Source organism: Pseudomonas sp. UM16 (assembly GCF_050312595.1).
Classification (GTDB): domain Bacteria; phylum Pseudomonadota; class Gammaproteobacteria; order Pseudomonadales; family Pseudomonadaceae; genus Aquipseudomonas.
Genome location: NZ_JBNPJT010000005.1, coordinates 172668 through 229580 on the forward strand (window position 1 = coordinate 172668; position 56913 = coordinate 229580).

Consider the following 56913-nt stretch of genomic DNA (forward strand, 5'->3'; position numbering starts at 1 on the left):
GCCAAGCCAACTGCCCCTAAGGAGACACTATGACGGACAGTCTGTCTGCAGGGTCTAAAACGCAAGAAGCACCCACTACGGCGCTCTTCTCTTCGCCGGTGACGATCAGTCAAAACGCCGGCATGCTCACCGAAGCGGCCGAGAATATTTATCAATGCTTGCGCTTGGCGCAATTGATTGCCAACAACCGATTCGTCCGCGAGAAGCAGGCCAAGGAATGGTTTTCCAGTGTTCTGGAAACCCTGACAGGGCTAAGTTTCAAATTAGTTGAACACACCAAGCGCACTATTCCTTACACCCCTACCCAAGACGTGCTCAAGGATGTCTTCAACGGCTGGCTGCCAGCACCGCAGGCCGCAAACTCTCGCTTCAAGTCTGCTGCAACAGAAGTCATCAATGTATTGAATGCACCGCAAGAAGGGCTTTATCGGAGGTACAGCAGCTCGACACATCTGAGTATCACATTAGACTCCGATGATGGAGAAACCCTTGTAGCCATCCTGTTTCACGTGCTCTGTACGCAAGATCCCAACGCACCAAAGACACGGCTGAGACTGGAACTCGACCACTTGGGCGCCGTTTTCGACAAGGTCGCGTTCACTGCCCACCGCGACAGCGTGCAAGCCCAGCTCAAGGTGTTTGCCGATCTTGATCAGATTCTCTTTGAATCATGAGGGCGCATCAGCCGCCTCTCCTCTCGTGGGCACTTGCCAAAATGGCGTTTGTAACGCCGGGCAAAATAGGACGGTAGCTCGAAACCACAGGCCAGGCTGATCTGCGTGACACTCATATCAGTCTGGGACAACAATTGGCGAGCCTTTTCCAGCCTTAGCGAAAGGTACAAATTGCTCGGCGTGTCATCAAGGTGCAGACGAAACAGACGCTCAAGCTGTCGCCTGGTCACCCTGACCCGCGACGCCAACTCCAGTGTACTCAGGGGCGTCTCCGTGTGTTTTTCCATGTCCCCGATCACCTGCACCAGTTTGCGGTTGCTGATGCCATAGCGCGATGCGATTTGCATGCGTTGGTGGTCCTGACGCGGGCGGATGCGACTGAGCAAAAACTGCTCCGACACCTGTACCGCCAGTTCGCTGCCATGAGACTGGGCGATCAAGTCAAGCATCAGATCAATCGAAGCGGTACCACCGGCGCAGGTAATCCGGTGGCGATCAATCTCAAACAGCTCCTGAGTGACCTGAAGGCGCGGGTAACGCTCCTTGAACGCTTCCAACGCTTCCCAATGCAGGGTCACCCGATGGCCATCGAGCAACCCCGCCTCGGCTAGCACCATCGCCCCGGTATCGATACCGCCAAGTATCACCCCTTCGTGATCGAGGCGGCGCAGGGCCTGCTGCAGTGCGGGCGCAAAGCACGCCAACGGTTCGAATCCGGCAACCACCAGCAGTAGGCTTGCACCCACTTCTTGTCCCAGCACTCGGTCCGCATTGACCGACATGCCATTACTGGCCTGCACCGGGCCGCCATCCAGACTGAGCACACTCCAGCGATAAAGCGCGCCACTGAAACGGTTGGCCACACGCAGCGGCTCCACCGCCGAGATGAAGCCCATCGCGGAAAATCCTGGCAACAGCAGAAACTGAATCAGCTCCGGCATTGGAGGCTCCTGTTGGCGGGTCGCCAGCGTGCAAGTTTTAGTCGCCACGGTGCGAATTTCAACTTTACTACCGGCGTAGCGTGTGTAAACGGTCCGCAGAGACCGGCCCTATAAAAACGCACTGCCGATGGAGAGCCACCATGCACAGCTTGATCCGCCGCAGCCTGTTGTCCCTTGCCCTGAGCACCACCCTCGTCCCCCCTCTATTCGCTGCTGAACCTGCCGTTTGCAAGAACGTACGCCTCGGCGTGGTCAACTGGACCGACGTGATGGCCACCAGCGCCATGACCCAGGTCCTGCTCGATGGCCTGGGCTACAAGACCAAGCAAACCAGCGCCTCGCAGCAGATCATCTTCGCCGGTATCCGCGACAATCGTCTGGACATGTTCCTCGGTTACTGGAACCCGATCATGACCCAGACCATCACGCCGTTCATCGACGCCAAACAGGTCAAGGTTTTGGCTCAGCCGAGCCTCAACGACGCTCGCGCCACACTCGCAGTACCCCAGTACCTGGCGGATAAGGGCCTAAAAACCTTCGCCGACATCGCCACGTTCGAGAAGGAGCTCGGCGCCAAGATCTATGGCATCGAACCCGGCTCCGGCGCCAACACCCAGATCAAGGCGATGATCAGCAAGAACCTGTTCGGCCTGGGCAAATTCCAACTGGTCGAATCCAGCGAAGCCGGCATGCTCGCCGCCGTTGACCGTGCCGTGCGACGCAAGCAAGCCGTGGTGTTCTTCGGCTGGGCGCCGCATCCGATGAACGTCAACGTCGACATGGCTTACCTGAGTGGCAGCGAAGACGCCTTGGGCCCGGATGAAGGCCGTGCCACCGTCTGGACCGTCACTGCCCCGGACTATGCCGAACGCTGCCCAAATGCCAACCGCTTGTTGACCAACCTGAAATTCACCGCCGACGACGAAAGCCGCATGATGCAACCGCTGCTCGATCACAAGGACGCCTTGGAGTCTGCGCGCAAGTGGCTCAAAGATCACCCCGAAGACCAAAAACGCTGGCTTGAAGGCGTGACCACGTTCGATGGCAAGCCCGCTGCCGAGAACCTGCAACTGACTGCCAACTAAATCCACCAACCCCTGATGCCTTCGTCGCCTGCCTTGGCGACGAAGCGAGCCACGACGCCTGAAGGAAACCGCACATGAACCACGACGTCATCATCACCTGTGCACTGACCGGTGCCGGCGACACCGCCAGCAAGAGCCATCTGGTCCCGGTCACACCGAAACAAATCGCTGAAGCGGCGGTGGAGGCCGCCAAAGCCGGGGCTACAGTCGTTCATTGCCATGTTCGCGACCCACAAACCGGACGCTTTAGCCGCGATGTCGCGCTGTATCGGGAAGTGATGGAGCGCATCCGTGAATCCGACGTAGACATCATCGTCAATCTCACCGCTGGCATGGGGGGTGACCTGGAGATCGGCCCTGGGGAAACGCCGCTGGAGTTCGGCGCCGGTACCGACCTGATCGGCCCGCTGGAACGCCTGGCCCATGTTGAGGCACTGCTGCCGGAAATCTGCACCCTGGACTGCGGCACGCTCAACTTCGGTGACGGCAACAGCATCTATGTGTCGACCCCGGCGCAATTGCGAGCCGGCGCCAAGCGCATCACCGAACTGGGGGTCAAAGCCGAGCTGGAAATTTTCGACACCGGTCACCTGTGGTTCGCCAAGCAAATGATCAAAGAAGGCTTGCTTGACGACCCGCTATTCCAGCTGTGCCTGGGTATTCCCTGGGGCGCGCCAGCCGACACCGCCACCATGAAAGCCATGGTCGACAATCTGCCTACCGGGGTGACCTGGGCTGGCTTCGGCATCGGCCGCATGCAGATGCCCATGGCCGCACAGGCGGTACTGCTCGGTGGCAACGTGCGTGTGGGCTTGGAAGACAACCTGTATCTGGACAAGGGGGTGCTGGCCAGCAATGGCCAGTTGGTTGAACGCGCCACGGAAATCCTCAGCCGCCTTGGCGCACGGGTCCTTACCCCCGCCGAAGGCCGCGCAAAAATGAACCTGAATGGTCGCTGATTAGTGGAGTTAAAGATGAGCTTTATCACCGAAATCAAAACTTTTGCAGCCTTGGGTAGCGGCGTGATCGGCAGTGGCTGGGTAGCACGTGCTTTGGCCCACGGCCTCGACGTTGTAGCCTGGGATCCGGCACCAGGGGCCGAAGCAGCGTTACGCAAACGCATCGCCAACGCCTGGCCAGCTCTTGAGCAACAGGGCCTGGCACCGGGGGCATCAGCAGATCGCCTGCGTTTTGTCGCCACCATCGAGGAATGCGTGCGCGACGCCGACTTCATCCAGGAAAGCGCGCCCGAGCGTCTCGACCTCAAGCTCGAACTGCACAGCAAGATCAGCGCCGCCGCCAAACCGCACGCGCTGATCGGCTCAAGCACCTCGGGCTTGTTGCCCAGCGAGTTCTACGAATCCGCCACTTACCCCGAGCGCTGTGTGGTCGGCCACCCGTTTAACCCGGTGTACCTGTTGCCGCTGGTGGAAATCGTCGGCAGCAACAAGACCGCCCCTGAAGCTATCGAAGCGGCAAAAATCGTTTACACCAACCTCGGCATGCGCCCCCTGCATGTACGCAAGGAGGTCCCCGGCTTTATCGCAGACCGCCTGCTTGAAGCGCTATGGCGCGAAGCCCTGCACCTGGTCAACGACGGCGTGGCGACCACGGGAGAGATCGACGACGCGATTCGCTTTGGCGCCGGTTTGCGCTGGTCGTTCATGGGCACTTTCCTCACCTACACCTTGGCCGGTGGCGATGCTGGCATGCGTCACTTCATGGCTCAGTTTGGTCCGGCGTTGCAGTTGCCCTGGACCTACCTGCCAGCGCCAGAGCTGACTGAGGGCTTGATCGACGCCGTAGTCGAAGGCACCAGCGAACAGCTGGGTGAACGCAGCATCAGCTCGCTGGAACGCTATCGTGATGATTGCCTGCTGGCTGTGCTTGAAGCGGTAAAAACCACCAAAGCCAAGCACGGCATGGCTTTTAGCGACTGACCGGAGCCTGAGATGCCCGCATTGATCACCTACCAAACCCCAGTCCAGGCCGACTGGGTCGACTACAACGGGCATCTGCGCGATGCCTTCTATCTGTTGATCTTCAGTTATGCCACCGATGGCTTCATGGACCGCATTGGTCTCGATAGCGACAACCGTAGCGCCACTGGCAACTCGCTGTTTACCTTGGAGTGCCACCTGAACTACCTGCACGAAGTGAAGCTGGGCAGCGAAGTATGGGTGCAGACGCAGGTCATCGGATTCGATCGCAAACGCCTGCACCTGTACCACAGCCTGCACCGTGCAGACTTCGCTGAAGTGTTGGCGGCAAGTGAGCAAATGCTCTTGCATGTAGACTTGGCCGGGCCACGCTCGGCACCGTTTACACCTTCAGTGGTGGAGCGGCTGCAGGGGATTGTTGATGAGCAGGTTGACCTGCCTGCAGCCGAGTTTGTTGGTCGAGTGATCGGCCTTGCGCCGATGAATTGATCACTAGAATTTCAGGCAAAAAATGGCCCCGGAGCCGTGACGCAACCGGGGCTTAGAGCGAGCATCCACAAGTGTGAATCGGAGGGTGACCAAACCGTCCTGTTACAGTGCCTGGCCTCAATGTGCAGCCACCTTCACGCCTCTATTTGCCCGAAAACGACCTGTTCTTAGGTAAAGCAGCCATTGCGACATTCTGCGCTTGCCGCCCTGCACCAGTGCCCACAGAATCGACTGACGATCACACCTGCAAACAAGGACAACAGCCATGATGCACGCGGATTTGATTGATCAAGACGACTTGCTGGGGCAGTTGCGCGCTCTGGGCTTCGAGATGCCGTCCGACGCCAGCGCCGAACAAGCCTGCGAATGTGCTGTGCGGGGTTTGAGCGAACCGCGGGCCAAAGCCTTGAAGGGTATGGTGGAGCAGATGTACAGCGGCAATGCGACCATCCTGCCAGCCGTGCGCCAAGCCATCGAACAGCAACTGCTGCCGGCGCTGGCGCAGTTCAACAGCAATCGCGGCTGAGCCCATCGCCGGCAAGGCCGGCGATAAGGCCCAACGGGCCTTCAGCTACAAGCGCACGCTGGCAAACGTCGACTCATTGCGCGCCTGGCTCAGCGCCGACATCGGCCCGGCCAACGGTGACAGCACCAGCGCCTGCGGAATCGGCATCATCGCCACCTGCTGGGCGGTGTTGGAACCCACGCGTTCATCACGCGGCGGAATACCAAAGTACTCGCGGTAGCACTTGGAGAAGTGCGGCGTGGAAACAAACCCGCACACCGACGCCACTTCGATAATCGACATCGGCGTCTGCTTGAGCAGTTGCCGGGCTCGGATCAGGCGCAGCTTCAGGTAATAGCGTGACGGTGAGCAGTGCAGATACTTCTGGAACAGGCGCTCAAGCTGACGACGCGACACCGCCACATACACCGCCAACTCGTCGAGGTCGATCGGCTCTTCGAGGTTGGCTTCCATCAACGCGACGATTTCCTGCAGCTTCGGCTGGTTGGTGCCGAGCATGTGCTTGAGTGGTACGCGCTGGTGGTCCTGCTCGTTGCGAATACGCTCGTAGACAAACATCTCCGAAATCGCTGCCGACAACTCGCGACCATGATCGCGGCTGATCAAGTGCAGCATCATGTCCAGCGGCGCGGTGCCTCCGGAGCTGGTAAAGCGGTTACGGTCGAGGGTGAACAAGCGGGTGCTCATGCTCACCCGTGGGAAGGCTTCCTGCATCGCCGCCAGGCACTCCCAATGCACACTGCAATCGAAACCATCGAGCAAGCCGGCACAAGCCAGCGCCCAACTGCCGGTGCACACGGCGCCCAGGCGCCGCGACTGGCGGGCCTGGCTTTGCAACCAGGTCACATGCTCGCGGGTCACCGTGCGCTGAATGCCAATGCCGCCGCAGACAATCACCGTATCCATGGCTGGAGCCTTGTGCATCGCGGCATCGGGGGTGATCTGCAAGCCGTCGCTGGCCCATACCTGGCCACCGTCCACGCTCAAGGTGCTCCAGCGATAGAGCTCGCGGCCAGACAACTGATTGGCCATGCGCAGCGGTTCGACTGCCGACGCCAGGGAGATGAGGGTGAAATTATCCAGCAGCAGAAAGCCGATGGATTGAGGTGTGCGGTTCTGGGTTGGGGTCCCGGAGTTGTACGACGTCATCGCGGTATCTCCTCACACAATGCAGGTTGCGCCTCAGGCAGGCGCGGGCTTTTTTTGTCACGGCCCCGATTCGAATGCAGGGGCTTTGCCAATCACAACGCAAATGCCATGCCTGAAATTGAATGGCTATTCAATAAAACCCAAAAACGACCTCGCGCAGTGTCTATATAGCCACTGTTGCGAGGCGCCGTTATAAACGCAAACCGCCGGGCTAGTGCCGGTGCTGGGGCGACGTGAGCAGTTCGGTAGCACTTGTGGGAAGGATGCTCAGAAACGACATGCGCGAATGTCACCCCAGGCGCCAGGCACCGGGGTAACAAGGGCTTAATCAGAATGTATAGAGCCGCGCGCTAAAAGGTGGCACCCGCGCCAGTGGCGGGCATAAATGGCGCAAGCTCCAATCAACATTCGATGGCGTTGACCGCCAAACCACCACGCGAGGTTTCCTTGTACTTGTCATGCATGTCTGCCCCCGTATCGCGCATGGTACGGATCACCCGATCGAGCGAAATAAAGTGCTCACCGTCGCCACGCAACGCCATCTGCGCGGCATTGATCGCCTTCACTGCGGCAATCGCATTGCGCTCGATACAGGGCACCTGGACCAGACCGCCGACCGGGTCGCAGGTCAGCCCCAGGTTATGTTCAAGACCGATCTCTGCGGCATTCTCCAGTTGCCCCGGCGTTGCCCCCAGTACTTCGGCAAGCCCTGCAGCCGCCATGGCGCAGGCCGACCCGACCTCACCCTGGCAACCGACTTCGGCACCGGAAATCGATGCGTTCTTCTTGCACAGGATTCCCACCGCCGCCGCGCCGAGGAAGAAATCGACCACACAAGCTTCGCTGACCACATCGCTAAAACGCATGTAGTAATGCAGCACCGCCGGAATAATCCCGGCCGCGCCATTGGTCGGCGCGGTGACCATGCGCCCGCCCGCGGCATTTTCCTCGTTGACGGCCAGAGCATAGAGATTGACCCACTCCATGGCGCTCAAGGTCGAGCCGATCACATTGGGCTTGTTCAGCTCCTGCAAGCTGCGGTGTAGCTTGGCCGCTCGGCGTTTCACATTCAGTCCGCCAGGAAGAATGCCTTCATGCTTCAGACCGTTCTCAACACAGTCCTGCATGGCGCGCCACAGCGTGAGCAAACCGCTGCGAATCTCTTCTTCGCTGCGCCAGACCTTCTCGTTCTCCAACATCAATTGCGACACGCGCAGGTCGTTTTTCTTGCACAGTTCCAGTAGCTCTACCGCGCTATTGAAATCGTAAGGGAGCACAGTGTTGTCAGCATCCAGTATGCCGCTGGCAGCCTGGGCTGCATCAACCACGAAGCCACCCCCGACCGAGTAATAGGTATCGCGGTGCAGCTCGCCGCCAGCGCCTTCGGCAATCAGCGTCATGGCGTTGGGATGGTAAGGCAGATTTTCGTCGAGTAGGCGCATGTCGCGGGCCCAGACGAAGCCAACTTCGAGTCGGCCATCGAGCAATAAGGTCTGGGTTTCACGCAAGGTAGCAATGCGCAGGCCGATCTGCGACGGGTCGATAGCGTCCGGCCATTCGCCCATCAGGCCCATGATCACCGCATGGTCGCTACCATGGCCGATACCGGTGGCCGACAACGAGCCGTACAGGCGTACCTCAACGCGCTGTACCTGCTCCAGTTCGCCACGTTCACGTAGCCCTTGAACGAACAGCGCCGCTGCCCGCATTGGGCCGACGGTATGAGAGCTGGAAGGGCCGACGCCGATCTTGAACAGGTCGAACACACTGATGGCCATGCCACCTACCTCCTGATTGAGCAGCCGCCTCGACGCCCAGCCAAGGACGGTGCAACTGCTACGCTAAATAGGCGGCAATCCGCCGAATTCGCGCATCATCAGGCTTTTAAGCGCACGTCTGACGTCTGCAACCGACGCGTTCTTGCTCAGCAACGCCGCCAGCTGTCACCCACGTTTGTGTGCCGTTTTTTTGCGGTGCAGAAGCGCCGAAAGAGCGATTACGGGGTGGGATAAATCTGTAAACGACCTCATCGACACTGGATGCGACCCTGCCTGTACTGGATACGACGCGCCCTGTAGGCGTTTGATTTTTGCTGTTAGATGATCGGTATCGACTCGATTGCACGGCACCTGTCCCGCTATCGCCCGATAGTCAGGTCCGACCGAATGCAAACCATAAAGCACGGCGGTCCCGTGGGACGTCCGAAAAAAATATCAGGAGTCCATCGAATGAAAGGTTCACCTTCGCTGTTGCTGACCGCGCTACTGAGTTTGCCGGTTCTGGCACAGGCCGCAGAGCCCGAGCAGTGTCACACCGTCAACTTCTCCGACGTCGGCTGGACCGACATCACCGTCACCACTGCGGTCACCAGCGTGGTGTTGCAGTCACTGGGCTACAAGACCAAAACCACCATGATCTCGGTACCGGTGACCTACAAGTCGCTGGCCGACGGCAAGAACATGGACGTGTTTCTCGGCAACTGGATGCCGACCATGGAAAACGACATCAAGCAGTACCGTGATGCCGGCACGGTGGAAACCGTGCGAGCCAACCTGGAGAACGCCAAGTACACCCTGGCTGTCCCTGAAGCGCTCTACAACAAGGGCCTGAAGACCTTCGCCGACATCCCTAAATTCAAGAAGGAACTGGACGGCAAGATCTACGGCATCGAGCCCGGTAACGACGGCAACCGCACCATCCAGAGCATGATCGACAAGAACGCCTTCGGCCTCAAGGACGCCGGTTTCAAGGTGGTCGAGTCGAGCGAGGCAGGCATGCTCTCGCAGGTTGATCGTGCCGAGCGCCGCGGCACCGACGTGGTGTTCCTGGGCTGGGAACCGCACCCGATGAACACCCGCTTCAAAATGAAATATCTCGACGGCGGCGATGACTTCTTCGGCCCCGAATACGGCAAAGCCACCGTGCTCACCAACACCCGCAAGGGTTACGTGCAGGAATGCAGCAACGTGGGTCAGCTGCTGAAAAACCTGTCCTTCACCCTGGACATGGAAAGTGCCCTGATGGGCAACGTCCTGGACGACAAGATGAAACCCGACGCAGCCGCCAAAGCCTGGCTGAAAAATAACCCTCAGGTCCTCGATACCTGGCTGGCAGGGGTTACCACCGTTGACGGCAGGCCAGGCCTGGAGGCGGCCAAGGCCAAACTGACGCAGTAAGCACCACCTGCGGCGGGTTCACCCCGCCGCAGGCTGTCTTCAATCTTTTGCAGGTGGACGCTCGCTATCATGCTGATCGATGAAAAAATACCTTTGGGCCAGTACATCGCAGGCTTCGTTGACTGGTTGACGCAACACGGCGCCAACTACTTCGATGCCTTCGCTGAAGCACTGGAATTGATGATTCATGGTGTGACCGGGGCACTGACCTGGTTCAACCCCTTCGTCCTGATCGGCCTGATCGCAGTCATCGCACACCTGATCCAGCGCAAATGGGCGCTGACCGCTTTCTGCGTGCTGTCTTTCCTGCTGATCCTCAACCTCGGTTACTGGCAAGAAACCATGGAGACCCTGGCCCAGGTGCTGTTCGCCACCATGGTCTGCGTGGCCATCGGTGTACCCTTGGGCATTCTTGCGGCACATAAACCGATGTTCTACACCGCCATGCGCCCGGTCCTGGACCTGATGCAGACGGTCCCTACCTTCGTGTACCTGATTCCGACCCTGACCCTGTTCGGCCTGGGCGTAGTCCCCGGGCTGATCTCAACAGTGGTGTTCGCCATCGCGGCACCGATCCGCCTGACGTACCTGGGCATCTGTGATGTGCCTCAGGAACTGCTCGATGCCGGCAAAGCCTTTGGTTGCTCACGCCGCCAGTTGCTCTCGCGCATCGAACTTCCTCACGCCATGCCAAGCATCGCCGCGGGCGTCACCCAGTGCATCATGCTGTCGCTGTCGATGGTGGTCATCGCCGCCCTTGTAGGTGCCGACGGTCTGGGCAAACCTGTGGTCAACGCACTCAATACTGCCGATATTGCCCTGGGCTTTGAAGCGGGACTGGCAATCGTGCTGCTGGCGATCATGCTCGACCGTATCTGCAAACAACCCGACGCACCGGTAAGGAGTGAAGCATGAGCATTATTCGCTTCGAAGACGTAGACGTTATCTTCTCCAGCCGACCGCGTGAGGCCCTCAGCCTGCTTGACCAAGGCCTTTCGCGGGAGCAGATCCTGAAGAAAACCGGGTTGGTAGTCGGCGTGGAAAAGGCCAACCTGGATATCAACAAAGGCGAGATCTGCGTGCTGATGGGCCTGTCCGGATCGGGCAAGTCGAGCCTGCTGCGCTGCATCAATGGCCTCAATACTGTTAGCCGCGGCAAATTGTTCGTAGAGCACGAAGGCTCACATATCGACATCGCCCATTGCACCCCGGCGGAACTGAAGATGATGCGCACCAAGCGTATCGCCATGGTGTTCCAGAAATTTGCCCTGATGCCTTGGCTGACGGTGCGCGAGAACATCAGCTTCGGTCTGGAAATGCAGGGGCGCCCGGAAAAAGAGCGGCGCAAGCTGGTCGACGAAAAGCTTGAACTGGTGGGTTTGACCCAATGGCGCAACAAGAAACCCGATGAACTCTCAGGCGGCATGCAGCAACGCGTTGGCTTGGCCCGTGCACTGGCCATGGACGCCGACATTCTGCTGATGGACGAACCGTTCTCCGCCCTCGACCCGCTAATCCGTCAGGGCCTGCAGGACGAGCTGCTGGAGCTGCAACGCAAACTGAGCAAGACCATCGTCTTCGTCAGCCACGACCTTGACGAAGCCCTGAAGCTGGGCAGCCGTATCGCGATCATGAAGGACGGCAAGATCATCCAGTACAGCAAGCCTGAAGAGATCGTGCTCAACCCGGCCGACGAGTACGTGCGTACCTTCGTCGCCCACACCAACCCGCTCAACGTGCTGTGTGGTCGCAGCCTGATGCGCACCCTGGACAAGTGCAAGCGGATCAACGGTTCGGTGTGCATCGATCCCGGTGGTGACTCGTGGCTGGACCTGGCCGAAGGCAACACCATCAAAGGTGCACGTCAGGGCGCCAACGGCATGGACCTGCAAAACTGGGCACCGGGTGAAGCGGTGGAAGGATTGGGCCGCAAACCGACCTTGGTCAGTGCCAGTATCGGCATGCGCGAGGCGCTACAGATTCGTTACCAGACCGGAAACAAATTGGTGCTGCAGGAAGGAAATACTGTGGTGGGAATTCTGGGTGACAGTGAGCTGTACCACGCCCTGCTGGGTAAAAATCTCGGTTGAAGTAGAACGATCGCCGGCAATGCCGGCGATCGAGAGCAAAGCCCTCGCCGATTCAGCGAACAACGATACCTTGCTTGGCCATGAAGGCCTTGGCTTCTGGCACGGTGTACTCACCGAAGTGAAAGATGCTCGCCGCCAGCACCGCGCTGGCGTGACCTTCGATAATCCCGTCGGCCAGATGCTGCAGGTTACCCACACCACCTGAAGCGATCACCGGAATGCCCAAGGCATCGCTGATCGCCCGGGTTACACCCAGGTCAAACCCGTTCTTCATGCCGTCCTGATCCATGCTGGTCAGCAAGATCTCACCGGCACCCAGGCCTTCCATCTTCTTCGCCCACTCCACCGCATCGAGGCCCGTCGGCTTGCGACCGCCATGGGTGAAGATTTCCCAGCGCGGGGTTTCGCCTGGGCCGGAAACTTTCTTGGCGTCGATGGCAACCACGATGCACTGCGAGCCAAAGTGCGCGGCAGCTTCGCCGACGAACTCAGGGTTGAACACCGCAGCAGTGTTGATCGACACCTTGTCGGCACCGGCATTGAGCAGGTTGCGGATGTCCTGCACGCTACGTACGCCACCGCCCACAGTCAGCGGGATGAACACCTGGCTGGCCATGCGCTCGACGGTGTGCAAGGTGGTGTCGCGACCATCGACACTGGCGGTGATGTCGAGGAAGGTGATTTCGTCAGCGCCCTGTTCATCGTAGCGCCGGGCGATTTCTACCGGGTCACCAGCATCGCGGATGTTCTCGAATTTAACGCCCTTGACCACGCGGCCGTTGTCCACGTCCAGGCAAGGGATGATGCGCTTGGCCAGTGCCATGTCGGAGTCCTCAGCCTTTATAGCTGTCGCAGAAGGCTTGCGCCTCAGCAACATCCAGGGTGCCTTCGTAGATGGCGCGGCCGGTGATCGCGCCGATGATGCCCGGCGCTTTGGCGTCGAGCAGGGCCTTGATGTCACCCAGGTTGTGGATACCACCAGAGGCGATGACCGGGATCTTGGTAGCTGCGGCCAGTGCGGCAGTGAACGGTACGTTGCAGCCCTGCATCATGCCGTCTTTGGCGATGTCGGTGTAGACGATGGCCGAGACGCCGTCAGCTTCGAAGCGCTTGGCCAGGTCAATGACCTGTACCGAGCTGACTTCAGCCCAGCCGTCGGTGGCAACGAAACCGTCTTTGGCATCCAGGCCAACGATGACCTTGCTAGGGAAAGCGCGACAAGCTTCGGCGACGAACTCCGGCTCTTTCACTGCTTTGGTGCCGATGATCACGTAACTGACGCCCGCTTTGACGTAATGCTCGATGGTTTCCAGCGAGCGGATACCGCCGCCGATCTGGATCGGCAGGTTCGGGTAGCGCTTGGCGATGGCGGTAACCACTTCACCGTTGACCGGCTGCCCTTCGAAGGCACCATTGAGGTCAACCAGATGCAGACGGCGGCAGCCGCCTTCGACCCACTTGGCAGCCATGCTCACCGGGTCATCGGAAAATACCGTGGAATCTTCCATGCGGCCCTGGCGCAGACGTACGCAGGCACCGTCTTTAAGATCGATAGCGGGGATAATCAGCATCTGCAAAACCTGTCTATTCGGTAAACAGTGATGCTCGGGAAGTCAGTTCTTCTCGAGCGCCCACAGGTCGCTTTCGATGCTCTCGAACCGTTCTTTCAGGTGGTTCTGCACATCGAAAATCGCCCTGTTGTAGTAGTGCGGGGCAATCTCTTTGGTGAACAGCTCCAGAACCTCGGCGACCTCGAACGAGCCCAACTGCAGCTCGAAACGGTCTTCGAGAAAGCGCTTGAGTACGTCCAGCGCTTCACGTTCCTGTTCGGGTGCGAGGGTGAGGATCGGTGCCTTGGTCCTGGACTTGCTCATTACCAGCGTCCGTCCCAGGCCGCGAAGTTCTGCAGCAGCTGCAGGCCATGGGTATGGCTCTTCTCTGGGTGGAACTGCACGGCAAAACGCGAACCTTCGGCCAGCGCCGCGGCAAAATCAACGCCGTAGTGACCACGGCCGACTACCTGCACGGCCTTGCCCGCCGCAATGTAATAGCTGTGCACGAAGTAGAAGCGCGCAAGGTCAGGGATGTTGTGCCACAGCGGATGGTCGATGGACTGGGTGACTTCGTTCCAGCCCATGTGCGGCACCTTCAGGTGCTCGCCGTCTTCATGCAGATCTTTGCCGAAGAACTTCACATTGCCGGGGAACAGGCCGATGCAGTCAACACCGTCGTTCTCTTCACTGTGATCGAGCAGCGCTTGCATGCCGACACAAATGCCCAGGAATGGACGGTCCTGACTGACTTCACGCACCAGGCTGTCGAAGCCCAGGCGGCGAATTTCGGCCATGCAGTCGCGGATCGCGCCAACACCTGGGAACACCACGCGGTCGGCCTCGCGGATTACCGCAGCATCGCTGGTAATCAGCACCTTGCCAGCGCCGACATGCTCCAGGGCCTTGGCCACCGAGTGCAGGTTACCCATGCCATAGTCGATAACGGCAACTGTCTGCATTACAGGCAACCCTTGGTCGACGGCATCTGCCCAGCCATACGCTCATCCAGCTCGATGGCCATGCGCAGGGCGCGGCCGAAAGCCTTGAACACGGTTTCGATCTGGTGGTGGGTGTTGTGCCCACGCAGGTTGTCGATGTGCAGCGTTACGTTGGCGTGGTTGACGAAGCCCTGGAAAAATTCCTGGAACAGATCGACGTCAAAACCGCCTACCGAGGCGCGGGTGTACGGTACGTGCATCTGCAGGCCAGGACGGCCAGAGAAGTCGATAACCACACGCGACAGGGCTTCATCGAGCGGCACATAGGCGTGGCCGTAGCGACGGATGCCTTTCTTGTCACCGATGGCCTGGTTGAACGCCTGGCCGAGGGTGATACCGACGTCTTCGACGGTATGGTGATCGTCGATATGCAGGTCGCCCTTGCACTCGATGTCCAGATCAATCAACCCATGTCGGGCGATTTGGTCGAGCATGTGTTCAAGGAAAGGCACTCCGATATCAAATCGGGCCTTGCCGCTGCCATCCAGGTTGATCGAGGCCTTGATCTGGGTTTCCAGAGTATTGCGCTCGACGGAAGCCTTACGTTCGACCATCACCAGCTCCGCAAAATCGTTGGGCGAAAAAGGCGATCATTATAGGCCCAGAAGCGTCTGGCATGAAACGAAGATGACATGTGGCAGGGGATTTACCTGGTAAATCCCCCAAATCGCACAAATCTCTGTGGGCTGACAGTCAGTTGAATAGCACCGCGGTCTTCTGCAACGTCACCCAAATGCCCCACGCCAGCGGAATTCCCACTACCAGCCAGGCGCCGACCACTAGCGCCAGGCTGCCAGGCGCGGCGTGCCACTCCAGAACCCGGGCATCAGTGTTACGCGGGTCATGGCTCAGCGCCTGCTCGGCTGCCAGTTGCGCATCCGTCATGAAGTACTTGTCGGCAACCGGGCGGACCAGCGCATTGCAAACAAAACCCAGCACCAGCAGGCCGGCGAGGATATACAGGGTGATGTCATACACCGCAGCCCGCTCCACACCCAGCGCCAATTGGTATTCACGCAGATAGGTGATCAGCACTGGCCCAAGTACACCGGCCGCCGCCCAGGCGGTCAATAGGCGACCATGAATGGCGCCGACCATCTGCGTTCCGAACAGGTCGGCCAAGTAGGCAGGCACCGTGGCAAAGCCGCCGCCGTACATCGATAGAATGATGCAGAACGCCGCCACAAACAGGGCGATATTACCCAGGTGGCCCATATTCGGCACCAGTGCATACAGGGCTACACCCAGGGCAAAGAAGGCAAAATAGGTGTTTTTACGGCCGATGTAGTCGGAGAACGAGGCCCAGAAAAACCGCCCACCAATATTGAACAGGCTCAACAATCCAGTGAATCCGGCGGCAATGGCAGCAATCTGTGCCAGCTGGGCGGTGTTGAGCTCACTGAAACTCAGGTCGTTACCCAACAACTTGCCGGCGAACACCTCCTGCAGCAAAGGCGAGGCCATGCCCAGAATGCCAATACCCGCCGACACGTTCAGGCACAGCACTAGCCAAATCAATGCAAACTGCGGGGTTTTCCACGCCACGCTGACGTGTACATGACGGTGAGTGATCATGGTATTGCCAGCGTTCTTCAGCGGTGCGGTCCAGCCTTCGGGCTTCCAGCCAGTGGGCGGTACGCGATAGGCCAAAGCGCCGCCGATCATGAACACGAAGTAAATCACCGCCATCACCACGAAGCTCTGCCAAACGCCAACCCCTTGCGGGCTGGCGAAGTGGTTCATCAGCGCAGCCGCCAGCGGCGCACCGACCATGGCGCCACCGCCAAAGCCCATGATCGCCATGCCGGTCGCCATGCCACGCTTGTCCGGGAACCACTTGATCAGGGTCGAGACCGGCGAGATATAGCCCAAACCCAGGCCGATACCACCGATGACGCCCGAGCCCAGCCACATCAGCCAGAGCTGGTGGGTATAGATGCCAAACGCCGAGATCAACAGGCCACCACACCAGCACAGCGCCGAAACCACACCGGCCTTGCGCGGCCCGGCGTGCTCAAGCCAGCCGCCCCAGATTGCCGCCGAGCAACCGAGAAAGACAAAGAACAGCGTGTAAATCCAACTCAACATCGAGATCTGCCAATCGCACTCGGCACTGAACAGACGGGCGAAAAAGCTCATGTCCGGCGCACAAGCGACTGGCGCACTAATACCGATTGCCTGCGACAGGGGCAGCCAGAACACCGAAAAACCATAGGCCATGCCAATGCACAGATGAATGGCCAATGCCGCTGGTGGCACCAGCCAGCGGTTGAAGCCGGGCGCGGCAATAATCCGCTCTTTGGACAAAAAACCAGGGCTGTTGGTGATAGCGCCTGCCGTGATACTGCTATTCATTATTGTGATCCCTCGCAGAAATGGTCAGCTCACGGCTCACGACCTTGGCCCATCGGCAACTGATCGTTTTTTGGCACTATTGCCCTGCTAAACGCGACAAATCGCCGCAACAGGGCTTGTGAGCGGCGCAAGAGTAGCATTAGCTTCCCCCTTGCAAGCCAGCTGACCCTGCCTTTTGCTCGACAACTGCTGCGTACTTTGCAAGGAACTGTCTTGCCCATCATTGTCGAACTGCAGATCAAGTCACGTCCGTGGGATCTGGTCAGGGCTGTAGGAAAATTCCTCAGTAATCCCTGGGCACACCCGGAGACGTCCCGTGCAGCGCTATACTCTGCGGCTAAATTTTAGAATCGGACTACAAGGACTCGCCCATGAAAGCGTTCGGCAAAATCCTGGGGCTAGTGCTTCTCGGACTGTTGCTGATCATTGTGGCTCTAGGCTTTGCCTTGACCCACCTCTTCGATCCCAACGACTACAAAGACGAGATTCGCCAGCTGGCACGCGATAAAGCCCACGTCGAGCTGACGCTCAATGGCGACATTGGCTGGAGCCTGTTCCCCTGGCTGGGTCTGGAGCTGCATGAAGCCAGCATCGCGACCCTGAACAACCCCAAAGCGCCGTTTGCCGACCTGCAGATGCTTGGGCTGTCCGTACGTGTGCTGCCCTTGCTGCGCCGTGAAGTGCAGATGAGCGACGTGCGCGTCGAAGGTCTTAACCTGACCCTGAGCCGCGACGAGAATGGCCATGGCAACTGGGAAGACATCGGCAAGCCCTTGCCCGCGGCGCCTACCGCCGCCCCTGCAACCCCAGCATCTGCCGGCGATGCCACGGCCAACGTCGACAGCAACAGCGACGCCAGCGAACGCCCGGTTAAACTGGACATCGACAGCCTGACCGTGAACAACGCCCGGGTGCAGTACAGCGATGCGCGCAGCGGCCAGACCTTTGGCGCTGAAAGCATCCAGTTGAGCACCGGGGCGGTACACGAAGGCGTGAATATCCCACTGAAAATGACCGCCTTCATCAGCAGCGGCCAACCGGTACTCAAGGCACGCACCGAACTCAACGGCGAGCTGCGCTTCGACCGCCGCCTCAAGCGTTATCAGTTCGAAGACATGAAGTTCAGCGGCGAAGCCTCCGGCGAGCCTCTGCAAGGCAAGACCCTGACCTTCGCGGCCCAAGGTCAGCTGCTGGTTGACCTGGCGGCCAATGTCGCGGAGTGGAATGGCCTGAAACTCTCGGCCAACCAACTGCGCGCCCTTGGCGAGCTGAACCTGCGTGACCTGGATAAAACCCCGCAATTGACGGGCGGCCTGTCCATTGCCCAGATCAACCTGCGTACCTTCCTCGACAGCATCGGTCAGCCGTTGCCGGCCACCGCTGATGCCAACGCGTTGAGCACGTTCGAGATGGTCAGTCGCCTGCAAGGCAGCCCTAACAACCTGGCCCTCGAAGACCTGGCAATCAAACTCGACGACAGTACTTTCAGCGGTCGTCTGGCCGTCGAAGACTTCGCCAAACAAGCCCTGCGCATCCAACTCAAAGCTGACAAGTTCGACGCCGATCGCTACATGCTGGCCAAGAGCGAAGCGGCTGCCAGCACCACCGCGGCGCGCCAGGCCGAGGTCAAGAGCAAAGAGCAAAGCGCCCTGGCCAGTGCCGGTAACACGCCACTACCGGATGCGCCAACCCAGGTCGCCTGGAGCAATGACAAGCTGTTGCCGGTCGATCGCCTGCGTCAACTCGACTTGCAAGCTGACCTGAACTTCGGCCTGTTGACCCTGGACAAGCTGCCCATCGAGAACGCCAACCTCAAAACCCAGGGCCAAGGCGGTTTGATCACCCTGGAAACCCTGCGCGGCGGCCTCTACAACGGCAGCTTCGAAAGCAAAGGTACCCTTGATGTGCGCCCCGCAGTGCCACAGATCGGTCTGAACACCAAGATCAATCGAGTACCGGTCGAGCACTTCATCAAGAGCCATACCGAAACCCCACCGGTCAAAGGTTTGCTAACCCTCAACAGCGACCTGACCGCCACCGGCAACAGCCAGAAGGCGCTGATCGACACCCTCAACGGTAATGCCAGCTTCGTCATCAACGACGGCATCCTGGTCAACGCCAACCTTGAGCAGCAGCTTTGCCAAGCCATCGCCACTCTCAACCGCAAGGACCTGAGCGGCGAGCCGCGCGGCAAGGACACCCCGTTCCAGGAGCTCAAAGGCAGCCTGGTGATGCGTAATGGCGTGGCCAGCAACCCCGACCTGAAGGTGCGTATTCCCGGCCTGACGGTCAACGGTCATGGTGACCTTGACCTGCGCGTGCTGGGCATGGACTACCGCGTTGGTGTCATCGTCGAAGGTGACAAGCGTGACATGCCAGACCCGGCCTGCCAGGTTGGTCAGCGCTATGTCGGCCTTGAGCTGCCATTGCGCTGCCGTGGCCCGCTTGAGCTAGGCGCCAAGGCCTGTCGTCTGGACAAGGACGGCTTGGGCAAAGTCGCCGCCAAGCTTGCTGGTGACAAAGTCAGCGAGAAACTCAGCGACAAGATCGACGAAAAACTCGGTGACAAGGTCAGCCCGGAACTCAAGGATGCGCTCAAGGGGCTGTTCAAGAAATGAGCCCCGAGCAGTTTTCCAGCGCCGTGCTGGAGTGGTACGACCGTAACGGCCGTCATGACCTGCCCTGGCAACAGGGCATAACCCCTTATCGGGTGTGGGTTTCGGAGATCATGCTGCAGCAGACCCAGGTGAGCACCGTGCTCAACTACTTCGGCCGCTTCATGGAGGCGCTGCCGACCGTACAAGCCCTGGCTGCCGCCCCTGAGGACGAAGTCCTGCACCTGTGGACAGGCCTGGGTTACTACACCCGGGCGCGCAATCTGCAAAAGACCGCGAAGATCGTCGTCGAACAGTATGACGGTGAGTTTCCCCGTGACGTGGAGAAACTGACCGAGTTACCCGGCATCGGCCTATCCACCGCTGGTGCCATTGCCAGTATCAGCATGGGCCTGCGCGCCCCGATTCTCGATGGCAACGTCAAGCGTGTGCTGGCGCGCTACACCGCCCAGCAAGGTTATCCAGGCGAGCCAAAGGTAGCCAAGGCGCTGTGGACCAACGCCGAGCGCTATACGCCGCACACTCGGGTCAACCATTACACCCAGGCGATGATGGATCTCGGCGCGACGCTGTGCACGCGTAGCAAGCCCAGTTGCCTGTTGTGCCCACTGAAGATTGGCTGCGAAGCGCACATGCTCGGCGAAGAAATACGCTTCCCGGTGCCCAAGCCGCGCAAGGAGCTGCCACAGAAGCGCACGTTGATGCCGCTGCTGGCCAGCCATGACGGCGCCATCTTGCTTTACCGGCGACCGTCCAGCGGCCTATGGGGCGGTTTGTGGAGCCTGCCGGAGCTGGATAACCTCGAACAGCTTGAAGATCTGGCCGAGCAGCACGGCCTTAGCCTGGCTAGCAGCCAGGCGCTAGACAGCCTGACCCACACCTTCAGCCACTTTCAGCTAGCGATCGAACCCTGGCTGGTCCGGGTCGAGAGCGCCACGGATCACGTGACCGAGGCCGACTGGCTCTGGTATAACCTCGCCACCCCGCCGCGCCTGGGCCTCGCCGCCCCGGTGAAAAAACTGCTGAAACGTGCGGCCGACGTATTGCTTACAGGAGAGTCGCGATGACCCGCACCGTAATGTGCCGCAAGTACAAAGAACAACTGCCAGGTCTGGAGCGTCCACCCTACCCGGGCGCCAAAGGCCAGGATATTTTCGAACACATCTCGCAAAAAGCCTGGGCCGACTGGCAGAAAGAACAGACCATGCTGATCAACGAGAAGCGTCTGAACATGATGAACGCCGAGGACCGCAAATTCCTCCAGGGTGAGATGGATAAATTCTTCTCCGGCCAGGAATACGAAAAGGCCGAAGGCTACGTTCCACCCGCTGAATAACCCGCAAAAAACGTAAGCGACGGTATTAATTAAAAAAATTTTCAAAAAGTCGTTGACGCAAACCTGAAAAAGCCTTTTAATGCGCCCCGTTGCCCAGATAGCTCAGTCGGTAGAGCAGGGGATTGAAAATCCCCGTGTCGGCGGTTCGATTCCGTCTCTGGGCACCACTAATACCGAAAAGCCCCAAGTGAAGTGATTCCTTGGGGCTTTTTTAATGCCCGCGATTTCTCTTCTGATCACGGGCCGACCTGCGCACGGAACAGCTGCAGGGCAGCCGGAGCCAAGGATGAGACTAACCGCCGCCGTTGCCGTCACCATGATGCTGTGCCTGACCGGCTGCGTCGGCGCGACAGTGACCCTCCCGCAAAAGCAGACCTACCCCAGCGATGACCATCAACAACTGAGCCAGAACGCCAGCTCTGCGGTTATCAGCAAAACGCAAAAGTCCGACGTTACCCGCCAATGGTGCGGCATCACCTTGTGGGCACTGATTGTGCCGATCCCACTGCAACTGCCGGTATGCGAAAACTACAGCGAAGTAGCATACGGCGCTGACGCAAACGGCGCACAGGTGATCTTGTTCAATACCAAGCAGCGTGTCAGGGCAACGCTCTACGCCTGCGGACCAATCATGCTCCTCGGGCCGATAGCCAGCCGCTACGAAGGCAATGCGTTCTGCGGCAGCCTGCCCTGGAGCGACGGCTGACCGAAAACAAGCCGAAGACTTTTGACCACAGTCAGTATGCCCTTGAGGGGCAGCCGTAGAATGTCTTGAAGACATTAGAAAAACCAACAGGCCCCCCATGAGCGAAGAATCCACTGCCCTGCCACTGCCCTTGCCCGCCCCAGAAACACCCGCGAGCGCCAACCAGACTCTGCCACCCAAGCCCGGCACTACCCGCACCCGGCGCCCGCGCGCCACTCGCAAGACAGCTACGGTTACCGTCGATGGTGAAATCACCACCATCAGCCAGGAACCAGCCGCCTTGAAGGTCGCCTCGGCACCACGCGGCTCCAACGAAGACAGCACCACAGCGAAATTGCCTGCCAGCTACCCCTACCGCAACCGCATGCGCCGCGCCGAGTACGAAAAGGCCAAGCACGCCCTGCAGATCGAACTGCTTAAGGTGCAAAGCTGGGTCAAGGAGACCGGTCAGCGCATCGTCGTCCTCTTTGAAGGCCGTGACGCGGCTGGCAAGGGCGGTACCATCAAGCGCTTCATGGAGCACCTGAACCCGCGCGGCGCACGTATCGTCGCCCTGGAGAAGCCTTCCGAGCAGGAAAGGGGCCAGTGGTATTTCCAGCGTTATATCCAGCACCTGCCCACCGCCGGTGAAATGGTCTTCTTCGACCGCTCCTGGTACAACCGTGCCGGTGTTGAGCGCGTCATGGACTTTTGCACGCCACTGCAATACCTGGAGTTCATGCGTCAGGCACCTGACCTGGAGCGCATGCTCTGCAACAGCGGCACGCTGATGTTCAAGTACTGGTTCTCGGTCAACCGTGAAGAACAGCTGCGCCGCTTTATCTCGCGTCGTGACGACCCGCTCAAACACTGGAAACTGTCGCCGATCGACATCAAGTCGCTGGACAAGTGGGATGAATACACCGCAGCCAAAGAAGCGATGTTCTTCCATACCGATACCGCCGATGCCCCGTGGACAGTGATCAAATCCGACGATAAGAAGCGCGCGCGGATCAACTGCATTCGCCACTTCCTGCATTCGCTGGACTACCCAGGCAAGGACCTGAGCGTGGCCTACCAGCCTGATCCACTGCTGGTTGACCGTGCGGCACGGGTACTTGAAGAGGAAGACCGTGGCGAACTGCCTCAGCCGGCCTGAGCAGCGGCACTTGGGTTTAGCGGCCAACTGCGATTCAATACGCGCAATTTGTCCGAATCAGCACAAGGGTGCACCGATGGCCTCCAGCAGCAAACAACAGAAACGCGCCAAGCGCGCCGCCAACAAGGCCCGTGAGAACCGTATGGTGCGTAGCGGCCAGGCGGTCAAAAGCAGCGGCGAGAGCTCCAGCGCCAGCGTCGAGCAGGTGTTCAACAAGGCCATGGACTCGGGCAGCTACACCGCCCTGTTCGACAAGATGAAGCAAGCTCAGGAAGGCGGCTTGGTGCCGTTGATCTCGGTGTTCCTGGTTGACCCACTGCTGGCCCTGGTCCTCAAAGGCCACAAGGAAGAGCACGCTACCGACTACATCGTCATGGTCTTCAGCGCCTATCGCAAATGGCTCGATGGTGCCGATGAGGACACCACCATGGCCTGGCTGGAGAGCGACGAGTTCCAGGAAGCTTACATCTCGGCCTCGGAAGCGGTGGCCAAAACGCAACAGAAGATGTTTGGCTGAATCGGGACTGCTGCGCAGCCTTGCCAGCGATGACACACCGAGCAAAAAAAGGCCGCGATCCTCACAGATCGCGGCCTTTTCATTTCAACAACCGATCAGTTGTTCAACACCACCCGTCCAGCGGCTTCGGCCTTGCGCTTACGCGCCACCAGCAGCCCCGCCGCCACCACCGCGATGGACAGTAAACCGGTTGCGACAATCTCGATGCGGTGATCCGGACGGATCAGCATCACAGTAAGAATGCCGACGATAAACACGATGGTCGCCCAGGTCAGACCGGGGAACAGCCACATCTTGAACGCGATCTTCTCACCCCGCGCCATACGCTGACGGCGCATGCGCAGTTGCGACACGGCAATCACCAGGTACACCAACAAGGCGATGGCGCCGGAGCTGGCGAGCAGGAACTCGAACACCTGAGCAGGCGCCAGGTAGTTGGCAATCACCGTCAGGAACGCCGCCGCCGTCGACAGCACCACCGCGCAATACGGAGTACCGCTGGAAGTGGTTCGCTGGGCAACAGCCGGCGCGTCACCACGCTTGCTCAAGGAGAAAAGCATGCGTGAAGAGGTGTACAGCGCCGAGTTCAGGCAACTGGTCACCGCGATCAACACGACGATATCAACGATGATCTTGGCATTGGGAATGCCCATCAGGTTAAGCACGGTTTGATAGGACCCCACTTCAGCGAGGTCGCTGTGGTTCCACGGCACCAGTGCCACAACCACGAAAATCGATACTAGATAGAACAGGAAGATCCGCCAGATCACAGAGTTGGTGGCTTTGGTGATCTGCTTGCCGGGATCCTTGGATTCGGCGGCGGCAATGGTAACGATCTCAGTTCCCATGAACGAGAACATGGTGGTCAGCATCGCTGCCAGCACAGCGCCCATACCGTTGGGCATAAAGCCCTGGGTGTCGAACAGGTGGCTGACACCACTGACCTGGCTGTTCGGCAGCAGGCCGAAGATGGCCGCCACGCCGAGGATAATGAAGCCAATGATCGCCACCACCTTGAGCAACGCGAACCAGAACTCGAACTCGCCATAGTTCTTCACGCTGAACAGGTTGGTCGCAGTCAGCAGCAAGGTAATCACCAGGGTAAACACCCAGATACCAACGTCGGGGAACCAGGCATGCAAGATCGTTGCAGCAGCGTTGGCCTCCAGCGGGATCACCAGCACCCAGAACCACCAGTACAGCCAACCGATGGTAAAACCGGCCCAGTGGCCGATGGCCTTGTCGGCATAGGTCGAGAAAGAGCCGGTATCCGGAGAGGCAACGGCCATTTCCGCCAGCATGCGCATCACCAGCACCACCAGCGTGCCTGCAGCAGCATAGGCCATCAAAACGGCTGGGCCGGCTTCGGCAATGGCGTGGCCAGAGCCCACAAACAGACCGGCACCGATCACACCAGCAATAGAGAGCATGGTTACATGCCGTTGTTTGAGCCCCTGAGCGAGGTCATTGGAATTGTGCGTACCGCTCATAAAACTACCTTTGCAAGGAGTGGCTTTCTAATCCTGTTTCGTCAGGCGCACCCGCTGAAAAGAGTGCTACATCCTGTTGCCATGGGGCAACGCAATAAGCGCGCCAGCGAGATGACCGTTCGTTCGGAATTTCTCACAGCCCCGTGTAACAAGGCTTACAGGTCTTTCTGCCAGAATCTGACCGAAAGACCCGCAAAAATCGGTAGAAAGCGATAATTACTGAAATACTCACTTACAAATGCACGGGCGCACCAAAAACCACCAGTGGTAACACCTCACGCACAATCTCGGCGCAAAAAGGCGCAACCTGTAGGCGCAACCAATTGCCGGATTCAGGTGCCAAAGCTGTGCGCAAGGTCAGAAACGACTTCCCAGCACCGGCCAAAACTGGCACCATCGCGCCTTTTTTCATCAAGGCTCCGGCCCTGGAAACGAGGGCAGGCGGACATCCGCGCGACAGTCCACTGCAGCGATGCGACACTGGCCCTCTCGGCAACCACTTGCCCCTCCCTACCTTGTTGGCTGTCATTCGGCCGCTATGCTAGCTTGGCGCTCGCCAGGAAGGCCGCCTACAAGCAGGAGCGCACCAGAACACATGAGGACCGCACATGGCTGAGGCCACGCCCGCGCTGGAAATCCGCAACCTGCACAAACGCTACGGCGATCAGGAGATCCTCAAGGGCATCTCGCTGACCGCACGCGATGGCGATGTGATCTCGATCTTGGGATCCTCCGGCTCCGGCAAGTCCACCCTGCTGCGCTGCATCAACCTGCTGGAAAACCCACACCAGGGCCAGATTCTGGTGGCCGGCGAAGAACTCCGGCTCAAGGCCGCGAAAAACGGTGAGCTGGTGGCTGCCGACAATAAGCAGATCAATCGCCTGCGCAGCGAGATCGGCTTCGTGTTCCAGAATTTCAATCTGTGGCCCCACATGAGCATCCTCGACAACATCATCGAGGCTCCTCGCCGTGTACTGGGCCAGAGCAAGGCCGAAGCCATCGAGCATGCCGAAGCGCTGCTCAACAAGGTCGGCATTCACAACAAGCGCCACAGCTATCCGGCCGAATTGTCCGGTGGCCAGCAGCAGCGTGCGGCCATTGCCCGCACCCTGGCGATGAAACCCAAAGTCATACTGTTCGATGAGCCGACCTCGGCCCTGGATCCGGAAATGGTCCAGGAAGTGCTTAACGTTATCCGCGCCCTCGCCGAAGAAGGCCGTACCATGCTACTGGTTACGCACGAAATGGGCTTCGCCCGCCAGGTGTCCAGCGAAGTCATCTTCCTGCACCAAGGGTTGGTCGAAGAGCAGGGAACGCCGCAGCAGGTTTTTGAAAACCCGAACTCGGCGCGTTGTAAACAATTCATGTCCAGCAACCGCTAACGGAGCAATACGCATGCAGACCTATAAGAAATTCCTCCTGGCCGCTGCCGCCACGCTGGTGTTCTCGGCCAACGCCATGGCTGCCGAAAAACTGAAGATGGGCATCGAAGCGGCCTACCCGCCGTTCAACAACAAGGACGCCAGCGGCCAGGTCGTCGGCTTTGACAAAGATATTGGCGATGCCCTGTGCGCCAAGATGAAAGTCGAGTGCGAAGTGGTCACCTCAGACTGGGACGGCATCATTCCAGCGCTGAACGCCAAGAAGTTCGACTTCATCGTCTCGTCGCTGTCGATCACCGACGAGCGCAAGCAGGCCGTGGACTTCACCGACCCGTACTACTCGAACAAACAGCAGTTCATCGCGCCGAAAAACGTCGACTTCAAGACTGACGATGCTTCGCTCGTAGGCAAGACACTCGGTACCCAGCGCGCAACACAGGCCGCTATCTGGCTGGACGATCACGGTGGCATGGACGGCAAGTTCAAAGTCAGCCTTTACGACACCCAGGAAAACGCCTACCTGGACCTGACCTCGGGCCGTGTCGACGCCCTGCTGGCTGATAAATATGCCAACTACGATTGGCTCAAGTCTGAAGCCGGTAAAAACTACGAGTTCAAAGGCGATCCAGTGAACGAAAGCGACAAGGTCGGTATCGCCGTGCGCAAAGGTGACAATGAACTGCGCAACAAGCTGAACGCCGCACTGAAAGAAATCGTTGCCGACGGCACTTACAAGAAGATCAACGACAAGTACTTCCCGTTCAGCATCTATTGATTCGCCCCGACCGGCATCGCCCTGGAGGCGATGCCGGTCCTTTGAACAAACCTGCCCATGAATATTGATCTCTACGGATTCGGTCCGGCCCTTTTGGCCGGGACGCTGATGACCGTCAAACTCGCGTTGTCGGCCCTATGTCTGGGGCTGGTACTGGGGCTGCTTGGCGCCCTGGCCAAGACCTCGCCGTACAAACCCCTGCAATGGCTGGGTGGCTTCTACTCCACGTTAGTTCGCGGCGTGCCCGAACTGCTGTGGGTGTTGTTGATTTACTTTGGCACCGTCAGCTTGATGAACCGGCTTGGCGAAGCCCTGCATATTCCTGGCTTGGAGCTCAACGCCTTTGCTGCTGGCGTGATCGCTCTGGGCTTGTGCTTCGGCGCTTATGCCACGGAAGTCTTCCGTGGCGCGATTCTGGCCATCCCCAAGGGCCACCGTGAAGCGGGTCTGGCCCTGGGCCTTTCCAGAGGGCGGATCTTCTCCAAACTTGTTCTCCCACAAATGTGGCGTATCGCCCTTCCCGGGCTGGGCAACCTGTTCATGATTCTGATGAAGGACACCGCGCTGGTATCGGTGATTGGCCTGGAAGAGATCATGCGTCACTCGCAGATCGCCGTGACGGTGAGCAAGCAGCCGTTCACCTTCTATATGGTCGCCGCGGTTATCTACCTGGGGCTGACCGTCCTTGCCATGACCGGCATGCACTTCATGGAAAAACGTGCCGCACGCGGCTTCGCGAGGCCTAACCAATGAACTGGGAAGTCATCATCAAGTGGCTACCACGCCTGGCCCAGGGCGCAACGCTGACGCTGGAACTGGTCGCCATTGCAGTCATTGCCGGCCTGATTCTCGCCATTCCACTGGGTATTGCCCGCTCGTCGCGGCATTGGTATGTACGTGCCTTGCCGTTCAGCTACATCTTCTTTTTCCGCGGCACGCCACTGCTGGTTCAGCTATTTCTGGTGTATTACGGCCTCGCCCAGTTCGAAGCCGTTCGTAACAGCGCCTTGTGGCCCTACCTGCGCGATCCGTTCTGGTGCACGGTGCTGACCATGACCCTGCATACTGCCGCCTACATTGCCGAGATCCTGCGTGGCGCGCTACAGGCCATCCCACGGGGCGAGATTGAAGCAGCGCGGGCACTGGGCATGTCCCGGGCCAAAGCACTGATCTACATCATGCTGCCGCGGGCCGCGCGCATTGGCTTACCGGCTTACAGTAACGAAGTGATCCTGATGCTCAAGGCCAGTGCCCTGGCGAGCACCGTTACCCTGCTGGAACTGACCGGTATGGCGCGGACCATCATCGCCCGCACTTACCTGCCCGTAGAGATTTTCTTCGCTGCCGGCCTGTTCTACCTGCTGATCTCCTTCCTTCTGGTGCAGGGTTTCAAGCAACTCGAACGCTGGCTGCGCGTCGACGCCTGCCAGGGTCGTTGAACCTGTATAACGGGGCTAATCACAGCCCCGTTTTTGTATCTGCCCATGACCACTTCCCGCCCACTCGAAGATAACCAGTTGCTGAGCCGCTTCCAGGCTCTGGACGGCTTTCTGCGCGAGCACCAGGCACTCTGGCGACCACGCCCCTTCACCCAACTGCTTCTGCCCTGGGAGGCAGAGCACGAGGCGTTGGCTACTTGGTTGCGGCAACGCTCGTTGAGCGAGGCGGAAGCAGCCCACAACCAACCCGAGCGGCTGCCGGCGCCCGCGCCTTTTCCACAACTGGCGACGCTGGCCAGTCAGCTGTGCGAGATTGGTGAGTTATCCACAATCGAGCTGCCGCTGGCGAGTCAGCGTCTGAATGTTGATGTGCCTGGGCGCAAGTGGCAGCAGATCGAGGCATTCGCCCGTCACCTGGGTTTTGCCCAACAGCCGCGACACTGGCTCGACTGGTGCTCGGGCAAAGGCCACCTGGGCCGGCGCCTGCTACAAGCCGACAGACAAACGCTGACTTGCCTGGAATATGACCAGGCATTGGTCGAAGCAGGCCATGCCCTCAGCCAACACCATGACCTGAGCGCTGAGCACCTGCTGCAGGACGTACTGGCCGAAGACGCCGGCCGGCACCTAGGTAACGACCATACAGCGGTGGCCCTGCATGCCTGCGGCGACCTGCATGTGCGCTTGATGCAATTGGCCAGCCGTCAGGGCTGCCGCCAGCTGGCCATCGCCCCCTGCTGCTACAACCGCATTCAGACAGCGCAGTATCAACCGTTATCCACAGCCGCCATCGCCTCTGACTTGCAGTTGTCCATTGACGATCTAGGGCTGCCGCTCAGTGAAACCGTCACCGCAGGTGCGCGGATTCGTCGCCAGCGTGACGAGTCGATGGCCAGACGCCTTGGCTTCGATCTGCTACAGCGTAATTTGCGCGGCAAGGATGACTATTTGCCCACACCGTCACTGCCGGTCAGCTGGCTGCACAAGCCGTTTGCCGACTACTGTCGGGAACTGGCTACCCTCAAGGGTCTGCAGATTGACCAGTCTCCCGACTGGGACGCGTTGCAGGCCGCAGGCTGGCAACGGCTGGCCCAGGTGCGCAACCTGGAGCTGCTGCGTAACCTGTTCCGGCGCCCGCTGGAGTTGTGGCTGGTGCTGGATCGCGCCTTGTACCTGCAAGAGCAAGGCTACCGGGTACAGCTAGGGGTGTTTTGTCAGCAACCGCTGACGCCACGCAACCTCATGCTGCTGGCCGAGCGGTCGTGACTTGCTGGTGCGTGCGCAGGCTGTGGATAAGTCTGTGGGAAACCTTTTGAAAAAGCCCTCAAAAACCTTGGATCCAAGCGCTTTCAGCGATTGATGATTTTTTGCTCCACCAGCAAAAACAGCCATTTGCGCAAAGACCAACGGCTGGGGTTAGCCCGATGGACGCGCTGGGAAGCTGGCACGGAGCTTGTGCATAAGCTTTTCAGCAAAATGTTCTAAGCAGGCAAATCAAGCCAGTTTCAACAGGCTCATGCCTACCAGCAAAAGCACCAGGCCCAACCAGCCACGCCCGGCCAGACGCTGACCAAACAATGCCCAACCCATGGCCACCGTTGCAAGGATGCCGAAGCCGCCCCAGATGGCATAGGCCAACGACAGTTCGATATCGCGAACAGCCTGGGCTAGTGCGGTAAAGGCCGCCAGCACACAGAGAATCGAAACGATCCCCAGGCCACGCTTGCGAAATCCATCGGAGTACTTGAGCAGCAGGTTAGCGATGACTTCCAGCACAATGGCCAGGCCCAGCCAGGCAAATGGAATCCAGTTCATGCTTAGCATGGCAAGGCCTCCATGTTGCGCTCGGCAGGTGCTGGGCGAGTGCCGGCCTTGATCAGCAGAATACCGGCGATCATCACACCCAGGCCGGCAGCCTTGAGCAGCCCCAGGCTTTCACCCAACCAGGTGACACTGATCAGGGTGATCAGCACGATACCAATGCCTTCCCACAGCGCGTAGGCCACGCCTACCGGCACACGCTTTACTGCCAGCGCGAGGAAGAAGTACGACAGACCGATCATGGCGTACATCAAGCCATGACCGAGCAATGGAGAATGAGTGGCGGCGAATTTCATCGACGCCGTACCGATCACCTCAGCGGTGATGGCGATAAACAGATAGATCCAGGAACGCATGATGCCCTCCCACGGGCGACACAAAACCGGGCACGAAAACGGCAACGGCTACAGACAAAAACAGAGAAAAAAGCTGATTGTCGGGGGAGGCGCTACAGACCGCCGGTCCAGTGATTTTCACGAGAGACCAAACGAGAGGTGGAGAGCAGAAACGCTTTAGTGTTCAACATAATGAACAACAAATTAGCTCAAGGCATCATAAAAGTCAAATCGATAGAAAATGACTAATTAAATTTCACGTCTTTCAGTGCGTACTAAGGTGAAAGCCCTTAAAGGCTGCAGAAAGGTTCGTAAATTATATTATCCATCACGACGTAGATACCGTCTTGCCCGTCACTGGGCAACGGCGAATGCGGGTCAAAACGCCGCACCTTCAATAAAACAACAATTAATTATTGCCACGCGATAATTAATAGAAAATAATGCCCGCCGCTCAATCCGAACGGAGGCAATCAATGAACAGTAAAACAGTGGCCTATGCGCGCTCGCGCCTTCGAGTGATTGGCGCATTCGCCGCCCTCCTCACTTGGATCACTGCCGTCGTCGAATTTGGCGGCACCGTGCTGCTATGGGTATTCGACAAGGCCCAAATGCAAAGCGCCTACCTGCAAAGCTACGGCGAAGAAATGCCTCTATTGCTGGCACCGGACTTTCAGCCCTCGACTTTGGCCCTGAGCCTGCTAGTGGCTTTAGAGCTGATCCCGACCAGCCTGTCAGTGCTTGCGCTGGCCCTCACAGGCCTGTTCTTTCTGCGTTTGTCCAAGGGCCAGACCTGGACCGTGCCGAACATCAAGTTGCTCTGGTGGGTTGGCCTGCTGTGCATCTGCACACCGTTGATCTGGCCCATGATCAGCACCCTACAGGGCCTGGCTTTGGCCATCGACCTGCCTGCCGGGGAAAGAAGCTTCAGCCTATGGATCGGTGTATCATCCGTGGCGGTTTACGAGATCATGAAAGGGATATTGCTCTGCGCCTTTTCACTCCTCATGCGCGACGCCAAAACCATCAGTGATGAACACAACTGTTATGTCTAGCTTCCCCCTATGCCGATAATCATCCGCCTCGACGTGGTCATGGCCAAAAACAAGATCCGCTCCAAAGATCTGGCCGAAATTATCGGGATTACGGAAGCAAACCTGTCGTTGCTGAAAAACGGCAAGATCAAGGGTTTCAAAATGGAAACCCTCGAGAAGCTCTGTCGCGCGTTGAACTGCCAGCCAGGTGATTTGCTGGAGTTCAGCGAGGAATGATCAAGCGCCGTGCTGCGCTGCTATTGGCGCACTAGCCCGCGCATCCTCAACAAAGACCGAACCTTTAGAAAACGGAATTCACCGTGAACAACCTTCACTCCCTCGCCTTACTCACCGTCATCCTCACCCTGGCTGGCTGCAGCGGCACGAGCTACTCCCCAACATCTGACTGGGATATGCCACAGATGCAAGTGCTGGGCGATAACGGCCTACCTGCTCAGCCTGCCACGCACTGCAACAAGCGCGGCTGCCACGAGCACAAGCCAATGCTTTTCGACCCAACCCAAAGCGAACCCGACGCCACGACATTGCATCGCGGCTGGTAAGAAAATGGCTCGTGAGGCCTGTTGAATAAAGGCTTTGCAAGGAATCTTGCAGAAGTAGTTTACAGACGCAAACTGATCGCTATAATGGCGACCCTGTGCCGGTATAGCTCAGATGGTAGAGCAACTGACTTGTAATCAGTAGGTCCCGGGTTCGATTCCTGGTGCCGGCACCATATAAGGTTCCAGAGAAGGTTTTCAAAATCTCTGGAACCCCCGAAAAACCCGCCTTCTGGCGGGTTTTTTCGTTTTGGCGTTCCGTCGGATTCCGAGGGTAGCCAGCGCTAATAAGGGTAGTTTTAAGGATACCTACCAATTCGATATTGGAAAGTACCCTTATGGCTCGCACAACGGCTCCCCTTACCAACAACGCCTGCCGCACTGCAAAGGCTCGCGAACGTGAGTACAAGCTTTTTGACGGCGATGGTCTTTACCTGCTAACGGTCGTAAAGGCTGGCGGCTCAGGTACGTAAAGCCCGATGGTAGCGAGGGTCTGACCTCACTCGGTAATTACCCGATGGTCGGGCTGGCTGACGCTCGCCATAAGCGCTTCGAGCTCACACAGCAGCTCGCCAACGGCATTGACCCCATCCAATCCAAGCAGCAGGCCAAGGTGCAAGCCGTAATCAATGGTCGTACCTTCGAAAGCGTTGCGCTCGATTGGTATACTGGGATGGTGCCTAAGTGGGCACCGGGCCACGCCAAGACTGTGCTCAGCCGGTTGAAGACACACGTATTCCCTTTGCTCGGTGCCAGGGCAATCGTCGAGCTGGACACCCACGACCTCATGCAGCCACTGGAAGCCGTGACGAAGCGCGGCACCATCGACGTGGCGCTCAGGATCAAGAGCTACCTGCAAAGCATCATGCGTGAAGCCAAACGGCTGCGACTGATCACGGCGAACCCGGCTCACGACCTCGATGGCTCGATCAGAGCACCACGGGTTACACATCGCCCCGCACTACCCTTATCGCGGCTGCCAGAGCTGCAAGCACGCATCGACGACTACAAAGGTCGTCCACTCACACGCCTTACCGTGATGCTGTCGCTGCACGTGTTCGTACGCTCCAGTGAGCTGCGTTTCGCCCGCTGGAATGAGTTCGACCTCAATCGCGGCATCTGGGAGATCCCCGACACTCGCCCGGCGCTCGACGGCGTACCGTTCTCCACAAGGGTACGAAAATGGCCGGAGACATTCACGTTGTACCCTTATCGCCGCAGGCAGTGGCCTTGCTTGAGCAGATCCACGCGATCACCGGCAAGTTCGACCTGGTGTTCGCGGGAGATGCCAAACCGTGGAAACCGATGTCCGAGAACACGGTGAATGCCGCGCTCAGGACGATGGGCTACGACACCAAGGTGGATATCTGCGGCCACGGATTCCGAGCCATGGCGTGCAGTGCGCTGGTCGAGTCCGGGCTGTGGTCAGAGACGGCTATCGAGCGACAGATGAGCCACAAGGAGCGCAACAACGTGCGGGCCGCCTATACCCACAAGGCCGAGTTCCTCGAAGAGCGGCGGATGATCATGACCTGGTGGAGCCGGTTTCTGGAGGCAAACCGCGAGGACCATGTGACGCCGCATGAGTTTGCCAGGCAGACGGGCGAGAACGTCACGCGCCTTCGCAGTGCCAAGAGGACCGAGAACCCGCCGCACCACCACCTCAAACTCGCTGTGAAGTTACCCACAGCACCGCATGAAGCTCCTCCGCGCGGGTCCATTCAAACGGGGCGGAAAAGCCGACCCGTTTGAAAGGACCATACCTAAGAAAAAACTGCTGGCGCAGCGTAAGTCTGTGGAAAACCACTGATGTCCACCGGGGGATAGTTTTATCCACAGGCGCTAACTCCCTGATATCGCGCTGCTTGACGAATATCGTCCACAGGCGTAGACCGGGAGTCGCAAGAGCTGTCGATGACAGCACCCCAGGTGACCCGAACCTTAAAGGTCACGCCGCTTCCGCGGTGGTTCATCCGCAAGTACGATTCGCGTCCGGCAGCTCGTACGGTCACTACCCATGTGATGGATGCCAACTCAATATCGTTGCCCCTGCGGCAACCACCCTACCCATCTGCTCAGCAGCAACCTATCCGCTTGGCCATTTCGCGTGCGCCAACCTGCGCCCGTCTCTTTCACTGGAAAGAGACGGGCGCTCCTGACACTGCTGCAGCCCTTATCGCGTATGGCTCAGCGGCTATTCCCCTCGTGACAATTGGCGTGACAAAAGCCAATGTCACCAGCAACAGCGATGTAGATGATGGTGCCGCAGACCAAGGAATGGGCTGCACCTGACTGACAGTCAGGCATGCCCCGGTCATCGCATTTCTGCGTTCACCCGACTCAGGATCTCGCGGCACTGGTCTCGTCAGCCAATGCAGCCTCCACCCGCCCACCGGTAACGGTGCTCAGGAGGCCAGATCATGAGATGCCCTTGCTCTTGGTCGTAAGGAGCCGCCAGTCCCGCGTGAAAGGACAACCCCACAGGCCGCAGGGGCCTCGATCCCTGATAACACTCAGCATTCTTGGCGGGATGACGTGGGGAACGTTTCGAAGATTTTCTGAAAAAAAATGACATTGATAATCTCCAACGACCGGAAGCGGGCTGGACGGATCTCATCATGTCTATTAATTCTAATAGCAATTTGGCATTATCCCCCCATGCTTTGGCCTAGGGATGGCATGCCATGAAGATTTTGATGCAGAAGGCCGGTTACGGCGACTCGATTCTAATCGTAGGTAACACAACCAAAATCTTAGTAGATGGTGGTACGGCAAAATCTTTCGGCGAATGGTCAAAATCAATACAACAAATTGACAAGCTAGACGCTCTCTTCGTCACCCACATTGACAACGATCATGTTGGCGGCGCAATAAAACTCCTCACATCAGAACACTCAAACAAAGTTGAAAAGATTTACTTTAATGGTGCGAATCAAGTTATTGTAAATCCCTCCCCCGATCCAGGCACTAGAAATGACGCTATAGAACTCGCGGCAATTTCTGCTTCTACTGTATTATTTAATGAAGACAATCAAATAGGATATTCGGAAGGGACCTCACTGTCCTTCATTCTCCAAAGCAAATGCGTTAACGTAAATTTAGAGTTCAGTGGCAAAGCCGTCACGAGGCAACCTCTACAAAACATCATGACAGTGGGCGAGTTCAAACTAAACTTTATAGGACCAACAAAAGAAAACTTAGATGGACTGAGAGACAACTGGCTCGCACTATTAAAATCAAGAGGAATTAAAAGACGCATTATCGATAAAAATTACAGCTCTGCTTTTGAAAACTATCTTAGCTCCATCGATCAACCTACTAAGTCCGACCAGACCATTTCCAGCAACAATGAAGACATAGATTATCTAGCTAGTCGCCCCTTCAAAGATGACGACTCCCTGCCAAACAAAAGTAGCATATCTTTTTTGCTCAAGGCAGGATCCAAAAGCATATTAATGCTTGGTGACTCCGATGCCGCGACCATTAATTCTTGGCTGAATGAAAATTCATTTTCCATCTTGGACGTTGATGCAATCAAGCTCCCGCACCATGGAAGCAAAAATAACTTCGACATCGATCTAATCAAAAGAATAAACACACCTTACTACCTCATATCTACTAATGGAAAAAAATCCTCACACCCAGATCTAGAAACAATAGCCAGGATATTAAAGTACGCGCCGAACCGCTCAGCCAAAATTATTTTAAATTATAAAGTACAACACTTGACCAATTCATTCCTGATGAACCTGGAAAACTGGGAGGGCAATATCAGCCTACATCAAGATGTTGAGGAAATAGAACTTTGAGCAAAGAACTTTCGGATGACTTCAAGCTTGACAACGTCTTCATACTTGAATCTTATAACGACCAAGACTCAGCGATTGCAACTGGCACTTGCTTCGCTGTATCAGAGTCACTTTTTTTTACTGCTTACCACGTACTGGATGAAGCGTTTTCTTTAAAGATTTTTCGAAATCGAGACGCATATCATTCAGGGCATTCCTATTCAATTGAATGCGTTTTTTTTGATTCCGAATCCGACTTCGCGATTCTATCCTCCTCAACATTTAAAACCAATTGCACGATTGAGCTTGGCCACTACGAAAGTGAACTTGGCGATGAAATTAGAACAATCGGCTATTCAGCAGAAAAAAGTCGGTTGCACTTCCCCATAAAAAGTACAATCTCTAATATTTTCGACTTTTCCAGCACTTATAAATACGATTTTGAGTTTGGGAAGCCAGCAGAGATCGCGCAAGCTAGCGGCCTTTCTGGCGGGCCAGTATTCTTTAAAAAGTACGCCATCGGTTTTTTAGCACTCCAAACTGTAGGATCTGGACTGCAAGCCATTTCATTTCACTCCCTATTTCAAAAGCAGTCGGTAAAGGACTACATTGATGATAATGGCATTCAAATTATCGACAGTGAAGAAATTTCATACGATGGTATCCCTCATCCAGAAAGTCCGTTCAAAATTTCAATAGACTGTTCTCTAGCCGCACCCAACATTAAAGGACTAGATATTGGCTTTGATCTTGGCGAATGGCGTACGGAAAACCTGATTGACCAGGCTCTAAACTGGGTGGAAGACTACGCTCTCACACCTAAGGAAAAAAGTGCCCTAAGTAGGCACAGCTTTAAACGAATCCAAAGTGCCCGCCGCAACTTCAATATTGAAGACCCCGCTGCGCTTGCAGATTTACTGCTGCACATTGCAATACGCCAGAACCACAAGACAATCCCCATTATATCCAACACTACTACTATCGACGGAGAAGCTATATTCTCTTGCTCCCACATTGTTATTAACAGGGCAAAAGTTGAGCTATGGCTTGGCATCTCCGCAATGGAAGATAGCTTAGAGAACGCAGTAAAGGAAGCTATCCGCCGTGTCGACTCGCTAATTCGTGCAGGCGGCATAAGAGATAGACTGGTTTTTATTTTGGCTGCTTTAGATCCAACCTGGCCCCAATTAGCCAAACTAGAGAAGCTTTCAATGCCAAACCTTAGTCTATCCGAAAAATTTGATAAAATAATCATTCCAATGTTTCTGTGCAGCAACTCTGAAACCATTAACGAGTACCATCCTTCTAAATTTCTTGAATCATTCCAATGCGATATAGATGATTGCAGAAAAAGAGTTGTAGCTGCATACAGTTCTCAAATCGTGCCTCTAATCGACCTACGTGTTTTCTTATTCCCTGTTGATAACGTACAACAACTGCACGAAAAATTTGCCACGGAGTTCAACTCATGAACAAGGCGTTTTACTCTGAGCTTCGCGCACACATCGACAATCCGTTGTTTAGCGACTGGCAACATCTATTTCTTAGATTGATACAGATATACAACTCAAATCAAACAGACCACTTCCTCATCCAAGATCTTACGTTGCGATGCCTAGAACGGCGCGACGAGTTCCACTCACTGAATGGATTACTTAACGTACTTATATCGGAACTTGGGCTTTTCCCGTATATCGACCAAGCCTCTACGACAACAAAGGATAAGTTTCGGCTTGAGCTATTCAAATCTCCTATATCTGAAGACATCACGTTCCACCTTAAACAAGCCGAAATTTATTACAGAATAATAAGCGGAGAGAACATTGTTCTAAGCGCACCAACAAGCTTTGGGAAAAGCTTGGTTATTGATGCACTAATAAGCTCTGGCGAATATTCAAACCTAGTCATTATCGTCCCAACCATTGCCCTAATGGACGAACTCCGTAAAAAGTTTAGCAAATACAAAAACCATTATAAAATCATCACGCAATCTTCACAAAAGCCATCAGAGCGAAACCTATACATTTATACACAAGAAAGGGTTCTTGAGTGTAGAAACCTAGAAAAAGTTGACTTTTTTATAATTGATGAGTTTTATAAACTTGCACCCCGAAACTCTGCAGATTATAGAAGCGATCGGCTGAACCTAGCTTTTCACAAGCTATTTAAAATTTGCAAGCGCTTCTATATGCTTGGCCCTAATATAAATGGTTTAGCAGATGGCATTGAAGAAAAGTTAAACTGCGTATTCGTCAGATATGATAGCTACAAAACAGTAGCCGCCAATGAGTACGGTTACGAAATCAGGCACTATGGCACAGATCCTGAAAAAGATATAGATAGAGACGAACATCTTAAAAAGATCTTGAGTAACCTAAAGCCTGATGAGCAAACTTTAATTTTTTGCAAAACACCAAAACGTGCCGCATCTCTAGTTAAAAAAATCATGTCATATGATTTTATAAAAATAAAAAAGCTAGAAAATTCATTTTCTTCCTGGTTACGAGAAATCTATCACAATGACTGGTCGATGCCGCGGGCAATTGAATATGGTATCGCTTGCCACCATGGAAGACTGCCTCGAGTTGTTTCCAGCTATATTGTAGAAGCCTTTAACGACAAGCTCATCAACATACTGGTTTGCACTTCAACCTTGATTGAAGGTGTCAACACAAATGCAAGGAACGTGATAATCTACGATGATTGCATCCGAGGAGCAACCCAATTAGATTCTTTCACATTTAACAACATTAGCGGCCGTAGCGGCCGTATGTTCGAGCACTTCGTTGGAAATATCCATGTAATTGGGAGAAAGCCAACAGCTGAGCTTCCTTTCATTGATGTTCCGATCGTCACACAAGATAACAACGCATCTGCCTCAATGCTTCTTAGCATAATTGATGAATTGTCTCCAGAGAAGCGCTCATCGCTTTCAAACTACACTACACAGCAGTATATTCCAATCAGCTTATTAAATAAGCATATTGGCGTACCTCCAGAGCGAATGATAAAATTCGCTGAAGCCCTTATGGAAAAATTTAAACCATGGAATACCTTAATGACATGGTCTGGAAAACATCCAAACAAGTATCAACTAAGGCACCTTTGCGAAATAATGTTCAGTTACTTCGGCGTTTCGAAAATGGGTGGGAGGTGCGTCAAAACCAGCAACCAGCTTTTCTACCGAACATTAAACATAATTAACAAAACTGAAGATAAAGAGTTAATCCAAAGCGAATATGACTTCTGGTCCTCACGCTCGGAAGATTACGAGATTGATGACGCAGTACAAAGCGTTTTTGATTTTAAGAGGAACTTAATTGGCTACAATCTGCCAAAAATAATTTTGGCTATAAGTGACATTCAGCGCACCATATTCAAACGATTCAACTACCCCTGCGGTGATTATACAGTTTTTGCACTTAGCCTAGAATCCTTGTATCTTCCACCGCCGATCGCTGCGCTTGAAGAATTCGGCATCCCTACTTATCTTGCAAATGGAATTTATGAGCTTTCAGGCGCAACTGACGATACTACCGTGGACATTTTATTAGAATACATCAGACGAAATAAAAATAGGATAATTGATTCTTTCGAAGGATTCGAGAGAAAGCTTTTAGAGCGAGCCATCACTTACGTTTAACAACTTCGGCCAACTCAAATCTAAGCCGCTTCAACTATCTCTCGAGGATGCCCAAAATCATGCTCGCTTTTTAGGGATACTTTTAGGGATAGAGATCGGAAAACTTCGGCGAAACTTAAGAAAAATCAATTTATTAATGCATACGTCGACTCCTGGTGCCGCAATAAAAATGAGCCTCACCGAAAGGCAGGCCTTTTTTCCGTAGCTTTTGTCACCGCCTTAATCACCACAGAAGCCGTAAGCCCCCTCAGCACACACCCAAATCTTCATCTGTAACCAATCCAACCAAAACACTTAACAAAAATAGCTTTTCTCTTTTCCTCAACATGAAAGTCAATTAAATCAAGGAGGCCGTTAAAAAAAACATGTTCTTCAACACCAAATCTTTCAGGAATGAAGCAAAGGTCGTACCATGACAGCATCTCATCAACTGACAAATCACCAGACCGTTGAAGCTTTATATAAGCGATTACATCCTTCCTTAGCGAAAGGGCAGCGCAATACGTTTTTTTCACCATCCACTGATCGAGTATCTCTTCGACGCTGAGCTGTCCAGCTCTTTGAGCTTCAGGTAAATAATCTAGAATCCCGTCACCCAAATCTTTCATAAAACCTATCAATTCCATATATCCGCGCATTACAAAAGCTCCACGTTATTGAAAAGGCAGTAAGCATGTATCCTGATATATAATTGAATTCAACGAGCTCTATAATAGCCCTCGCCTTTGTCATAGTAACTGGAACATTCTGAGCCGAACGGATAGATTCCCCACCCTACATCCTGTTTCGCATTAAGCCCCAAGACTGGGCAATTATTCTTACGGACAAATTTAGCATAGGAATACATCAGAATTCTGAGTTAGTTTGCTTGAAGTGCTTGAGTAATAGTAAAACTTTTCAGTATGCCCAGCGACGCTACATTCATTAATGTACCCGCGCATCAAATTCAAGACTCTAGGTCATCCAGCGAAACCTTTACCCGCTGAGGCGCAGCAAGACGTTCGCGCACCGTGGCAAGCAGGGCCTCATCATCTTCAGTCATCAATATCGGCTTGAACGGCAACTGACCGCGCTTCGCTGCGTATTGCAGCGCTTGGCGCAACAGCTCGGAAGGCGTAACACCAAACCAATCAAGACGACGGGGCTGCCAAGCAGCCCCTGAGCGAGTAAATCCCAACCTCGCATCGTCGACTCACTCGAAGCGAACTATTCGAGCCCTTTACGCCGCAACGCCTCACTATCAATCCCGTCCAGCACGGCATCGACCAAACCCTTGGCCATCTCAGCTGAGTGCAAGGTGGACCAGAGCAAGCCTTTCTTGGGCAGCCCAGGAATGTGCTCACACGCTTGTTGAGCGGTGTCGTAGATGCCCTGTAGCAACAGCGAGACATGCACCAACGCGTCTTCAGCTTCAATGCCATCGCGTACGGTGAACAAAGGCGGGTGTCCGGCATCGCAGCAGCCAAAGGTGGTTGTGGCAGTCTTGCCGAGCAGGGATTGCGGGGGATCGGGAACTATTTTTGTCATTGTGAACGTCTCTATTGTGGTGGAGCCGTCACCGCTTGCGACCAAACAAGTTGGGTGGCAGCTGTACGCAGGTTGGTCGACCAGGACAATAGACAAACCCGGCAGGCACGAATGCCTCCCGCGCACAGCTGCCATAGAACGAAGATACCGACGAGCAAACGTAAGTATTCGTTGTAGGACGCTGTAGCGTCTATCGTTGAAACGGGCGACCAAACCCGATCGCTGATTTTGCAGCGACCGGTGAAGCCTAACGTTCATCGGGTTGTCAGGCAAGTTGACATGCAGCGCCAGCTGTATCGAACCTTGTAATCCCTAACCCCATCCGTTATAGCTAAAAAGGCATCCATAACGAAAAGAGGCAGAATCAGCCCATCATGAACGAGACCACACGCATCTTTCGCCCCCAAGGCCCGTTTGCCGCGCTGTTCGGCAAGTCTTACGGGCCCACCCTAGCCGCTGGCCCATCGCTGTCCTGCTCGCCCCTCTCGACACTGTTCCACGCCTTGTCGATTCCACCTCGCGACACTTTGCTCGCACACAAACGCAAACGCCCCGTCCCTCCACCTGCCAACTGACACCTGAATTTTCCGCTTTCCCTTGCCCTCGGCTCTGCCGTTCAGGGCTGGAGACGCTTTGCATTTTTTTCAGTGTTTTCTGTCAGGAAGTCTTATGACTATTCGTGTTGCCATTATCGGCGCGGGCCCCTCTGGCCTGGCGCAGTTGCGTGCCTTTCAATCCGCTCACGCCCAAGGCGCTGCGATGCCTGAGGTGGTCTGTTTCGAGAAGCAGGCCGACTGGGGTGGGATGTGGAATTACACCTGGCGCACCGGGCTGGATGAACACGGTGAGCCGGTGCACGGCAGTATGTATCGCTACCTGTGGTCGAACGGGCCGAAGGAGTGCCTGGAGTTCGCCGACTACAGTTTCGATGAACATTTCGGACGGCCAATTTCATCGTATCCGCCGCGCGAGGTGCTGTGGGATTACATTCAGGGACGGGTGAAAAAGGCCGCTGTGCGCGATTACATTCGCTTCAACACGGCGGTCAAAGCCGTGCGTTTTGATCAGGCCAGCCGTACCTTCACAGTCAGCGCCTACGATTACGCAACCGACCAGGGCATCGAGCAGGTGTTCGATTATGTGGTGGTCGCCAGTGGGCATTTCTCTACGCCGCATGTGCCGGACTTTGCCGGGTTCGAGCGTTTTTCCGGGCGCATTCTGCATGCCCATGACTTCCGTGATGCGCTGGAATTCAAGGGCAAAGATGTGCTGATTGTCGGCAGCAGCTATTCAGCCGAAGACATCGGCTCGCAGTGCTTCAAGTACGGCGCACGCTCGATCACCACGGCCTACCGCACACAACCAATGGGCTACAAATGGCCCAAGGGTTGGGAAGAGCGGCCGCAGCTGCAGCGCGTTGAAGGCGACCTGGCGTTCTTTGCCGACGGTTCGAGCAAGCGCGTGGACGCGATCATTCTGTGCACCGGCTATCAGCATCACTTTCCATTCCTGCCTGATGAGCTGACGCTCAAGACCGGTAACCGCCTATGGCCGCTGGGGCTGTATCAGGGCGTGATCTGGGAAGATAACCCGCAGCTGATCTACCTCGGCATGCAAGACCTCTGGTACAGCTTCAATATGTTCGATGCCCAGGCCTGGTTCGCCCGCGACTACATGCTTGGACGCCACACGTTGCCATCGAAGACCGAGATGCAGGCTGATAGCGCACGCTGGCGCGCCGAAGAAGAAGCGCTGGAAAGCACCGCATCGATGTACGAATTTCAGGGCCGTTACATCAAGCACCTGATCGGGCAAAGCGATTACCCGAGCTTCGATATCGACGCGGTTAACCGGATCTTCCTGAAATGGAAGTCGGATAAAAAGCAGGACATCATGGGCTACCGCGACAAGTCCTACCGCTCAGTCATCACCGGTACCACCGCTGTGCCCCACCATACCCGCTGGATGCAGGCCATGGACGACTCGCTCGCCGAGTACCTGCGCGAGACTTCAGCCAAGGGTGATGTGAAAACCCTACGTCAGCACTAAGCTGCTGTCGCCTGTCGACTGGGTACAGGCGCAGGGCTTTCAAGCCCCTGTAACCAGTCGCAGTAGCGAGCCACACCCTGCTCCACCGTGAGACTCGGTTCGCGGTAACCCACCTCGCGCAACTGCTCCAGGTCGGCGCAGGTGTAGCACTGGTACTTGCCGCGCAGGTGATCGGGAAATTCGCTGTACTCAAGAATGCCTTCCAGCAAGGCCATCTCCCGTGAAAGCGGAGGCTGGTCTTGCTGCTCGCGCAGGCGGTTGATCACCGCCATGGCCACATCGTTGAACGGCTGGGCGCGGCCACTGCCAACATTGAAAATCCCGCTCAGGTGCGGACGATCAAGGAAGAACAGGTTGACCTTGACCACATCTTCCACCGAGACGAAATCGCGCAGATGCCCGCCACTGGGATAGTCGCCGTAGCTGCCAAACAAACTGACCTTGCCGTGGGCTTGATACTGGTTGAAACAGTGCAAAGCGACCGACGCCATTGCACCTTTGTGTTGTTCGTGGGGGCCGTAAACATTGAAATAGCGCAGACCAACGATCTGGCTACGGGCCGCGGACAGTTGCCGGCGTACACGTTGGTCGAAAAGGAATTTCGAGTAGCCGTAAACATTCAACGGCCGCTCGTTCTCGCGTTGCTCGCGAAAAACCCTACCGGCGCCATATACCGCTGCCGACGACGCATACAGCATCGGCACTTGCAGGCCTTGGGCAGCATCAAGCAGGTCACGGCTGAAGCGGTAGTTGTTGTCCATCATAAAGCGCCCATCGCCTTCGACGGTGCTGGAGCAAGCGCCTTGATGTAATACGGCGCGAACCTTGCCGAACTGGCCGCGGGCAAAGCGCTCGAGAAAGTCGTCCTTGTCGAGGTAGTCGGCAATCTCGCAATCAGCGAGGTTGCGAAACTTGTCCCCATCAGTCAGGTCGTCGACCGCAATGATCTCGGTTTCGTTGCGTCGATTGAGGGCCTGGACCAGGTTGCTACCGATGAAACCGGCGGCGCCGGTGACGATAATGGTCATGCCTTGTCCCCCTTTAAGGGTGCAGAGCCCTCAGTTTAGGCAGGGTGGACTGTGCAAAAATTAACCAGGATCAATAGTTTTGTGGATAACCTTGACGCCCGTCAGGTTGTGCTTTTGCCGTCATAGCCAGTGCTGCCTTATCATCCATGCCCCGTTCTTGTGCACATGGATGTCTGATGAAAGCCTTCACGCGCCTGCTACCGATCGCCCTGCTCGCCGCCTGTCTGCCTGGCCACACCACCTTCGCCGCCAGCTTCGATTGCAGTAAGGCCGGTACGCTGGTGGAAACGGCCATCTGCAACGCGCCGACACTGTCGGCCAAGGACGAGCAGCTCAGCGAACTTTACCTGCCGCTCAAACATCAGAAAATTTACCGTGAGCTGCAGCGGCAATGGCTGCGCGAGGTGCGCAATCATTGCGACTCGACAGCTTGCATTGAAACCGCTTACGACCAGCAGATAGCACGGCTGACGCCAGCACCGGAGCGCCCGCACGTTGCGGCCTCTTCACTTGTCCCTACGACTGACCAACAGCCCTACAGGAAGATTGAAGACGCACCGTGGCAACGTTTTGCCCTGACCACAATCCCTGAAATCAAGGCCAACGCCTATGCTCGAGTGGTCGATGTGGCGACCGTGGACGGTGTGCTAAATGTGGTGATTTTTGTCGGCGACCAGGCGGATCTTACCGTCAGCACTCCTCGCAGTGGCTATGAGCGCCGCTACTTCGGTTCCCTCTACGAGTATTCCGATGCCCGCCCGGGCCTTCATCCAATTGCCCGCGATATTCGCTTCAGCGGTTGGGGCAAGACCGGCGCCAACGATCAGGGGGAACGTTACGCTGGCATCATTGATGGGGTGTTCTACTATCGCCAGCGTATGCGTGGCGAGGCCGAACAAAGCATGGCCTATACCTTGGGCTCCAAGGCCGTGCCGCAACCGTCGACACAGCTCTACGCGACTGAATCCAGCAGCAAACGCTTTTCCAAAGCCATCGTTGCCAGCGACCTGAACGTCGATAACACTGGCCTGCTGCTGCTTTACCCCTTCCTGCAGGACGACAACGTCTACGACCGGGTGATGAGCAAGGATGACAAGGGCTGGAGCCTGATGAACCCGATCTGGAGCCCGACCCGGCCGGTGTTGTACTTCGATAACAACGGCGACTTCGCCTGTGTCTGGCGGGTCGATCTGGAGAACAAGACGCTGGAGAAGATCGTTCCTGAGCATGAGGCGGTTGCCGCTTTCCCGGTGGACGCCTTGGGCCACGAGGCCGTCGTTTACCTCGAGGCCAACCAACTGAAATTAGCCATCGCCCCTGGACCTTGAAGGTTCAGCCCAGCGCCGACAGCGTAGCGGTACGTCGGCGCTCATACAGGCGGCCAATGCTGATAGCCCAGTTGATCAGGGCTACCGCCAGCAGACTGAACATCATCGCTTCGGTGCCGCCGCTGACAATCAGATTGCCCGCCAGCCATGGAAAACCGAACACCCCGAGAAAGTACGCCAGGCTGAACAACAGCAGGGCTTGCGGGGTGTAGCCAGGCGGTGCCTGATTCGCTGCCAGGCCGTTGATCACCGAGTAGTTCAGGCCATAGCCGACGCCCAGCAATGCCGCCGCCAGCAGGTAACTGAGGTTGCCGTTCACCCACCAGCCCAATGCCACGACCGCCAGGACGATAAAGCCCGAAAGCAGGCAGGAAGCACGATAGGCATCGCGCTTGACCACCCAGCCGGCAATCAACAGTCGACAGCCAATTGCGGCACTCATGAAACCGATGAAAAACAGCGAATAGTCTAGGCCTCGCGCCGCCGCGTAGGAGGTTTGGAAGCTGCCCAAACCACCGAAAATTGCCCCGCCTAAGCCGACCATGAGAATCGGCCAACGCGCCGCCGAGCCCAGTACCTGTGCACTAGCCCGACGGCTGATGCCGACGGGGTTGGACGCTTGGCGTGGCTGACGTGCCAGATGATTGAAGATCAGCAAACCGATGACAGCCGCCAGGGCCGCCACATAGAACGCTGTCTGCACCGGCATAGCGAAAACGCTGGCGAGCTTGCCCGCCAGCGGCCCCGAGCCGATACCACTCATCATGCTGCCCGAGAGCAGGGCGAAGCAGTGAGTGCGGCGCGAGGGCTCTACTCGCTCAGCGACCAGGATCGGCCCGAGGGTATAGAACGCGCCCCAGCCAAGACCAAGGATCAGACCGCAGAGCATCAGACCAGCACCGGTTCCGGGCATCAGGGCAAAGCCCAAGCACGCTGTGACCAGGCACAGCGCCGAGAGGGCGATGGCCCGCGCCGACCCCCAACGATCAGCCAGATGGCCACTGCCAAGTACAGCGATCACGGTGCTAAGCATCGCCAAGGAAATGATCCGCCCGGCATCCTGCTCGTTGCCACCACGACTACTGACCAGCAGTGACAAAAGAAAGGTCGAGCCGTAAGACAACGACAACAGATAGCTGGCCAGGCAGAGCAGGCCGAAACCACGGTTGGCCGCTGCAGTGCGAGTAGCGCAAGTCACAAGGCTTCACTCACAAAAAACTGAAGGTGCCTTGTAGCACGGCGAGTGCGGCCGGCAGTTATGCAACTGCCGGAGTTGGGTTCAGTCAGTGATTAACTATCGCGACAACATCGGCTCAGCGAGCGGACCTGGCATACGCCGCAAACAAACAACCCCAGCCTAGGCCGGGGTTGTGGGTGACGCCAAGCAGCTGATTAGAACAGGCTGATTGGGTACTCGACGAACACGCGAACTTCGTTGCCGTCGTCGTTATAGCCGTTCAAGCGAACGCTCTCGGAGGTACGCAGGAACGAACCACGCAGTTTGACGGACAGGTCCTTGGCAGGGCCTTCCTGAACCACGTACTTGAACTGGTTGAAAATCTCGCGCTCTTTACCTTCGCCGAAGCCGTGGGTGTTGATGTTGTCACCACGCACGTAAGCCACTTTGTAGGTCAGACCCGGTACGCCGAACGCGCCGAAGTCCAGGCCGTAACCGATCTGCCAGGAACGCTCGTCTTCAGCGTTGAAGTCGGACCAGTAGGAGTTGGCCAGGTAGATGGTCGAACCACCGTCACCCACACCACCCGCGTTCTGGTAGAAACCGTACTGATAACCGGTGTCGCCAGTGCTGCGCTGGTGAGCAAGGGTGATCGAGTGCGGGCCAAAGGCATAAGTAGCCGCCAGGCTCCAGATGGTGTTGGAATCGCCAGTCAGGTTTGCGTCAGTGACATATTTCTTGTCGATGTCAGACTTGTAGCCGTTGAAATCCAGGGTCAGGGACTGATCGTCGGAGATCGGGTGAACGTAGTTCACGCCCAGGTAGTACTTCTTCAGTACGTCTTCAACATCAGAGCCGTACACCGAAGCCGACAGGTTCTCAGTGAACTTGTAGCTACCGCCGAGCACGTTGATCGACTTCAGGCCACCGCTGTCACGACCTTCAGCACTCTTGCGCGCTTCCTGAGTGAAACGACCGGCGTTCAGTTCCAGGCCCTTGATCTCTTTGGAGGTGATCATGGTACCGGTGTAGCTCTCAGGCAGCAGGCGACCGTCGTCGTACTGCAGCACTGGCAGTTCCGGCATTTGATCGCCGTACTTCAGTACTGTGTTGGAGACGCGGAATTTGACTGCGGCGCCGCCACGGGCCAGGTTGTGCGGGGAGTTCTGCGGCGCATCGCCCTCGGCCGGCTTGAAGAAGTCGATGCCGCCACCGCCGTTGCGACCTTTACCGCCGTCCAGACGCACAGCGTACAGGCCAAAGGCATCTACACCGACACCGACGGTGCCCTGGGTGAAACCGGAGGAGAACTTGCCGATGAAGGCCTGGCCCCATTCGCTCTGGTCTTTGTTGCCGTGTTTCTTGTCACGGTTGATGAATGCGTTGCGCAGCAGAACGCTGGCAGTGCTGTCTTCGACGAAGCCGTTAGCGCTGGCCTGATCATTGGCCGAAGCTTGAGTCGCTGCCATTAGCCCCAGCGCGATCAAGCTGATCCTGGTTTTCAACATTTTATTTTCCTTATTACTAGTCAAATACGCTCTGCGACCTACGCCAGAAACCACGCCCCCTGCGTGGGTTGACGCTCGCGGGTCAGAAAATAAAAAGCCCGCGTGCGAACGATCGCAGCGGGCCTTTTATTCTGGACTCTTGGCCGATTGGCCTACAGGCGTTGACCGAATCCTATCCGTGCGCGGATCAGCGTGTCAAAATTTCGTGAAAGATAACCTGTAGAAACAATTAGATACATAAATGCGCAAGCGCAAACTAGAAACAATTAACACAAGCAAATAGCAAGCATTATCATTCGCGCCGAATTTCAATACGCCCTCGTCTAACACGCTCACCCCTTCGGATGCTCTTAATGCCTGCCCCCTGCCGACTGTCACCCTTGACTCTGGGTGTCTCCCTGTTTCTCGGTTCCACCCTGGCCTTGGCCGCCAGCACCACCCTCCCTGAACTTTCAGTTACCGCCGAAAGTGACCGCGAACAAGACGATCCGCGGGTCAAGGAAGTCAGCACTGCCACTCGCACGTCTACACCGGCCCGCTATGTTCCTCAGGCGATCGACTCGGTGAAGACCAGCAACGTAATGGACTACGGCACCAACGACCTGGGCAAGGCGCTTAGTGGCATTCCCAACGTCAGCAACGGTGCCGATACCCGCTTCGACAGCGTGCGCATCCGCGGCTTCGACGCCAGCAATGACTTTTACCTCGACGGCATCCGCGACGACAGCCAGTACGTGCGCGACTTGCATAACATCGAGCGTATCGAGGTGCTCAAAGGCCCGGCTGCCGTGTTGTACGGTCGCGGCAGTCAAGGCGGGATCGTCAACCGCGTGAGCAAATTGCCAGAAGCCGGGCGCCGCTCCAGCATCGAAGCTCAAGGTGGCAGCGAAGACTTGCGCAGCCTGTACGCCGACCTTAGCGCCGATCCGTCAGATAACATCAGCTTGCGCCTGAACATGGGCAACCAGGACAACAACAGCTTCCGCCACGGCATCGACGGCAGCCGCCAGCTGTTCGCCCCGTCCATGAGCTGGCAACTGACCCCGGAACTCAACTGGTTGGTGCAATACGAATACAGCCGCTACAACCGCACCCCTGATCGCGGCATTCCCAGCGTCAACGGCCGCCCGGCTGATGTTGACCGTGATACCACCTACGGCGACACCCAGCGCGACTTCATCGACGACAAGGCGCAATCGTTGCGCTCGCGCCTGAACTACCAACTCAGTGAAAACTGGCAGGCACGCCATACCCTCGGCCTGTTCAAGCTCAACAGCGACTTCGACAACACCTACCAGACCGGCTACAAGGCGGCCACCCATCAGGTCGATCGCCAGCGCTGGCAACAGGACCTCAATACCCGCAACCTGTTCAACAACCTTGAACTGGAAGGCAACTTCGACACCTTCGGCCTACAGCACACCTTGTTGACCGGCCTGGAGTTCGGTAATCAGCGGCGCGATCCGCTGCTCTACAAATCAGCGACAAAAGTGCCGAGCGTAGACCTGGACAATCCTGACCGTAACGCGCAGTACAACGGCCTGATGCTGCCATGGAGCAACAACCACACCGTGGTCGACAGCCGTGGCCTGTACATCCAGGACCAACTGCGCCTGAACGATCAATGGCAACTTCTGGCCGGGGTGCGCTTCGACCAATTCGAGGTCGAGACCACCAACAAGCTCAAGAATATTTCCGAGAAGCAGGACAGCACCAGCACCAGTCCTCGCCTGGGCGTGGTCTATTCACCGTGGAAAGAACATTCCTTCTACGCCTCCTGGAGCAAGACCTTCTCACCCGTGGGCGGCGGCCTGATCGGCATCACCCCGGGGGCGCCTGGCAACAGCAACGAAACCAGCCCTGAAGAGACCCGACAGAAGGAAATCGGGGTCAAGAGCGACTGGCTCGACGAACGCCTGAGCACCACCTTGGCGGTCTATGAACTTGAGCTCTACAACCGCCGTACCAGTGACCCGAACGACCCTAGCGTTACCTTGCTGACCGGCCTGCAGCGCTCACGCGGGGTGGAACTGACCGCCACCGGCAACATCGTCGGCAACTGGTATGTACGGGGTGGCATCGGTATTCAGGATGCAACCATTGTCGAGGACAACAACGGCCAGGAAGGCAATCGGGTGAGCAACGTCGCCAAACGTAATGGCAGCGTGTTTGTAACCTGGAAACCCGAGATGGGCTGGTATGGCGAGACGGGCCTGACCCTGGTCGGCGAACGCTACGCTGATAACCAGAACACTGCGGTACTGCCAGGTTATGGACGCTGGGATGCCTTGGCCGGTTTCCGCGCCAAGGACTGGGACCTGCGTGCAGCGTTGAACAACATTACCGACAAGACCTACTACAGCTCGGCCACCAGTGCCGCGCAGATCCAGTTCGGTGATCCACGTAGCCTAGTAGTGACCGGTACCTATAGCTTCTGATGCTTGAAGAACCGTAGCCGCAGCCGGGCGGCAGCGGCGACATATTCAGCAGTGCTGCTGGCGATTCACTCACCCAGCAGTGCTTCAAGCTCCGCTTCTGTAATCAACCCGCGCGGATAACGCTCCAGCAACGAACGACGGTGATCGGACTTCCTGCCCCGGATGGCTCCATTGCTTTTCAACCACTGCGCCACCCTTCGCAGGGCCTCGCGATTCAATGCGGTCGGGGCCGACTCACTTGCTGCATTCATTTCGACACGTACTCCCTGGGCCGTGAGCGGCTAACCTACTCAAACTTTGTGACAGAACGATGCTGTCCTATCTGCTTGAAATACAATGCAAAACAAATACAAGAGGTGTGCCAGAAAGCCACGCCGATTGTCGCCGCCGATAAAAAAACCCGTCCGAAGACGGGTTTTAGTTTTTGCGCAAATTCAGCCCTTGAACGGTGCCGGTTGCTGCTGGGTCAGGCAGTGAATGTTGCCGCCACCCAATAGCATTTCGCGACCCGGGATCATTACCACTTCGTGGTCCGGGAACACCCGCGCCAGAATCGCTCTAGCCTCGACATCTGCCGGGTCATCGAAGCTCGGCGCAATTATGCCGCCGTTAACGATCAGGAAGTTGACGTAGGAGCCCGCCAGGCGAACCGAAGGGTTGCGTTCCTGGCTACCGGCTACCGGATCGACGCCTGCACACTCTTCTTCTGTGGCAAACAGCGGCCCCGGAATCGGCATCTTATGCACGGTAAAGGGGCGACCTTTGGCATCACGGCTGTTCTGCAGCACCTCAAGTGCGGCGTGGCAACGCGCGTAGTTGGGGTCTTGCGGATCATCTGTCCAGGCCAGTAACACTTCACCTGGGCGCACGTAACAGCAGAAGTTGTCGACGTGGCCGTCGGTCTCGTCGTTGTACAGGCCGTCGGGCAGCCAGATGATGGTGTCCACCGCCAGGTGATCGCGCAGGATCGCCTCGATCTGCTCACGATTGAGGTGAGGGTTACGGTTGTGGTTGAGCAGGCATTCTTCGGTGGTGATCAGGGTACCTTCACCATCGACGTGGATCGAGCCACCTTCGAGTACGAAGCCTTCAGTCTGGTACCGCTGGCAGCGTTCCATCTCGAGGACCTTGCTGGCTACCTGCTCGTCACGGTTCCACGGTGCGTACAGCCCACCCTCGAAACCACCCCAGGCGTTGAAGCCCCAGTCGACCCCGCGCACTTCACCGTTGTTATTGATAACAAAGGTAGGGCCGGTGTCGCGCACCCAGGCATCGTCGTTGCTGATTTCCACAACGCGAATGTTCGGCGCGTCCAGGCGGGCACGGGCGTTGTCGTACTGGCCGGCCGAGACGGCCACGGTTACCGGCTGAAAACGGGCGATGGCCTGGGCCAGCGTCACGTGTGCAGCCTGTACCGGTTTGCCGCCCAGGCGCCAGTTGTCTGGACGCTCAGGCCAGACCATCCATACCTGGGTTTGCGGCGCCCATTCGGCTGGCATGTAAAAGCCGTCGGCGCGTGGGGTGCTGGTCAGGGTCTTCATGAGTAAACCTTTGCAGTGTTCGACGCAGGCCTGGTGGCCCGCGACGAGGTCATTGAATGATCAGGATTCCAGCGCGCCGTCGAGGGTTTTCACCGGGCCGTACAGGTTTGGACGGCGGTCACGGAAAGTGCCCCAGGCGCTGCGGATGTGCTCCAGTTGATCGAGGTCGAAAGTATGCACCAGCACGCCCTCTTCGGTCTCGTTGAGCGCTTGGACTTTCTCACCAAACTGGTTGGCGATGAACGACGAACCGTAGAAGGTGATGTCGTAGCCGTCCTGTTCCTCGGTGCCGATGCGGTTGCTGGCGATAAGCGGCATCAGGTTGGCACCGGCGTGGCCCTGCTGCACTCGTTGCCAGTGATCACGCGAAGAGATGGTTTTGTCGTGCGGCTCGCTGCCAATGGCCGTCGGGTAGAACAGTACTTCGGCCCCGAGCAGCGCCATGCTGCGTGCGCACTCCGGGAACCACTGGTCCCAACAGATGCCTACACCGATCTTGGCGTAGCGGGTCTGCCAGACCTTGAAGCCAGTGTCGCCTGGATTGAAGTAATACTTTTCGTGGTAGCCAGGGCCATCCGGAATGTGAGTCTTGCGGTACACACCGAGGTTGCTGCCGTCAGCATCGATGATCGCGATGCTGTTGAACCGCGCACGGCCGGCCAGTTCGAAGAAGCTGATCGGCAGCACCACCTGCAACTCTTTGGCGAGCTTCTGGAAGTGGGCGATTGCGGCGTTGGTTTCAACCGGCGTGGCCAATTGCAGGTAATCCGGATTCGGCTTCTGGCAGAAGTACGGGGTTTCGAACAGTTCCTGAATCAAGATGATCTGAGCGCCTTTTGCTGCCGCTTCGCGGACCAGTTTTTCGGCAGTGGCCAGATTGTCCTGGCGGTCCCAGGAACACGCCATCTGGGTGGCGGCGACAGTAACGGTGCGGCTCATGAAAACCTCCTCGAGGATGGCTGGGCCGACTGACCTTGCAGGCGACCAAAAACAAATTGCAGGGGTAGATGGACGACTTTATATCCGATAAATATCGACTTTGAAAGCTAGAAAACAAAAAACGAAGGCACAAAAAAGCCGATTAACTCGATATCAATCTGGTTAATCGGCTTTCACTCCGCGAACTAGAGCGCTTCGGAAAGCACCCTGTCGATGCTATCGACGAAGAAGTCCACGCTCTCCCGGGTAGTGCACATTGGCGGCTTGATCTTGAGGATGTTCAAGTAGTCGCCGGTTGGCTGCATGAAAATCCCCAGGTCGCGCAGACGGTTACACAGGGTGGTGGTTTCTTCGCTGGCCGGCTCAAGGGTGGTGCGGTCGCGGACCAACTCCAGGCCCAGGTAAAAACCCGAACCATGCACAGCACCGGCTAACGGATGTTTATCGACCAAATCCTGCAGGCGCGCCTTGAAGTACCTGCCAACATCACGGGCGTTATCCCACAAGCCTTCCTCGCCCATGACATCCAGTACAGCAATACCGATTCGACAACTGACCGGGCTGCCACCAGCAGATGAAAAAAAGTAGCCCTCAGCTTCCAGCGCTTCGGCAATTTCCCGACGGGTGATCACCGCCCCCAACGGCTGGCCATTGCCCATGCCCTTGGCCATGGTGATGATGTCCGGCACCACGCCTTGCTGTTCGAAGCCCCAGAAATACTCGCCAAGGCGGCCATAGCCGACCTGTACTTCATCGGCGATGCACACGCCACCCGCGGCGCGGACCTTGGCATAGGCCTGTTGCAGGTAACCCGGTGGCAGCGAAATGCCGCCGGCATTGCCATAGACCGGCTCACAAATGAAGCCAGCCAGTTGCCGTTGCTCAGCAGCTACGGCTGCCAGCTTGGCATCGACATCGCGCAAATAGTCGGCACTGCTGTCCTCCCCGCGATAGGCACCACGGTAAGTGTTCGGCGCAATTACTGGATGCACCCATTCAGGCCGAGTGCTCAGCGCCTGGGGGTTGTCGGCAATCGAGGTGGAAATCGCATCGGTCGCCACCGACCAGCCGTGGTAGGCCTCCAACACGCTGAGCATGTCCCGGCCGCCGCTGTAAGCCCATGCCAAGCGAATCGCCAGATCGTTGGCCTCAGTGCCGCTGTTGACCAGGAACACGCGGTCCATGGAGTCGGGCGCCAGCGCCAGCAAGCGTTCGGAAAACTCGGCAATGGCCGCGTAGTGAAAGCGTGAGTTGGTGTTGAGCAAGGACCACTGGCGAGCCGCTTCACTGGCCATTCGCGGATGACCATGACCGAGGACCGCGACATTGTTGAGCATGTCCAGGTACGCACGCCCTTGCATGTCGTACAGGTAGTTGCGCCAGCCTCGCTCAATATGCGGTGGCTGTTCGTAGTAGTGCTTCTGCGAGCGGGCAAAACTGGCGTCGCGACGTTCCAGCAGTTGCTGTGCATCGGCCAGCGGTTCGGCTTCACAGGCGAACCCCAGCACTGCTTGCGGCGACGGGCACACAGCCTGCCAGGCTGTGGCCCGCGAAGGCGCTACAAAAGCGGGTGGGCACAAGCCCGCTACGCGGCAGAGCTGGACACTCAGCAGCCCCTCGCTGTGCCCCAAGCGCTGAGCGTTGCTTAGCTGCGCCCCGGATTCAGGCGCATCAACCAACCCACGCAACCAAAGACTGCACTGTGCGCCTTGCAGACAGCCCTCGCCGTCAGCCGTGTTTTGCCAAACGCCCGGCCACGGCGCCTGCAGCTCGGTGCCCGCAGGCAGCTGCAGTTCAACGTGCAAGGCAAAGGTCCGCGGCTCTTGCGGATTGTCGATATGGGTTTGCGACAGACGGTACTGCGCATAGTGCGAACAGGCCGCGCCTTGTACACCGGCCTGCTCACGCAACAGTTGCTGGTCGATACCAGGTTGTTCCCAGTTGCCAGCCTGGAAGTGACGGCTCAACACGCCCAGATCCACTGGCGTGACCGCATTGACCTGCAAGCCAGGCAGCAACGGAGTTGCCTGCAATGGCGACAAGGGTAAGTAGAAGCCTGTGATTTGCAGAATCGCAGCTTCCATCAGTTCAAATGGGACGCTGGTGGCAACCTCAAAGATTTCCCACTCGTGACTCAGGTTGTCACGAATGTAGCTGTTACCTGGATCAACACTCAGTTGCTGCTCACTGCTGAGCACCAGCACAGCAGCGCGGGCAACGATCATCGGCCACAAGGCTTTGAGCTCAACTTCGCTCAGGGGATTGAGCGCATGGTAAGCCTGCACCGCGGGCAGAACGCGTAGCGGATCGCCCTCGGCATGATGAAGCAAGGCTGCACAGGTCACCGACAGGTCGGCGATACGCCAGGTGCGCACCAAGTCGCCAAAATCGATGACACCGCGCAACTGCCATTGCCGTTGTCCATCCCGTTGCCAGACGGCGTTGTCATCGGTGATATCCAGATGCACCGCTTGCATCGGCAGGTGGCCGATCACATCTTGCAAATGCTGTTCGGCCTTGAGGGTGGCTTCGAGCAGTTGCACCTTGCGCGGCCCGTCGTTAAGCACAGGTGACAGATGCGCGATGAGGGCTGGGGCATGCTGTGGGTCCCACTGCAATGTGCGCTCAAGTCCTGGATGGCTGAACTGCGCCAAAGCCTGGTCAATACGCGCACAGAGCCTGCCCAGCTCGGCCACCAGCGTTGGCTCCATATACTTGAGCCGGGTCAGTGACTGACCTTCGATGTACTCAAGTAGTCGCACGCGCAGGGCCCGGCCTTCTACCTCCAGCGCCAGCAATTGCGCACCGGAACCTGCCGAGATCACTGCCGGTACCGGCAGCCCCCGCTCACGCAAGTAACCCAAAGCAGCATGCTGGGCTTCCAGTTCAGCGGCGCTGTAATTGCCATGGCAGATTTTCAGCACATAGCGCCCTTGCGCGCTGTCGACGCGAAAGTTCAGATCCTGCTGGCTACCCAACGGCTGCAATGAACCACTGAGCCCATAGTGCTCCTGCAGTATCCGCAGCGCTTGCTGCTCGCTGACCTCAGGGCAGGGTTGGCTGGAGCGGTGGAGCAAGGTACTGAGCGGCATGACGGGACCTCATTTTTTTGTTGCTTATATCGCCACTGCTTTTGCCGAGAAGCAAGATTAACCGCTAAAATCGCGCAAATTTTGCTCAACCGCTCAATGCTTTCAGGAAAAACCCGACTGCTCAGCGCTTTTTGCTTGCCCCAGTCAGCTCCCCACCACAAGCTATGCGCTTAATGTTCAATGTCCGTTATGGAAGAAAGGCACTCCGACATGCGAATTCTCATCACCGGCGGAGCCGGCTTTATCGGTTCGGCGCTGGTGCGTCACCTGATCACCAATACCGAACACGAAGTGCTCAACCTCGACAAGTTGACCTATGCCGGCAATCTTGAGTCGCTGACCAGTATCGCGACCAACACCCGCTACGAATTTGTTCAGGCCGATATTGCGGATCAAGCGACCGTCAGCGCTGTACTTGAGCGCTTCCAGCCGCATGCCATCATGCATCTGGCGGCAGAGTCGCATGTCGACCGCTCGATCGACGGCCCTTCTGACTTCATCCACACCAACATCGTCGGCACCTACAGCCTGCTGGAGGCCACTCGCGCCTACTGGCTGACCCTACCGGCAGAAGAGCGTGCGGCATTCCGCTTCCATCACATTTCCACCGACGAAGTGTATGGCGACCTGCATGGCGTCGATGACCTGTTCACCGAAACGACGCCGTATGCGCCAAGCTCTCCGTACTCCGCAAGCAAGGCAGCGTCCGACCACCTGGTCCGCGCCTGGCA

The 56913-nt window shown here is 57.0% G+C and carries 54 protein-coding genes, 2 tRNA genes and 1 pseudogene (1 of these 57 cut by a window edge); 34 read left to right on the forward strand and 23 right to left on the reverse strand.

Going from position 1 to position 56913, the window contains the following annotated elements; translation table 11 throughout:
• The first annotated feature begins 29 nt into the window (after window positions 1-29).
• A complete protein-coding gene (locus ACQRAX_RS07685; protein WP_412038962.1) occupies window positions 30-674 on the forward strand; it encodes a hypothetical protein in 645 nt (214 codons plus the stop codon).
• Here ACQRAX_RS07685 and ACQRAX_RS07690 read toward each other — a convergent pair.
• Entirely contained in the window at window positions 653-1615 is a 963-nt protein-coding gene (locus ACQRAX_RS07690; protein ID WP_412038961.1) for a GlxA family transcriptional regulator, read from the reverse strand. The two genes, ACQRAX_RS07685 and ACQRAX_RS07690, sit on opposite strands and share 22 nt — an antisense overlap.
• Before the next feature lie 140 nt (window positions 1616-1755).
• Here ACQRAX_RS07690 and choX point away from each other — a divergent pair, with 140 nt between their 5' ends.
• The 5 genes from choX (at window position 1756) to ACQRAX_RS07715 (ending at window position 5655) form a co-directional block, all read left to right on the forward strand.
• Window positions 1756-2700: a choline ABC transporter substrate-binding protein gene (gene choX / locus ACQRAX_RS07695; protein ID WP_412038960.1), complete on the forward strand. Its 945-nt coding sequence runs from the start codon at window positions 1756-1758 to the stop codon at window positions 2698-2700.
• A gap of 74 nt (window positions 2701-2774) precedes the next feature.
• Window positions 2775-3659 (forward strand): 3-keto-5-aminohexanoate cleavage protein, encoded by an 885-nt coding sequence (locus tag ACQRAX_RS07700; protein ID WP_412038959.1) that lies wholly within the window; start codon window positions 2775-2777, stop codon window positions 3657-3659.
• Between the two features lie 15 nt (window positions 3660-3674).
• The gene (locus tag ACQRAX_RS07705) at window positions 3675-4640 is read left to right on the forward strand and encodes an L-carnitine dehydrogenase (protein ID WP_412038958.1); all 966 of its coding nucleotides are present in this window, start codon (window positions 3675-3677) and stop codon (window positions 4638-4640) included.
• Window positions 4641-4652: 12 nt separating this feature from the next.
• On the forward strand, window positions 4653-5129 hold the full coding sequence (locus ACQRAX_RS07710) for a thioesterase family protein (RefSeq protein ID WP_412038957.1): 477 nt from the start codon (window positions 4653-4655) through the stop codon (window positions 5127-5129).
• A gap of 265 nt (window positions 5130-5394) precedes the next feature.
• Complete coding sequence (locus tag ACQRAX_RS07715) at window positions 5395-5655, forward strand: hypothetical protein (protein WP_412038956.1); 261 nt, start codon at window positions 5395-5397, stop codon at window positions 5653-5655.
• 45 nt (window positions 5656-5700) lie between these two features.
• On the opposite strand, the gene ACQRAX_RS07720 is transcribed toward ACQRAX_RS07715, so the two are convergent.
• Together ACQRAX_RS07720 and ACQRAX_RS07725 are read right to left on the reverse strand one after the other, a co-directional pair.
• Window positions 5701-6804 (reverse strand): GlxA family transcriptional regulator, encoded by a 1104-nt coding sequence (locus ACQRAX_RS07720; RefSeq protein ID WP_028942254.1) that lies wholly within the window; start codon window positions 6802-6804, stop codon window positions 5701-5703.
• 401 nt (window positions 6805-7205) lie between these two features.
• Window positions 7206-8582: an L-serine ammonia-lyase gene (locus tag ACQRAX_RS07725; RefSeq protein ID WP_412038955.1), complete on the reverse strand. Its 1377-nt coding sequence runs from the start codon at window positions 8580-8582 to the stop codon at window positions 7206-7208.
• A gap of 450 nt (window positions 8583-9032) precedes the next feature.
• Between ACQRAX_RS07725 and ACQRAX_RS07730 the strand changes: the two genes are divergently transcribed.
• The 3 genes from ACQRAX_RS07730 to choV all read left to right on the forward strand — a co-directional run bounded on the left by ACQRAX_RS07730 (window position 9033) and on the right by choV (window position 12070).
• A complete protein-coding gene (locus tag ACQRAX_RS07730; protein ID WP_412038954.1) occupies window positions 9033-9980 on the forward strand; it encodes a choline ABC transporter substrate-binding protein in 948 nt (315 codons plus the stop codon).
• 66 nt (window positions 9981-10046) lie between these two features.
• Window positions 10047-10895, forward strand: coding sequence for a choline ABC transporter permease subunit (gene choW, locus ACQRAX_RS07735; RefSeq protein WP_177327748.1), 849 nt, complete (start codon window positions 10047-10049; stop codon window positions 10893-10895).
• Window positions 10892-12070 (forward strand): choline ABC transporter ATP-binding protein, encoded by a 1179-nt coding sequence (choV, locus tag ACQRAX_RS07740; protein ID WP_045180778.1) that lies wholly within the window; start codon window positions 10892-10894, stop codon window positions 12068-12070. The genes choW and choV overlap by 4 nt, the downstream gene beginning before the upstream one ends.
• 52 nt (window positions 12071-12122) lie before the next feature.
• Here choV and hisF read toward each other — a convergent pair whose 3' ends face one another.
• The 6 genes from hisF to ACQRAX_RS07770 all read right to left on the reverse strand — a co-directional run bounded on the left by hisF (window position 12123) and on the right by ACQRAX_RS07770 (window position 16976).
• Complete coding sequence (hisF, locus tag ACQRAX_RS07745) at window positions 12123-12893, reverse strand: imidazole glycerol phosphate synthase subunit HisF (protein ID WP_045180781.1); 771 nt, start codon at window positions 12891-12893, stop codon at window positions 12123-12125.
• Window positions 12894-12903: 10 nt separating this feature from the next.
• Window positions 12904-13641, reverse strand: a complete 738-nt coding sequence (gene hisA / locus ACQRAX_RS07750) for a 1-(5-phosphoribosyl)-5-[(5-phosphoribosylamino)methylideneamino]imidazole-4-carboxamide isomerase (RefSeq protein WP_412038953.1) — start codon at window positions 13639-13641, stop codon at window positions 12904-12906.
• Window positions 13642-13683: 42 nt separating this feature from the next.
• Window positions 13684-13944, reverse strand: coding sequence for a DUF2164 domain-containing protein (locus ACQRAX_RS07755; RefSeq protein ID WP_412038952.1), 261 nt, complete (start codon window positions 13942-13944; stop codon window positions 13684-13686).
• A complete protein-coding gene (hisH, locus tag ACQRAX_RS07760; protein ID WP_412038951.1) occupies window positions 13944-14582 on the reverse strand; it encodes an imidazole glycerol phosphate synthase subunit HisH in 639 nt (212 codons plus the stop codon). The genes ACQRAX_RS07755 and hisH overlap by 1 nt, the downstream gene beginning before the upstream one ends.
• Window positions 14582-15175 carry an imidazoleglycerol-phosphate dehydratase HisB gene (gene hisB, locus ACQRAX_RS07765; protein WP_028942262.1) on the reverse strand — a complete coding sequence of 198 codons (594 nt, stop codon included), beginning with the start codon at window positions 15173-15175 and terminating at the stop codon, window positions 14582-14584. The genes hisH and hisB overlap by 1 nt, the downstream gene beginning before the upstream one ends.
• A 139-nt stretch (window positions 15176-15314) precedes the next feature.
• A complete protein-coding gene (locus tag ACQRAX_RS07770) occupies window positions 15315-16976 on the reverse strand; it encodes an OFA family MFS transporter (RefSeq protein WP_412038950.1) in 1662 nt (553 codons plus the stop codon).
• Window positions 16977-17347: 371 nt separating this feature from the next.
• On the opposite strand from ACQRAX_RS07770, the gene ACQRAX_RS07775 reads away from it, so the two are divergent.
• From ACQRAX_RS07775 to ACQRAX_RS07805, 7 genes are all read left to right on the forward strand, one after another.
• Complete coding sequence (locus ACQRAX_RS07775; protein ID WP_412038949.1) at window positions 17348-19594, forward strand: AsmA family protein; 2247 nt, start codon at window positions 17348-17350, stop codon at window positions 19592-19594.
• The gene (gene mutY / locus ACQRAX_RS07780; protein WP_412038948.1) at window positions 19591-20658 is read left to right on the forward strand and encodes an A/G-specific adenine glycosylase; all 1068 of its coding nucleotides are present in this window, start codon (window positions 19591-19593) and stop codon (window positions 20656-20658) included. Before ACQRAX_RS07775 ends, mutY begins: the two co-directional genes overlap by 4 nt.
• Window positions 20655-20927 carry an oxidative damage protection protein gene (locus tag ACQRAX_RS07785; protein WP_403045020.1) on the forward strand — a complete coding sequence of 91 codons (273 nt, stop codon included), beginning with the start codon at window positions 20655-20657 and terminating at the stop codon, window positions 20925-20927. The genes mutY and ACQRAX_RS07785 overlap by 4 nt, the downstream gene beginning before the upstream one ends.
• A 91-nt stretch (window positions 20928-21018) precedes the next feature.
• Window positions 21019-21094, forward strand: a tRNA-Phe gene (locus ACQRAX_RS07790).
• Between the two features lie 119 nt (window positions 21095-21213).
• Window positions 21214-21633 carry a hypothetical protein gene (locus tag ACQRAX_RS07795; RefSeq protein ID WP_412038947.1) on the forward strand — a complete coding sequence of 140 codons (420 nt, stop codon included), beginning with the start codon at window positions 21214-21216 and terminating at the stop codon, window positions 21631-21633.
• Between the two features lie 97 nt (window positions 21634-21730).
• Window positions 21731-22771 carry a polyphosphate kinase 2 gene (gene ppk2, locus ACQRAX_RS07800; protein WP_412038946.1) on the forward strand — a complete coding sequence of 347 codons (1041 nt, stop codon included), beginning with the start codon at window positions 21731-21733 and terminating at the stop codon, window positions 22769-22771.
• A 76-nt stretch (window positions 22772-22847) separates the two neighbouring features.
• On the forward strand, window positions 22848-23288 hold the full coding sequence (locus ACQRAX_RS07805) for a hypothetical protein (protein WP_412038945.1): 441 nt from the start codon (window positions 22848-22850) through the stop codon (window positions 23286-23288).
• Between the two features lie 95 nt (window positions 23289-23383).
• Here the strand turns inward: ACQRAX_RS07805 and gabP are convergent, their stop codons facing one another.
• Both gabP and ACQRAX_RS07815 read right to left on the reverse strand, forming a co-directional pair.
• Window positions 23384-24778, reverse strand: coding sequence for a GABA permease (gene gabP, locus ACQRAX_RS07810; protein ID WP_412038944.1), 1395 nt, complete (start codon window positions 24776-24778; stop codon window positions 23384-23386).
• Window positions 24779-25010: 232 nt separating this feature from the next.
• A complete protein-coding gene (locus ACQRAX_RS07815) occupies window positions 25011-25190 on the reverse strand; it encodes a hypothetical protein (protein ID WP_412038943.1) in 180 nt (59 codons plus the stop codon).
• Window positions 25191-25386: 196 nt separating this feature from the next.
• Here ACQRAX_RS07815 and ACQRAX_RS07820 point away from each other — a divergent pair, with 196 nt between their 5' ends.
• Genes ACQRAX_RS07820 through ACQRAX_RS07840 form a run of 5 tightly spaced genes read left to right on the forward strand, consistent with a single transcriptional unit; the run spans window position 25387 to window position 29640 of the window.
• On the forward strand, window positions 25387-26160 hold the full coding sequence (locus ACQRAX_RS07820; protein WP_412038942.1) for an ABC transporter ATP-binding protein: 774 nt from the start codon (window positions 25387-25389) through the stop codon (window positions 26158-26160).
• A 13-nt stretch (window positions 26161-26173) separates the two neighbouring features.
• A complete protein-coding gene (locus ACQRAX_RS07825; RefSeq protein WP_412038941.1) occupies window positions 26174-26935 on the forward strand; it encodes an ABC transporter substrate-binding protein in 762 nt (253 codons plus the stop codon).
• A gap of 57 nt (window positions 26936-26992) precedes the next feature.
• Window positions 26993-27688 (forward strand): ABC transporter permease, encoded by a 696-nt coding sequence (locus tag ACQRAX_RS07830; RefSeq protein WP_412038940.1) that lies wholly within the window; start codon window positions 26993-26995, stop codon window positions 27686-27688.
• Window positions 27685-28374 carry an ABC transporter permease gene (locus ACQRAX_RS07835; protein ID WP_412038939.1) on the forward strand — a complete coding sequence of 230 codons (690 nt, stop codon included), beginning with the start codon at window positions 27685-27687 and terminating at the stop codon, window positions 28372-28374. Before ACQRAX_RS07830 ends, ACQRAX_RS07835 begins: the two co-directional genes overlap by 4 nt.
• A 45-nt stretch (window positions 28375-28419) precedes the next feature.
• Window positions 28420-29640, forward strand: a complete 1221-nt coding sequence (locus ACQRAX_RS07840) for a methyltransferase (protein WP_412038938.1) — start codon at window positions 28420-28422, stop codon at window positions 29638-29640.
• Window positions 29641-29868: 228 nt separating this feature from the next.
• Here the strand turns inward: ACQRAX_RS07840 and mdtI are convergent, their stop codons facing one another.
• Window positions 29869-30198 (reverse strand): multidrug/spermidine efflux SMR transporter subunit MdtI, encoded by a 330-nt coding sequence (mdtI, locus tag ACQRAX_RS07845; protein ID WP_412038937.1) that lies wholly within the window; start codon window positions 30196-30198, stop codon window positions 29869-29871.
• On the reverse strand, window positions 30192-30551 hold the full coding sequence (locus tag ACQRAX_RS07850; protein ID WP_101293395.1) for a multidrug/spermidine efflux SMR transporter subunit MdtJ: 360 nt from the start codon (window positions 30549-30551) through the stop codon (window positions 30192-30194). Before ACQRAX_RS07850 ends, mdtI begins: the two co-directional genes overlap by 7 nt.
• 455 nt (window positions 30552-31006) lie before the next feature.
• On the opposite strand from ACQRAX_RS07850, the gene ACQRAX_RS07855 reads away from it, so the two are divergent.
• From ACQRAX_RS07855 to ACQRAX_RS07895, 9 genes and pseudogenes are all read left to right on the forward strand, one after another.
• The gene (locus ACQRAX_RS07855) at window positions 31007-31585 is read left to right on the forward strand and encodes a hypothetical protein (protein ID WP_412038936.1); all 579 of its coding nucleotides are present in this window, start codon (window positions 31007-31009) and stop codon (window positions 31583-31585) included.
• A gap of 9 nt (window positions 31586-31594) precedes the next feature.
• A complete protein-coding gene (locus ACQRAX_RS07860; protein WP_010221299.1) occupies window positions 31595-31801 on the forward strand; it encodes a helix-turn-helix domain-containing protein in 207 nt (68 codons plus the stop codon).
• An 83-nt stretch (window positions 31802-31884) separates the two neighbouring features.
• Entirely contained in the window at window positions 31885-32127 is a 243-nt protein-coding gene (locus ACQRAX_RS07865) for a hypothetical protein (RefSeq protein WP_412038935.1), read from the forward strand.
• 97 nt (window positions 32128-32224) lie between these two features.
• Window positions 32225-32300 (forward strand) — tRNA-Thr (locus ACQRAX_RS07870).
• Window positions 32301-32462: 162 nt separating this feature from the next.
• Window positions 32463-33759, forward strand: a pseudogene (locus tag ACQRAX_RS07875) (tyrosine-type recombinase/integrase); the annotation flags it as partial.
• Window positions 33760-34038: 279 nt separating this feature from the next.
• Window positions 34039-34416 (forward strand): hypothetical protein, encoded by a 378-nt coding sequence (locus tag ACQRAX_RS07880; RefSeq protein ID WP_412038934.1) that lies wholly within the window; start codon window positions 34039-34041, stop codon window positions 34414-34416.
• Between the two features lie 392 nt (window positions 34417-34808).
• Window positions 34809-35933, forward strand: a complete 1125-nt coding sequence (locus tag ACQRAX_RS07885) for a ComEC/Rec2 family competence protein (protein ID WP_412038933.1) — start codon at window positions 34809-34811, stop codon at window positions 35931-35933.
• Window positions 35930-37384: a Hachiman antiphage defense system protein HamA gene (locus tag ACQRAX_RS07890; protein ID WP_412038932.1), complete on the forward strand. Its 1455-nt coding sequence runs from the start codon at window positions 35930-35932 to the stop codon at window positions 37382-37384. Before ACQRAX_RS07885 ends, ACQRAX_RS07890 begins: the two co-directional genes overlap by 4 nt.
• Window positions 37381-39555, forward strand: a complete 2175-nt coding sequence (locus ACQRAX_RS07895; RefSeq protein ID WP_412038931.1) for a DEAD/DEAH box helicase — start codon at window positions 37381-37383, stop codon at window positions 39553-39555. The genes ACQRAX_RS07890 and ACQRAX_RS07895 overlap by 4 nt, the downstream gene beginning before the upstream one ends.
• 266 nt (window positions 39556-39821) lie before the next feature.
• On the opposite strand, the gene ACQRAX_RS07900 is transcribed toward ACQRAX_RS07895, so the two are convergent.
• The 3 genes from ACQRAX_RS07900 to ACQRAX_RS07910 form a co-directional block, all read right to left on the reverse strand.
• Window positions 39822-40193, reverse strand: a complete 372-nt coding sequence (locus ACQRAX_RS07900) for a hypothetical protein (RefSeq protein ID WP_412038930.1) — start codon at window positions 40191-40193, stop codon at window positions 39822-39824.
• A 308-nt stretch (window positions 40194-40501) separates the two neighbouring features.
• Window positions 40502-40732, reverse strand: coding sequence for a type II toxin-antitoxin system RelB/DinJ family antitoxin (locus tag ACQRAX_RS07905; RefSeq protein WP_412038929.1), 231 nt, complete (start codon window positions 40730-40732; stop codon window positions 40502-40504).
• 29 nt (window positions 40733-40761) lie between these two features.
• Window positions 40762-41082 (reverse strand): DUF3077 domain-containing protein, encoded by a 321-nt coding sequence (locus ACQRAX_RS07910; protein ID WP_412038928.1) that lies wholly within the window; start codon window positions 41080-41082, stop codon window positions 40762-40764.
• A gap of 669 nt (window positions 41083-41751) precedes the next feature.
• Between ACQRAX_RS07910 and ACQRAX_RS07915 the strand changes: the two genes are divergently transcribed.
• Entirely contained in the window at window positions 41752-43131 is a 1380-nt protein-coding gene (locus ACQRAX_RS07915) for a flavin-containing monooxygenase (RefSeq protein WP_412038927.1), read from the forward strand.
• Here the strand turns inward: ACQRAX_RS07915 and rfaD are convergent.
• Entirely contained in the window at window positions 43128-44159 is a 1032-nt protein-coding gene (gene rfaD, locus ACQRAX_RS07920) for an ADP-glyceromanno-heptose 6-epimerase (RefSeq protein WP_412038926.1), read from the reverse strand. The two genes, ACQRAX_RS07915 and rfaD, sit on opposite strands and share 4 nt — an antisense overlap.
• Before the next feature lie 176 nt (window positions 44160-44335).
• Between rfaD and ACQRAX_RS07925 the strand changes: the two genes are divergently transcribed.
• Entirely contained in the window at window positions 44336-45487 is a 1152-nt protein-coding gene (locus tag ACQRAX_RS07925; RefSeq protein WP_412038925.1) for a lysozyme inhibitor LprI family protein, read from the forward strand.
• Between the two features lie 4 nt (window positions 45488-45491).
• Here the strand turns inward: ACQRAX_RS07925 and ACQRAX_RS07930 are convergent, their stop codons facing one another.
• Both ACQRAX_RS07930 and ACQRAX_RS07935 read right to left on the reverse strand, forming a co-directional pair.
• Window positions 45492-46685: an MFS transporter gene (locus tag ACQRAX_RS07930; RefSeq protein WP_412038924.1), complete on the reverse strand. Its 1194-nt coding sequence runs from the start codon at window positions 46683-46685 to the stop codon at window positions 45492-45494.
• Window positions 46686-46879: 194 nt separating this feature from the next.
• On the reverse strand, window positions 46880-48172 hold the full coding sequence (locus ACQRAX_RS07935; RefSeq protein ID WP_412038923.1) for an OprD family porin: 1293 nt from the start codon (window positions 48170-48172) through the stop codon (window positions 46880-46882).
• A gap of 353 nt (window positions 48173-48525) precedes the next feature.
• On the opposite strand from ACQRAX_RS07935, the gene ACQRAX_RS07940 reads away from it, so the two are divergent.
• Window positions 48526-50610 carry a TonB-dependent receptor gene (locus tag ACQRAX_RS07940; RefSeq protein WP_412038922.1) on the forward strand — a complete coding sequence of 695 codons (2085 nt, stop codon included), beginning with the start codon at window positions 48526-48528 and terminating at the stop codon, window positions 50608-50610.
• A 65-nt stretch (window positions 50611-50675) separates the two neighbouring features.
• Here the strand turns inward: ACQRAX_RS07940 and ACQRAX_RS07945 are convergent, their stop codons facing one another.
• The 4 genes from ACQRAX_RS07945 to ACQRAX_RS07960 all read right to left on the reverse strand — a co-directional run bounded on the left by ACQRAX_RS07945 (window position 50676) and on the right by ACQRAX_RS07960 (window position 56182).
• On the reverse strand, window positions 50676-50861 hold the full coding sequence (locus ACQRAX_RS07945) for a hypothetical protein (RefSeq protein WP_412038921.1): 186 nt from the start codon (window positions 50859-50861) through the stop codon (window positions 50676-50678).
• A gap of 183 nt (window positions 50862-51044) precedes the next feature.
• Window positions 51045-52151: an agmatine deiminase gene (gene aguA / locus ACQRAX_RS07950; RefSeq protein WP_412038920.1), complete on the reverse strand. Its 1107-nt coding sequence runs from the start codon at window positions 52149-52151 to the stop codon at window positions 51045-51047.
• Window positions 52152-52211: 60 nt separating this feature from the next.
• Window positions 52212-53090, reverse strand: a complete 879-nt coding sequence (gene aguB, locus ACQRAX_RS07955; RefSeq protein ID WP_412038919.1) for an N-carbamoylputrescine amidase — start codon at window positions 53088-53090, stop codon at window positions 52212-52214.
• Between the two features lie 185 nt (window positions 53091-53275).
• Window positions 53276-56182 (reverse strand): aminotransferase, encoded by a 2907-nt coding sequence (locus ACQRAX_RS07960; protein WP_412038918.1) that lies wholly within the window; start codon window positions 56180-56182, stop codon window positions 53276-53278.
• A 210-nt stretch (window positions 56183-56392) separates the two neighbouring features.
• Here ACQRAX_RS07960 and rfbB point away from each other — a divergent pair, with 210 nt between their 5' ends.
• Window positions 56393-56913: the 5' end (the start) of a dTDP-glucose 4,6-dehydratase gene (rfbB, locus tag ACQRAX_RS07965; RefSeq protein ID WP_412038917.1), read on the forward strand. 562 nt of this gene lie beyond the right edge of the window; the window shows 521 of its 1083 coding nt (coding positions 1-521); it begins with the start codon at window positions 56393-56395; its stop codon lies beyond the right edge, outside the window.

Excerpts from the sequence above, each read along its gene's own strand:
- ACQRAX_RS07900 (WP_412038930.1), bottom strand. The coding sequence starts at position 40,193 with ATGCGCGGATATATGGAATTGATAGGTTTTATGAAAGATTTGGGTGAC.
- ACQRAX_RS07850 (WP_101293395.1), bottom strand. The coding sequence starts at position 30,551 with ATGCGTTCCTGGATCTATCTGTTTATCGCCATCACCGCTGAGGTGATC.
- gabP (WP_412038944.1), bottom strand. The coding sequence starts at position 24,778 with ATGAGCGGTACGCACAATTCCAATGACCTCGCTCAGGGGCTCAAACAA.
- ACQRAX_RS07945 (WP_412038921.1), bottom strand. The coding sequence starts at position 50,861 with ATGAATGCAGCAAGTGAGTCGGCCCCGACCGCATTGAATCGCGAGGCC.
- ACQRAX_RS07835 (WP_412038939.1), top strand. The coding sequence starts at position 27,685 with ATGAACTGGGAAGTCATCATCAAGTGGCTACCACGCCTGGCCCAGGGC.
- hisB (WP_028942262.1), bottom strand. The coding sequence starts at position 15,175 with ATGGTCGAACGTAAGGCTTCCGTCGAGCGCAATACTCTGGAAACCCAG.
- ACQRAX_RS07690 (WP_412038961.1), bottom strand. The coding sequence starts at position 1,615 with ATGCCGGAGCTGATTCAGTTTCTGCTGTTGCCAGGATTTTCCGCGATG.
- aguA (WP_412038920.1), bottom strand. The coding sequence starts at position 52,151 with ATGAAGACCCTGACCAGCACCCCACGCGCCGACGGCTTTTACATGCCA.
- ACQRAX_RS07805 (WP_412038945.1), top strand. The coding sequence starts at position 22,848 with ATGGCCTCCAGCAGCAAACAACAGAAACGCGCCAAGCGCGCCGCCAAC.
- ACQRAX_RS07910 (WP_412038928.1), bottom strand. The coding sequence starts at position 41,082 with ATGACAAAAATAGTTCCCGATCCCCCGCAATCCCTGCTCGGCAAGACT.
- ACQRAX_RS07770 (WP_412038950.1), bottom strand. The coding sequence starts at position 16,976 with ATGAATAGCAGTATCACGGCAGGCGCTATCACCAACAGCCCTGGTTTT.
- ACQRAX_RS07720 (WP_028942254.1), bottom strand. The coding sequence starts at position 6,804 with ATGACGTCGTACAACTCCGGGACCCCAACCCAGAACCGCACACCTCAA.
- mdtI (WP_412038937.1), bottom strand. The coding sequence starts at position 30,198 with ATGCTAAGCATGAACTGGATTCCATTTGCCTGGCTGGGCCTGGCCATT.
- ACQRAX_RS07895 (WP_412038931.1), top strand. The coding sequence starts at position 37,381 with ATGAACAAGGCGTTTTACTCTGAGCTTCGCGCACACATCGACAATCCG.
- ACQRAX_RS07855 (WP_412038936.1), top strand. The coding sequence starts at position 31,007 with ATGAACAGTAAAACAGTGGCCTATGCGCGCTCGCGCCTTCGAGTGATT.
- ACQRAX_RS07880 (WP_412038934.1), top strand. The coding sequence starts at position 34,039 with ATGACAGCACCCCAGGTGACCCGAACCTTAAAGGTCACGCCGCTTCCG.
- ACQRAX_RS07960 (WP_412038918.1), bottom strand. The coding sequence starts at position 56,182 with ATGCCGCTCAGTACCTTGCTCCACCGCTCCAGCCAACCCTGCCCTGAG.
- ACQRAX_RS07710 (WP_412038957.1), top strand. The coding sequence starts at position 4,653 with ATGCCCGCATTGATCACCTACCAAACCCCAGTCCAGGCCGACTGGGTC.
- hisA (WP_412038953.1), bottom strand. The coding sequence starts at position 13,641 with ATGCTGATTATCCCCGCTATCGATCTTAAAGACGGTGCCTGCGTACGT.
- hisF (WP_045180781.1), bottom strand. The coding sequence starts at position 12,893 with ATGGCACTGGCCAAGCGCATCATCCCTTGCCTGGACGTGGACAACGGC.
- ACQRAX_RS07940 (WP_412038922.1), top strand. The coding sequence starts at position 48,526 with ATGCCTGCCCCCTGCCGACTGTCACCCTTGACTCTGGGTGTCTCCCTG.
- choV (WP_045180778.1), top strand. The coding sequence starts at position 10,892 with ATGAGCATTATTCGCTTCGAAGACGTAGACGTTATCTTCTCCAGCCGA.
- ACQRAX_RS07915 (WP_412038927.1), top strand. The coding sequence starts at position 41,752 with ATGACTATTCGTGTTGCCATTATCGGCGCGGGCCCCTCTGGCCTGGCG.
- aguB (WP_412038919.1), bottom strand. The coding sequence starts at position 53,090 with ATGAGCCGCACCGTTACTGTCGCCGCCACCCAGATGGCGTGTTCCTGG.
- ACQRAX_RS07775 (WP_412038949.1), top strand. The coding sequence starts at position 17,348 with ATGAAAGCGTTCGGCAAAATCCTGGGGCTAGTGCTTCTCGGACTGTTG.
- ppk2 (WP_412038946.1), top strand. The coding sequence starts at position 21,731 with ATGAGCGAAGAATCCACTGCCCTGCCACTGCCCTTGCCCGCCCCAGAA.
- ACQRAX_RS07820 (WP_412038942.1), top strand. The coding sequence starts at position 25,387 with ATGGCTGAGGCCACGCCCGCGCTGGAAATCCGCAACCTGCACAAACGC.
- ACQRAX_RS07925 (WP_412038925.1), top strand. The coding sequence starts at position 44,336 with ATGAAAGCCTTCACGCGCCTGCTACCGATCGCCCTGCTCGCCGCCTGT.
- ACQRAX_RS07885 (WP_412038933.1), top strand. The coding sequence starts at position 34,809 with ATGAAGATTTTGATGCAGAAGGCCGGTTACGGCGACTCGATTCTAATC.
- ACQRAX_RS07685 (WP_412038962.1), top strand. The coding sequence starts at position 30 with ATGACGGACAGTCTGTCTGCAGGGTCTAAAACGCAAGAAGCACCCACT.
- ACQRAX_RS07725 (WP_412038955.1), bottom strand. The coding sequence starts at position 8,582 with ATGGCCATCAGTGTGTTCGACCTGTTCAAGATCGGCGTCGGCCCTTCC.
- ACQRAX_RS07935 (WP_412038923.1), bottom strand. The coding sequence starts at position 48,172 with ATGTTGAAAACCAGGATCAGCTTGATCGCGCTGGGGCTAATGGCAGCG.
- choX (WP_412038960.1), top strand. The coding sequence starts at position 1,756 with ATGCACAGCTTGATCCGCCGCAGCCTGTTGTCCCTTGCCCTGAGCACC.
- ACQRAX_RS07730 (WP_412038954.1), top strand. The coding sequence starts at position 9,033 with ATGAAAGGTTCACCTTCGCTGTTGCTGACCGCGCTACTGAGTTTGCCG.
- ACQRAX_RS07840 (WP_412038938.1), top strand. The coding sequence starts at position 28,420 with ATGACCACTTCCCGCCCACTCGAAGATAACCAGTTGCTGAGCCGCTTC.
- ACQRAX_RS07700 (WP_412038959.1), top strand. The coding sequence starts at position 2,775 with ATGAACCACGACGTCATCATCACCTGTGCACTGACCGGTGCCGGCGAC.
- ACQRAX_RS07715 (WP_412038956.1), top strand. The coding sequence starts at position 5,395 with ATGATGCACGCGGATTTGATTGATCAAGACGACTTGCTGGGGCAGTTG.
- ACQRAX_RS07755 (WP_412038952.1), bottom strand. The coding sequence starts at position 13,944 with ATGAGCAAGTCCAGGACCAAGGCACCGATCCTCACCCTCGCACCCGAA.
- ACQRAX_RS07815 (WP_412038943.1), bottom strand. The coding sequence starts at position 25,190 with ATGAAAAAAGGCGCGATGGTGCCAGTTTTGGCCGGTGCTGGGAAGTCG.
- ACQRAX_RS07830 (WP_412038940.1), top strand. The coding sequence starts at position 26,993 with ATGAATATTGATCTCTACGGATTCGGTCCGGCCCTTTTGGCCGGGACG.
- ACQRAX_RS07825 (WP_412038941.1), top strand. The coding sequence starts at position 26,174 with ATGCAGACCTATAAGAAATTCCTCCTGGCCGCTGCCGCCACGCTGGTG.
- rfaD (WP_412038926.1), bottom strand. The coding sequence starts at position 44,159 with ATGACCATTATCGTCACCGGCGCCGCCGGTTTCATCGGTAGCAACCTG.
- ACQRAX_RS07705 (WP_412038958.1), top strand. The coding sequence starts at position 3,675 with ATGAGCTTTATCACCGAAATCAAAACTTTTGCAGCCTTGGGTAGCGGC.
- ACQRAX_RS07860 (WP_010221299.1), top strand. The coding sequence starts at position 31,595 with ATGCCGATAATCATCCGCCTCGACGTGGTCATGGCCAAAAACAAGATC.
- mutY (WP_412038948.1), top strand. The coding sequence starts at position 19,591 with ATGAGCCCCGAGCAGTTTTCCAGCGCCGTGCTGGAGTGGTACGACCGT.
- ACQRAX_RS07785 (WP_403045020.1), top strand. The coding sequence starts at position 20,655 with ATGACCCGCACCGTAATGTGCCGCAAGTACAAAGAACAACTGCCAGGT.
- hisH (WP_412038951.1), bottom strand. The coding sequence starts at position 14,582 with ATGCAGACAGTTGCCGTTATCGACTATGGCATGGGTAACCTGCACTCG.
- ACQRAX_RS07795 (WP_412038947.1), top strand. The coding sequence starts at position 21,214 with ATGAGACTAACCGCCGCCGTTGCCGTCACCATGATGCTGTGCCTGACC.